Below are 56,486 nucleotides of genomic sequence, written 5' to 3'. Positions count from 1 at the left end.
CGTCATCGTCCGCTATGTCCACGACCAGGGCACGATCAACCCGTCGGCGGATGCGAACTGGACCTTCAAGCCGCTGCCGGGCACGACGGCGACCTTCGAAAGCGGCCCGAAGGCAAAGCAGTTCCTTGGCGAGGTCAAGAGCGTCAAGATCGAGGATGCCGGCGACGGCGCCGACGGCTTCTCGAAGTTCAGGCTCGTTCTTTAAACGGAAACAGCTGAGGCAGGCGCGGCAGCCGCGCCTTCCTCATTCGGCTGCAAGCGGGATTGCGGGTTCGCGCAGTTCGGCGATCCGGGCGTGGAAATCCGCCTGGCTGGGGCAATTGGAAAGCCTCGTGCGGAACGCGTCGATCATCCAGGTGGCGGCCGGCCCCGGCGGGTTGGCGAGGCGGCGCGTCGAATAGATGGCATATTCCCCCTGCTCATAGGCGTCCAGATCGAGATGGACGAGCGCGCCGCTCAGGAGATCGTCATGGATGAGCGACGCCGGAAGGCCGCCCCAGCCAAGACCGGCCTTGATGAGCTGATGTTTGGTGGCAATATCGCTGACGCGCCATGTCTTATAAGACAGAACGTTGAAATCGCGCCCCTTCGTCCGGCCCGAGGCGTCGGTGACGACGAGTTGCACTTCCTCACGCACGTCACCGAGGGTCAGTGGCCGGCCGATCCCGGCAAGCGGGTGATTGCGCGCGGCAACGGGCATCATGAAGGAGTGACCGATCCGCTCGGTGACGACCGAATCGTCCTGCTTCAGCACGGCGCCGCCGATCCCGATCGTCGCCTTGCCGCTGAGGACAAGGTCCATGACCATTCCGAGCTCGCCAACGTTGAGGTTCAACGAAACCGACGGGAACATCTCGCGGAATTCGTGGAGCACGTCGACCACGGCTTTTGACGGCACCATGACACTGATGGCGACGGAGACCTCGGCTTCGAGCCCTTCCTTCAGGCTCTTGACGCGCGCCCGCATGACCTGCAGGTCGCCGAGAATGCGCCGTGCATCCTCCAGCATCGCCTTGCCCGCCTCCGTCAGCTTCGGCTGGCGGGCGCCCGAGCGTTCGAAAAGCGGCATTTCAAGCTGGGCTTCCAGATTGGCGATCGTATAGCTGACCACCGACTGAGCCCGGTTCAGCGCCCGTGAGGCGGCCGAAAAGCTGCCGGTCTCGGCAACGGTCAGAAACACCTGCAATTGATCCAGAGTCGGGTTCGGAAGCATATCCATCCATTCCATCGATAGTTTCGATCGACATTATCACCGTTTTTTCGATAGCAGGCCAGACCTATTTTCCTTTTCGACACCACGGCTCACCTCCCAGCAACGGGCCGTCAAATCCAATTCGAAAGGAAATGCACCATGTCGTCCATCCTTCTCCTGACGTCCAGCCCGCGTGCCGATTCGCTCTCGACGCCGATCGCCGCCGATCTCGCCGAAAAGCTGAAGAACCAGAAGCCGGGCAGCGTCGTCGTCCGCCGCGACCTCGCCGCCAGCCCGCTGCCGCATATCGATGACCTGTTCACCGGCGCGATCCGCAAGCCGGCGGACGACCGCACCGCCGAAGAAATCGCTGCCATCAAAACCTCCGACGAACTCGTCGCCGAACTGTTTGCCGCCGACACGATCGTCATCAGCACCGGTCTCATCAACTTCAACATCTATTCCTCGCTGAAGACCTGGATCGACAACGTCGCCCGCGCCGGCGTGACCTTCAAATACACGGAAACCGGCCCGGTCGGCCTCGTCACCGGCAAGAAGGTCTATGTCGTGCTCACCTCCGGTGGCGTCTACTCGCAGGGTCCCGCAGCGCCGTTGAACCATGCCGTGCCGTACCTGAAGTCGGTTCTCGGCTTCCTCGGCATTACCGATATCGAGACCATCTATGTCGAAGGCCTCGCCTTCGGTCCGGAAGCTGCCGAAAAGGCCATCGACGCCGCCAAGTCGCGCGTCCAGGAAATCGCGCTGGCCGCCTGATCGGCTCTCAACGCTTACTGTCGTACAGCGGCCGGCATTTGCCGGCCGTTATCATTTGTCGATGGCAGCGACAAAATCCCGGACCGTCTCGAGGATTTCGGCCGAAAGTCCGTCATCCGAGGAAACCCTGGCAAGGCCGACACCGCCTGCCATCATCGCGAAGGCCATGATCGCCTTGCGCCGTCTTTCCCCTTCATTCGCTCCCGTCGCCTTGCTAGCCAAGGCGTCGAAATTGCGCTCGAGCCGCTCGGTGGCGATCCCCCGCGCCTTGCCGCCGCTGCGGGAGATATCGGAAGTCAGCGCGGCGAAGGGGCAGCCTTCGCCAGGATTGTCGCGATGATAGGCGCTCAGATAACGGTCGGCGACATCGGCGGCCGTCATCTTCGCCGGGTCTACCCCTTCAGCCTCCAGCTTGCCTCCCCATGAATCGAAGGCCGACTGGATCGCCTCGGCGACGAGATCGTCGCGGGAGGCGAAGTGCTTATAGAAGCCGCCGACGGTCAGTCCGGCCTCCTTCATCAGGTCGGCGACGCCGATACCTTCAAGCCCCTCCTCTCGCAGGCGCTTCGACGCGATCTCGAGGATCTTTTCGTGCGTCTTCTGTTTTTCCAGCTGCGAACGACCCATCGGAAATCCCCCAGAATGCCTCTTGACTCGCGTAGATTACGATCGTAATCTTTATAGATAACGATCATAATCCAGATCGTTGCCAATTCCAAGAGGAGCATGAATTATGCGTCTAAGAAACAAGGTCGCGCTGATCACCGGCGGAAACAGCGGTATCGGTCTTGCGACCGCCAAAGTCTTCATCGATGAGGGTGCAAAGGTCGTGATCACCGGCCGTAACCCGGAAACGCTTGCCGCCGCCGAAAAGGCGCTTGGGGCCGGCGTCGTCGCACTGAAGCTCGATGTCACCGATGCCGCCGCTACCGAGAAGGTCTTTGCCGAAGCCGCCGTAGAGGTGGGCAAGTTCGACATCGTCTTCGCCAATGCCGGCATCGGCGGCGCGACACCGCTCGGGGACACGTCGCCGGAACAGTTCAATCGGATCATCAGCACCAATCTGACGGCAGTATTCTTCACCGTTCAATCGGCCCTGCCGCACCTCAACGACGGCGGTTCGGTGATCCTCAACGGTTCGGTGCATGCCGTGCTCGGAGCTCCCGGCTGGTCGGCCTATGCGGCGACCAAGGCGGCGGTTCGCGCGATGACGCGCAATATGGCCTCCGAACTCGCGCCGCGCGGTATCCGCGTCAATCAGGTGACCCCCGGCGGCACCAAGACGCCGATCTGGTCGCCGATGGCACCAACAGACGACGCGATGTCGGCACTCGAGGCCCGCATGGGTGGCCTCAGCCCGCTCGGCCGCATGAGCGAAGCCGACGAAATCGCCAAGGCCGCGCTCTATCTGGCTTCGGATGATTCCGCCAATGTCACCGGCATCGAGATCACCGTCGACGGCGGCATGACGAGCGCCCCGTCCGGCGCCAAGATCTTCCGCGCCGCCTGAGCAAGCCAGATCCGGGCAAGTGAAACTTGCCCGGGGCCTATCCGTCCCCGACTGCGGTCAATCGCCGAAAGTTTCCTATTTCCCCGCGAAGGACGCTTTGCCGATTGTCGCGCGGTGGGCAATACGAACCAGGACGATTGCTGAATTCAGGGCGGCAAGCACGAGCAAGACATGCAGCATCGCCTGAATGCCGGAGGAGACGATCAGATTGCCAGCGATCAGCGGAAAGCCGAAGACGCCGATGAAATAGGACAGCGAAAACAAGAGCAGCGATTGCGGCATAAGCCCCGTGGGCGCCTCGTTCGCCGCCAGCCCATTGATGACGGAATAGGTCAGCCCGTAACCCAGCCCCAGCATCGCCGCGGCTCCGAAATAGGCCAGCTGACTTGATGTCACCATCAGGAACAGCAGGATGGATGTCAGCGACAGGCTCGTCAGCACCAGAAGCGAATAGAAGGGATCCTTTTTGACCACATATCCCGCCACGAACAGCCGGCTGGCGATGGCGGCGGACATGAAGCCGATGAAGAACAGCGAATAATCGAAGTCGTGCGCCTTGGCGTAGCTTGTCTGAAAGCTGGAGAGCCCGCCGAAAATCGCGCCGCCGATGCCGACCATGACGATGGAATAGATCGCCGGCGAAGCAATCACCTGACGCGCTGCGGCAAAGGAGATCTTGTTGACATGCGGCAAATTCTTGCCGGCATTGCTCAGTCGCAGATGCAGCCAGAAATAAAGTGCACCGCCGGCGAGACTGGAAAACAAGGCAAAGGCGAAGGCCGTCTCGATCGGCATGGACCAGCCGGTGGCGGTGCGGCCAATGATCGGACCGGCGCCGATGCCCGACATCATTGATCCCGACAGCAAGGCGAAGAACCTGATGCGGTGCTCGGGCTCGACGAGTGCGGCGACCAGAATGGGTCCGAGCGTATAGAACGTGCCCCAACCGATGCCGAGGATAAGGCCGACGATTATCAGGCCGAGCCCAGCCGATGGGACCGTGGCAAATCCCAGCCCCGACACCGCCAGAAACAGCCCGGCAACCGCCACCGCCCGCGCCGAGCCGATGGCATCGGCGATGTGGCCGGAGAGGATCACCAGAATGACGGTGCTGACGGTCGCGGCCGAGATGATCAGGCCGGCCAGCGCCTCGTTGCCGCCGCGCTGACCGACCAGCACCGGGATCAGAAAGGTCACGCCATAGGCGATCGAAAGAAGAAATCCGCCGATGCACAAAACGGCGAACTCGCCGCCATCGACCTTCGTTCGCACAGCTGTATCACTCATGTCTCCGCCCCTCGCAGGAAAACTCGTCCCGTCGCGGCAATGGAGATCACGTTTGTGGCGTGCCAACAACCCGTTTTTATTGTTCTATTAACATATTGAAAACGCATAATATCGGCAACAGATGTTTCTGTTTGTGCAACATCACGAACACCGGCAGCCGACGCGCTGCCTTGATCGAGTCAACCGAGGTTCATCACGCCGGAACGGCCGACAACACAGTTGCGGCCGCTCTTCTTTGCCGCGTAGAGCCTGCCGTCGGCGGCCGTCAGCACCGCGGTAAAATCAACGCCGTCCTCGTCGGCGGTCGCCACGCCGATGCTGACCGTGACCGGCCTGTCGTCCGGCGTCTTGACGCTGGTGGCGATCGTCCAACGCAGGCGTTCGGCAAGCAGCAGACCTTCCTCGTGGTCGGTGCCCGGACAGACGGCAACGAATTCCTCGCCGCCGAAGCGGAAGACGCGGTCGCTCGAGCGCAAGGTCGTGCCCACTCGGGCGGCGATTGCCTTTAGCACCTCATCGCCTTGGAGATGGCCGTAGCCATCGTTGACATCCTTGAAGTGATCGGCGTCGAGGATGAGGATGGTGGTGAATAGCCCCTGCCTCTGCGCCTCGCGCAGCATCAGCGGCGCCTCCAACTCCATGCGCGTTCGATCGTAGACGCCGGTCAGCATATCGCGGCCGGTGCGCTCGAGAAGATCGTTGTAGCGCTCGCGGAACGTCAGGTCGCCGAACACGTCGCTGATCGAGCGTGCGGACACGGCCGCCCCGCCCCGGCGAATACGATATTCATAAATTGCAAACATTGCCGCATAGAGGCAGACGGCAAGCATCTTTGCCTTCCAGCCCGCCCAGAATGCGTCGATCGGCACATCCAGGAAATAATTCAGCGCGGAGAAGAAGCCGATCTGGTCGAAGGTCAGCAGCACGAAGCCCGAAATCAGGAAACGCAGGACGACGCGCCGGCGGAAGAAATCGCCGAGCTTTTCGTAAAGCAGAATGATGCCGAGCGAATCGACATAGAGCAGCGCCGTGCCCCAGACCATCAGCCAGCCCATCTCCTTGAGGAAATCGACGTCGGGCGTGTGGTTGGCTGACAGCTGCAGCGGCTGGTGCAGCTGCAACACCCAGGCGATGCCGACGGTGAGCAGGTTGCCGAGGAACAGGCCGTAGATCGGCTGCCGAACCGTCGCGGCATCCTCCTGCAGGTAAAGCATCAGGATCATCATCAGCTTGCCGGAGAAGAAGACCGACGACCCCGGCGACACATCACCGAACGGCAGCGAGACATAGAACACCGCCGCCAGATAGGTTTCCATGAAATGCATGACGCCGAGCGCCGTCAGGAAAACCCCGAGACCGAGCCGATGACGGAAATGCAGAAGCGTCACCATCAGCACGAAATAGGCGACGGCTTCGACGACGAAGAGAGCGAGGTTGAGCGTCTCCATCACCACACCCCGGCTTCAGGCCGGCACCCTCCGCGCATGGGCGCAACGGTCGCGACGGCGGATCCTTTGGTCGATCGTCCGAAAAAGTCAAACACGAGGGCGGCCCTGCAAATGCTGCAGGCGATAGCTTTGACTGCAATCCTTTAAGATTGCGTGAGCGAGATCCCAATGAGCGGCGGCGTAGCCGCGTCACAGGATTGAAAAACAAGAATAATTGCGGCCGGGCATTCCGTATCCATGCGGCGGATCCCGGTCTCAGACCTGACGAAGCTTCTCGCCGTCACCAAAGAGTGACGCACCGTGCTGATCGATGATCTGCTGTGCCTTGCGCACCGTGCATTCGAGCGCGTCGTCGGAAGAGGAAAACAGATCGGCGCGAATGAAATTGCGTACCAGCACCTCGTCGCCGACCTTCTTTTCAATGCGGCCGGCAAGGCGATACTGGCTGCCTTCCCTGCGCGGCTCGGCATAAATGGTGCAATCGCCGTAAAGCTGCGGCTCGCCGGAAGGACCTGCCGCTTCGGAAGCCGGTTTGCCGCCGCCGGAGAACATCGAGAAGAGATTTGAAAGGAACGAAGCCATGATCCGCCTTTAGCACGATGGTGTTGTTATCGCCAAGTCAAATGATCAGATTGGCGAGGATCTCGTTTTCGGTGATATCCTCGTAACCCATGCCGGCGGCTTCGAAATTTCCGATCAGCCGGGCGAAATTCTCCGGCGCCTTGGTTTCGATGCCGATCAGGATCGAGCCGAAATTGCGGGCCGATTTCTTCAGATATTCGAAGCGGGCGATATCGTCATCGGGGCCGAGGAGATTGAGGAAATCCCGGAGTGCGCCGGGACGTTGGGCGAGCCGCAGGATGAAGTATTTCTTCAGCCCTGCGTAACGCATGGCTCTTTCCTTGACGTCAGGCAGGCGCTCGAAATCAAAATTGCCGCCGGAGACGACGGCGACAATGGTCTTGCCGCGGATTGCTTCGGCGTCCATCGCGGCGATCGCCGTCAGCGACAGCGCGCCGGCCGGCTCCAGCACGACACCCTCGACGTTCAGCATCTCCTGGATGGTGACGCAGATGGCGTTCTCCGGCATCAGTTGCACTTGGCTTGCCGGAAAATCGCGAAGGGCGGCGAAATTCAGATCGCCGATGCGGGCGACGGCAGCGCCGTCGACGAAGTTGTCGACCTTGGCAAGCGTTGTCACCCTGCCCGCTTCGATGCTGCGCCTGAGACTCGGCGCCCCGGCGGGTTCGGTAAAGACGAAGGCCGATTTCGGCACGGTGCCGTCGAGATAGCCGGTGATGCCGGCGGCAAGCCCGCCGCCGCCGACCGGCAGGACGACCATGTCGGGCACCGTGCCCTCAGGCAGCTGCTGCATGATCTCGGCGGCGACGGTCGCCTGGCCCTCGATGATATCGGCGTGGTCGAAGGGCGGCACCATGACGCCGCCGATTGCCTCGACATGGTCGCGTGCGGCCTGGTAGCACTGGTCGAAGAAATCGCCGAACAGCCGGATGGTAATGAATTCGGCGCCGAACATGCGGGTCTTGTCGATCTTCTGCTGTGGCGTCGTCACCGGCATGAAGACAACGCCCGGCACGCCGAAATGACGACAGACGAAGGCAAAGCCCTGGGCGTGATTGCCGGCCGAGGCGCAGACGAAGGTCTTGGCCGAAGCCCCCTGGCCGATCGCCTTGCGGAAGAAATTGAAGGCGCCGCGGATCTTGTAGGAGCGCACCGGCGACAGATCCTCGCGCTTCAGCCAGATATCGGCCCCGTAACGCGCCGAGAGATGATCATTGAGCTGCAGCGCTGTTGCCGGAAAAAGGCTGCGCATTGCCTCTTCGGCGCTTTCGACATCAAGTCTCGTCACGGGCGTGATCCATTCTCACAATTGTAGCTGCCGCTATGGCACGGACCGGCCGGCAAAAGAAAGGCCGCTTCGGTCGTTTACGGTTCGGCCCAGGCTCTGTCTGCGAAAGCTTTTCTCAAGCCAACGGCGAAATTGGCGGCACATGAACTGATTTTAACTGTCAAAGAAACGGCGAGCCATTAAATATGAAGCCATGATCATGTTCAAATTCGCAAGACCGCTCGCCTGGCTGCTGCTCGCCATCATCATCTTCGTCACGGTCTCGCCGATCGGGCTGAGGCCGGAAACGGTGACGACGGTCGATACCGACCGCGCTACCGCCTATATTCTTGTCGGCCTCGCCTTTGCGCTCGCTTATCCGAAACAGTGGAAATTGGTGGCCGTGCTGCTGATCGCTGGCTCCGTCGCCATCGAGTATCTGCAGTACCTCTCGCCGACACGCCATCCGCGCCTGCACGATGCCGGCATCAAGGCCATGGGCGCCGCCATCGGACTGCTGGCCGGCTGGGTGATCAACAGATGGCGCGAGACGCTGATGATCTCAGGTTAGAAACCGCGAAACTCCACGGCCCAGAAGAACAGCGGTATTGCAGCCGTCGCGGCTCCAAAAACAAGCGCGACACTGGTCTTGAAGATCCGGATGCGCCGGACCCTGGCCCCAGTCCAATCGTAAACCATCGTCTCTTACTCCCACAAGACAACACTTACTCAACTGCCGCGGCGCAATCCTTGCACCGAAAATGCCTTTGTCAAGCAATAACACGCTTATATCCACAATATATATGCGTATTCCAACGGTATTATGAAGGCATGTGGGCAATCGGCAACATGACGGGGCCGATAGATTATCACTGAGATCCGCTACACTTGATCGGCACCGGAACGACTATGATCCTCTCAGTAGAGCACCGGCATGATGCTCGGCGGCGAGCAGGTCAATGCCCCGCTCGCCGTCTCGCGCGATTCCTGAGATTAGAATCCAGAACGCAAAGGCGCTATGGCGCCAATCATTCACGCCTAGCCGTCGTAATGGCCGGAGAACGCCGCTTCCGCCGACTTGACCGTGACAGCCACGTTCACGCCCTTCGTCACCGTCGCGCCGGTGTCGCGAAGATCGGTTACGACTTTCAGGCCGCCCGCCTTGGGGACCGGGAGCGGCAGTACAGTGCCGGCGTCCAGATCAGCGACCCAGAGCCCGTCTCGACCCTCAATACTAATAACAACAACTGTAGCCATGTTTTGCCCTCTCTAACGATTGATGTTTAAAATCCAGCTTTCTTCAGGCCTTCGCGATAAAGATCCTTATGCCATTGCTCTTTACTTGGAACTGCGGACAACCACTTGTCCACATCGAAGTCCGGATTGCCTTCACGAAACCTTCGTACGAAGATCCGCGCCTTGTCCGGATGGCCCAACATGGCCCAACTTGCGGCGGACAACCTATCCGCTAAATGAGGATCGGCCATCTGCCCGATATAGTCCAGCGAAGCTTCGAATTCGCCGAGGGCATAGTTTGCTCCCGCAGCGGTCCAGAAATAGGTGTCGGGACCGAGCGGGTTCAGCTCGATTGCCCGCTCGATCTTTCGCAATGCCATGGCGGGGAGCGAACAATGAACCAACGTGTCTGCGTAGTCGGCGATGACGTCGGCGTAGTGCGGCGCAAGGCTTTCCGCTACTTCCATTGCTTCGGCGCTTTCATCGAACGCGCCCTGCAACAGTTTGGCGACACCGAGCTCGCGATAGCCATCGGCGAAGTCCGCACGCATACCGGTCGCCTGCTTTGCGAATGTCTCCGCCAATTGCAAAAGATCGATATCACCGCGCGCCGTCAGCAACCATTCCTTGGAGTAGGTCCGCGCCATCGAACTCATCGCCGGTGCGAAATCCGGGCTCACGCTGAGCGCAGCTTTCATTTCCTTGCGGACGCGCCGCAGGTTCGGAAGCGTCAGCCGCGCCAGGTGCCGCCTGCCGACAAGATATCTGTGATAGGCGACCGGGTTCAGGTCTTCGCGCAGCGCCTCATGGCGCTCGATTTCGCTGGATACGGAGAGAGCGATCTGCCGGGCAACAACTCTTCTGTCTCTGGCGAGATCCATACGATCGAGGCTGAACCTTTCCGCCCAAACAATCTGGTTCTGATCGAAAAAGATCAGTTGGGCGAACAGCGTCACTTCGTCATCCGAACTGCTGATCCGGGTGTCGAGGATGTAGTTGACGCGATGCCGCTCGAAGAAGGCCTTCTGCGTCTCCACCTGGTGGCCGATTTGAACCGCCGAATACGGGGCTATGACCTCCAGGCTGTTGAAGACGCAAAATCCGATGGTGATATCCTCTACCAAAGACGCAGCTAAAAAACCGGCTTGCGGCCGAGCGGATTGATTTTTGGGGGGAAGCAGCACCAGGCGGGGAATGGCAATGCGGATATCTTCAGGCTCAAGGGGAAGAGAAGCCTCAGGTTTTGCCTTTGACGGCACCGATGACGGACGCAGGGATTTCGCGTCGCCACCATCGGATCCGGTGCGCGCGGCGATGCCCCCGGACGTCAAACTGCGCCGCTGTTCAAAATAGCTCCGAAGGGATTCGACTTCCTCTTCCGCATTGAAGATCCGTATGAGCAGTTGCAGCGTTTCCGGATCCTTCGGCTCGGTGCGAAACAGGATAACCGCGGCCTTCCTCAGCAGCTCGGCGTCCTTCCGCGACTGGGCCAGTGGGTAGGCAGTTCTCAATGTATTTCCGAGCAGCTCGATATGGTAATTTTCACGTTCGGCGAGCCAACGCTGGAAGTGACGACTATGGCTGTGAACCGGCCCGAGAAAAGGCTGGTTCATCAGCGCCACCAGCTGTCTCAGCCGGGAGAACGGCTCAACCTCCTCCGCCTCGGCCAGCAGAATGTCGGAAGACAGAGATGGGTCGAGTGTGAGCACGTTGCCCTGAGATGATAGGGTATTTACCCCGAGATCGACTTGACGGGCCTTAATTCTCGAAATCACTTTCCGCAAAGTCGAAAGTGCAACGTCCCTGTCGGCTTCGCCCCATAGGAAGCGAGCCAAGGTCGTTCGATCGGCCGAACCTTGATCGGTTGTAAATAGATAGGCGAGAAGCAGCAGGCCTTTCTCGGGAAACGCGACAGCGTTCCCCTCCTCGTCGACGAGCTGCAGCCTCCCGAAGGTCTTCAGAACAAAAGCCATTTTGCCCTATAAGTCACCACATGTTTCGGCGCTCACGCTGAAAAGTGAAGCACACGTATAACAACAGTAAAAATTGCAAACTCTACCCTCGCCAGCACTTTGTCCCAATGTCCGGCGAAATTCAACAAGCTTGTGTCGCAGGGGTTGCATTAGGTTTTCTACGCCGCCTCGCAGCGTCAATTTGAAAACTTGCTGACGCGCAGTTGCTTGCCAAAGCTTTGATCAGCACCTGGGATCGTCGCTTACTCCCGAATTCAGCTGGACACTCGAAGCGACCAGGTGGCGGAGGACTCCAGACTTTGAAACGGAATCGTACATCACCACTGAATATCGGTTGAGAATGCCGCGTCTCTTTGTTAGCAGGGAGAACCACGCGGACGTGGTGGAATCGGTAGACACAAGGGACTTAAAGCAAAATTGAGTGCACTGGCGGAAACGCCTGATGTAGAACTGCTCAAAGTCGGGGAAACCTGTCAGATGGCAATCCCGAGCCAAGCCCTGCAAGGGGAAGGTGTAGAGACTAGACGGGCAGCACCTAAGGCAGGCGCTAAGGTGAAGGTATAGTCCAGACCACAAACGCCGGAAGGCGGCGGCGAAAGCCGTAGCGGTAAGAAAATCCCTCGGCCTAGGCTATGCGGGTTCGACCCCCGCCGTCCGCACCAGCCTTCGCTCTGTGAGCTTCGGCTCGGCGAGCCTAAGACAGCAGCCAAGCGAAGGCTGTCGCGCCGTAGTTCCGTCGGCAACGAAGTCGGGCCGGTACAATGCTCCGGTTAGCTGCACCACTATTGGAATTGCTTAAGATCGCAGCTATCGCATCGGCCTGTTCCAAGAGCACGATGCCATCCGAAAACCGCCTACACTTTTCGGCATCATGCTCGCATGTTTGCAAAGCGGCCGAAGGGCGCTACCTATTCACCAGCCTCACTTTACGGAACATCCCATGAGCCATGCCACCGTCGTCACCGCCGCCATGCTCGCCATTGGCGACGAACTTCTTTCCGGCCGCACCAAGGATAGGAATATCGGCCATCTCGCCGACCTGCTCACTCTTTCCGGCATCGACCTCAAGGAGGTGCGCATCGTCGCCGACGAAGAGGAGGCGATCGTCGAGGCGCTGAATGCGCTTCGCGCTCGATATGATTATGTCTTCACCTCGGGTGGCATCGGGCCGACGCATGACGATATCACCGCCGATGCCATCGCCAAGGCGTTCGGGGTGCCCTGCGAACATGACGAAACGGCGATGACGCTGCTTGCCGATATGTACCGGCGCCGCGAGATGGAATTCACCGAGGCGCGCCAGCGCATGGCCCGCATGCCGCGCGGTGCCACCCATATAGCCAATCCGGTTTCGACGGCGCCGGGCTTCATCATCGGCAACGTCTATGTGATGGCCGGCGTGCCACAGGTTTTCCAGGCGATGGTCGACAATGTGTTGCCGACGCTTCGAACAGGAACGCCGGTGCTCTCGCTCGCCATCGCCTGCCCCTACGGCGAAGGCGAGATCGGCACGCCGCTGACCGCGATCCAGAAAGCCCATCCGGACACCAGCATCGGTTCCTACCCCCGCTATATCGGCCAGAAATTCTCGACCGAGATCGTCGTGCGCGGTCGCTCGCAGGCGGCGATCGATGCGGCCGGCGCCGAGGTGCATGCAATGATCGAGGCCATCCGCCAGAGGAAGGACATCGCCGAAAACCATTCCGCCGAGGCTTGAGGAGAATGCCGGAACCGGGGACCAGGCTTGATCCCCGTCAAGGAACGGAGGAGCGGTCCGGGTGCATTCCTTCCCTCCCGCACGCCATTTCAGCGCAAGGAGAATTGATATGTCTTACAAAACCATTCTCGCCATTCTCGATACAGCAGACAATAGCGCCGCCGTTGCCGATTTCGCCTTTGCCATTGCCGCCGAAAGCGGCGCCCATGTGATCGGCCTGCATGCCGAAACCATCTCCACCGTGCCGCTGGTAGCGCCGATGGAAATTCCCGATCCCGTCGCCGTGCAGGCGCTGCAGGATATGGCGCATAGCGAAACGGTCGCGGTGGAACGGATCTTTCGCGCCAAGGCGCAAGCGTCGGGCGGCTCCTCCGAATGGCGCAGCTTTACCACCTCAACCGGCTATGGCTCTGCACCGCTGATCGAAAGCGCGCGCAGCGCCGATCTGTTGATCGCATCGCAGGCCGACCCGGCCAAACGCTCCGACAGCCATGTCGACGTCGACAACTTCCTTTTCGAAACCGGCCGGCCGGTGATGGTCATCCCGTATACCATCCGCCAGCCTAAGCCGATCAGGCGCGTACTGATTGCCTGGAACGGCTCGAAGGAGGCGGCGCGCGCGACCTTCGACGCGCTGCCGATCCTGAAAGCGGCCGAGGAGGTGGAGATCTTTTCGGTCGATCCGGCCGACACGGCGCTGCAATCGCCGCTGACGGCAGGTGCCGAGATTGCCGCGACGCTCACCCGCCATGGCGTGAAGACGACGCTTGCGACAGCCAGAAGCGTGGATAAAAACACTTCGCATATCATCGAGAACCGGCTTTCCGACGACAGCATCGATCTTCTCGTCATGGGCGCCTATACGCATTCCTGGCTATGGCAGATGATTTTCGGCGGTACGACCAAGACCCTGCTGCAATCGATGACGGCGCTGACGCTGCTGTCGCGCTGACGTTGCCGCGATCATCGGCGCTCTTGCCTTTTGCCGGCAACTTCCGTTAATTGCGGCGACCGATGACAGCTTCGAGCCTCGGCCACAGCTCGCGCAGTTGCAGCTCGCGATCTCGCGCAGTTGCAGCTCGCGCGATTTGCGTTTTGCCAATTGCCACCTCGAGCGCGTCCGGTCGCCGGCAAACGGCGTGTTGTTTTTTCATGCCGCGGAGCAGCCCGATGTCCCTTCCCGATAAAGCCTTTCCCGTTTCCTGGGATCAGTTCCACCGCGATGCGCGCGCCCTTGCCTGGCGGCTTGCCGGCCTGGACCAGACGTTCAAGGCGATCGTCTGCATCACCCGCGGCGGCCTTGTCCCGGCCGCGATTATCTCGCGCGAACTCAACATCCGGCTGATCGAGACCGTCTGCGTCGCCTCCTATCATGACTATGTGAACCAGGGCGACATGACGCTGCTCAAGGGAATAGCGCCCGAGCTTGCCGAAAACGGCGGCGAAGGCGTGCTGGTCGTCGACGATCTGACCGATACCGGCAAGACCGCCGTCCAAGTTCGCACCATGCTGCCGAGGGCGCATTTCGCCTGCGTCTATGCCAAGCCGCAGGGTGTGCCGACGATCGATACCTTCATCACCGAGGTGAGCCAGGATACCTGGATCTACTTCCCGTGGGATATGGGCTTCACCTATCAGGAGCCGATCGCCAAGGGCCCGCGCTGATCGCCGATCCAGCTGCGGTGATCATATTTACCACTTGAAATTGTTCCAAATTTCGTCGGCCGGGGTTCCCGAATCCGCTTTGACGGGTTCGGGATCTGATTTATTTTAGCGCCATGGACCCGGCAGCATGAGAAGCGTGTCAGGTTGCGCCTAAAACGTGCAACGAACGATGCAGTGCAAGGAAGTAAAATGGCGCGGTGGGGGCATATTGCGGTTATGACCACCGGGCTGGCGGCGTGTCTGCTTGCGCTCCACCCCGCCCGCGCCGAGCCTGCTTATATTCCCCTCGTGCGCGATTATGTCGAGCAACGGGTGCGGCCGATGGTGGAGACGCCACTGGTGCTGAAAGCCATTGCCGAGCAGAATGCGGAATTCGGCGATGTCAGCGAGAAGGATATGCGGGTACTCGACAAGACCTACCGGTCGGAGATCGATCACCACCATCTGCACATGGTCAAGCTACTGCTCGACAAATCCGTGTCGCATTATCTGAAAATCAGGCAGGACGCCTCACAGGGTGCGATCGTCGAATTTTTCGTGACCGACATTCACGGGCTCAACGTGGGGCAAAGCGTCATCACTGCCGATTACTGGCAGGGCGACGAGGAGAAATACCTCAGGACATTCGCCAGCGGCTCCCCGGACATCTTCATCGACCGGGCGGAACGCAACGAATCCACCCAGATGCTTGAGACACAGGCGAGCTTCGTCGTCATGGACGACGAGGCCAGGCCGATTGGCGTTGCCACCGTCACCATCGCCATCGATGCTCTCTAAACCGCCCCTGTTTTCTCAGCGAATCGCCATGCGCATTTGCGCCGGAAATGCCATCACAAGATTTGCCGCAGGGCGCTTTTTTGCCGTTCCAGCATTTTCCTTAGCCGGCGACGCCCGCAAGCCATTGTAATTTCAGGGCTCCCCGGCTTTCCCCAATCTTCACAGGCGCATCCACAAGATGTTGTGGTTAGCAATCAATTAAGATCCAGCCCTTGACGGAATCACCTGATTCAAACTTATTGTTACTGATGTTGCGGCGGCGACAGGACCGGAGGTAACGAGCCCGGTTTCCTTTTGAAAAATTGGACGCGGAATCAGGGTGATATGCCGGAAGCGGCATGAGGCCTGACAGGATTTCCGCGCGATTTTCAGCCTCCAAAAAAAGTGACGTCGGGACTGGCGATAATAAGCTGTTAATACTATATTTAGTGTTTGCAGCCACCATCACCACAAGATACAGGAAGAGCATCTCCGGATGACACCCCTGTGACAATACGGAAACGAGACTGGCTGCACGACGACAATGTGCCGCCGGATAGGAATTTTGCGCCCCGGTCGCGGGGACTGGGCGCCAACACGAGGTCAAGACCATGCGCATCGAACGTCGTTTCACGAAGGCCGGCCAAGGCGCCTATGCGGATATCGAATTCCGCAAGGCGACGAGCGAGATCAAGAACCCCGACGGTTCGATCGTCTTCCGCCTCGAGAATATCGACGTTCCCGCGCAGTTCTCCCAGGTCGCGACCGACGTTCTGGCGCAAAAGTATTTCCGCAAGGCCGGCGTCCCCACCCGGCTGAAGAAGGTCGAGGAAAACGACGTTCCTTCCTTCCTGTGGCGCTCCGTTCCCGACGATGCGGCGCTGAAGACCCTGTCCAAGGACGAGCAGACCGGCTCCGAAATTGATGCGCGCCAGGTCTTCGATCGCCTTGCCGGCACCTGGGCCTATTGGGGCTGGAAGGGTGGCTATTTCTCTTCGGAAGAAGATGCCTCGGCCTTCAAGGACGAGCTTGCCTATATGCTCGCCACCCAGCGCGTCGCCCCGAACTCGCCGCAGTGGTTCAACACCGGCCTGCACTGGGCCTACGGCATCGACGGCCCCGGCCAGGGCCATTTCTACGTCGACCCCTTCACCGGCAAGCTGACCAAGTCCAAGTCTGCCTATGAACATCCGCAGCCGCATGCCTGCTTCATCCAGTCGGTCGAGGACGATCTCGTCAACGAAGGCGGCATCATGGATCTTTGGGTGCGTGAAGCGCGCCTGTTCAAATACGGCTCCGGCACCGGCTCCAACTTCTCGATGCTGCGCGGCGAAGGCGAAAAGCTTTCCGGCGGCGGCCGTTCCTCCGGCCTGATGAGCTTCCTGAAGATCGGCGACCGCGCTGCCGGCGCCATCAAATCGGGCGGCACGACGCGCCGCGCCGCCAAGATGGTGGTCGTCGACATCGATCATCCCGATATCGAGGAATACATCAACTGGAAGGTCAAGGAAGAGCAGAAGGTCGCGGCCCTCGTCACCGGCTCGAAGATCGTCGCCCGGCACCTGAAGGCAATCATGAAGGCCTGCTTCAATTGCGAAGGCGGCGACAACGGCGATTGCTACGACCCCACCAAAAACCCTGCCCTGAAGCGCGAAATCCGCGCTGCCAAGAAGGACCAGGTTCCGGAAAACTACGTCCAGCGTGTCATCCAGTTCGCCCGCCAGGGCTACAAGGATCTCGAATTCAAGACCTACGACACGGATTGGGATTCGGAAGCCTACCTCACGGTATCCGGCCAGAACTCCAACAACTCCGTCTCGATCAAGGACGACTTCCTGCGCGCCGTCGAGAATGACGGCGAATGGAACCTGACCGCCCGCAAGGACGGCCGGGTGATGAAGACGCTGAAGGCGCGCGATCTCTGGGAAACGATTTCCTACGCCGCCTGGGCGTCTGCCGATCCGGGCATCCACTTCAACACGACGATGAACGACTGGCACACCTCGCCGGCCGGCGGCCCGATCCGCGGCTCCAACCCGTGCTCGGAATACATGTTCCTCGATGACACGGCCTGCAACCTTGCCTCGCTGAACCTCCTGCAGTTCAAGGACAAGGCCACCAAGCGCATCAACATCGCCGATTACGAACATGCAGTGCGCCTGTGGACCGTCGTGCTCGAAGTCTCGGTGATGATGGCGCAGTTCCCGTCGAAGCGCATTGCCGAACTCTCCTACGAATACCGCACGCTCGGCCTCGGCTACGCCAATATCGGCGGCCTGCTGATGTCGTCGGGCATTCCCTACGACTCCGCTGAGGCCCGCGCCATTGCCGGTTCACTGACCGCGATCATGACCGGCATCTGCTATGCGACCTCGGCCGAAATGGCTGCCGAACTCGGGCCCTTCCCGAACTTTGCGCCGAACCGCGAGAGCATGCTCAAGGTCATCCGCAACCATCGCCGCGCCGCTCACGGAGAAACGTCAGGCTATGAGGCCCTGTCGATCAACCCGGTCGCGCTGATCCATTCGGAAAACCCGGACCAGGATCTCGTCGCCCACGCCAAATCGGCCTGGGACAAGGCGCTCGCGCTTGGCGAACAGCATGGCTACCGCAATGCCCAGGTCTCGGTCATCGCGCCCACCGGCACGATCGGTCTCGTCATGGATTGCGACACCACCGGCATCGAGCCCGACTTCGCCCTCGTCAAGTTCAAGAAGCTCGCCGGCGGCGGCTACTTCAAGATCATCAACCGCGCCGTGCCGGACGCGCTGCGCACGCTCGGCTATTCGGAAAGCCAGATTGCCGAGATCGAGGCCTATGCCGTCGGCCACGGCAACCTGAACCAGGCGCCGGCGATCAACCCGTCGACGCTGAAGGCCAAGGGCCTGACCGATGAGAAGGTGGAAGCCGTCAATGCCGCGCTGAAGAGCGCCTTCGACATCAAATTCGTCTTCAACCAGTGGACGCTCGGCGCCGACTTCCTGAAGGACACGCTGAAGGTTTCCGACGAACAGCTCGCCGACATGAGCTTCAGCCTGCTCGACCATATGGGCTTCTCGAAGAAGGACATCGAAGCGGCCAACATCCATGTCTGCGGTGCGATGACGCTGGAAGGCGCGCCCTTCCTGAAGGCCGAGCATCTGCCGGTCTTCGATTGCGCCAATCCCTGCGGCAAGATCGGCAAGCGCTACCTCTCCGTCGAAAGCCATATCCGCATGATGGCGGCTGCCCAGCCGTTCATCTCCGGCGCAATTTCCAAGACGATCAACATGCCGAACGAGGCGACCGTCGAGGATTGCAAGAACGCCTACCTGCTCTCCTGGAAGCTCGGACTCAAGGCCAACGCGCTCTATCGCGACGGCTCCAAGCTGTCGCAGCCGCTCAACGCCTCGCTGATCGAGGATGAGAACGACGAGGATGCGCTGGAGGAACTGCTGCAGGCGCCGGTCGCCGCCCAGGCCGTCACCATCACCGAGAAGATCATCGAGCGGGTGATCGAACGGGTTTCGCGTGAACGCGAGAAGCTGCCGAACCGCCGCCAGGGCTACACCCAGAAGGCTGCCGTCGGCGGGCACAAGGTCTATCTCAGAACCGGCGAATTCGGCGACGGCCGCCTCGGCGAGATCTTCATCGACATGCACAAGGAAGGTGCTGCCTTCCGTGCGATGATGAACAACTTCGCCATCGCCATCTCGCTCGGCCTGCAATATGGCGTGCCGCTCGAGGAATATGTCGAGGCCTTCACCTTCACCAAGTTCGAGCCGGCCGGCATGGTCATCGGCAATGATGCCATCAAGAATGCCACCTCGATCCTCGACTATGTCTTCCGCGAGCTTGCCGTCTCCTATCTCGGCCGTCACGACCTCGCGCATGTCGATACGTCGGACTTCTCGAACACGGCACTCGGCAAGGGCATCCAGGAAGGCAAGACCAACCTTCTCTCCACCGGCTGGACCCGCGGCTACAAGCCGACGCTGGTTTCCGGCACCGGCGGCGAGCGCCAGGCGGGCGAACCTAAGGGTGCTGCCACCGCAGCCCCTGCCCGTGCCGCTTCCAGCGGCACCGTGACCGCCTTTGCAGGTGCCGCGGCCCGCAAGCTGGAACCGACGGTTGCCATCTCCACCTCCGAAATCGTTGCCTTCAAGCGCGATTACGAAGAGCGCGCCAAGGAATTGGCCGAAGAGATCGCCGAAGAGGTGACCGAGGAAATCACCAGCGACGCCACCGCTCTCTTCTCCGACAAGGCGGCAGCCGACGCGGCAACGGCGAAATCCGAGGCCAAAAAGCGCGAAGCCGAACGCCGCCAGCGCTCGATCATGCAGGGGTACACGGGCAACATGTGCTCGGAGTGCCAGAACTTCACGATGGTGCGGAACGGCACCTGCGAGAAGTGCGACACGTGCGGTGCGACGAGCGGGTGCAGCTGATTATTCTTTCTACTCTTCAGTTCTGATGAGAAAACCAACCTAGTACTGGCCAAGATGCTCTAATCCTGGCCTTTCCGGAAGCCAAAACTGGCCAACCACGTTCGAACGTCACAAGCCAGTGGATAGCCCCAACTGAAACAGCATGAACTCAAGTTGTCATGGACGGTAGATGTGAAACGTAAGAGCTAGCCGCTGGCTGAATAAAATCATGCAAAAGGCTCGGGTGTGTTTCGCCCGAGCTCTTTGATTCAGGGCACGACGAGCGCGTGTATTGCGTAGAAAGGCAAACTGATGGCGATCCTTGGGTTTAATCTCCAGAAGGGAGAGTTGCACTTCTGCCTGATGGACGGCACTAGAGCGGATCCACGGTACCTCATGCATGGTCGTCATCGGTTCGAGGTAGATCAGCCGCGACCGGAGATGGCAAACTTCTTCAAGCAGACGTTCAACGAACTGATCGAAGCGCAACAACCGCAAGGCCTCGCATACCGTTTGTCGATGGACGGCAAAAAGGCCGATCAAATCGCGTATTTGACCTTCCCGTTCGGGATTCTTTCCCTTGTCGCCTACGAGCGAGGGTTGGCAATTGCACAGTCGACCATCCACACCTTCACGAAGAAGGCCCTGGCGCATTCGGGTGACAAGTTCACGGCTTGCGACGAGCGGATCGAGGATTGTCCTGCTGCGTGGCCGAACGCCGCGAAACTCGCAGCGCTTGCCGCTTGGATGAGCCTTTGATGTCCTCCGTCGCTCCCCTCACGTTTCAACCCGGCCAGATCGTGCTGAACAAATACGAGATTATCCGACAGCTTGGTAGCGGCCAGTTCGGGGATGTCTTCCACGTCGTCAATCGGAACCTCGGTCGAGAGTCTGCCCTGAAGCTAGTCCGGGTTGCCAACCCGGTCGAGCACCGCGCCGTCGTCGAAGCGCAGGCGCAGAGCCTCTGCGGCCACGATCATGTCGTGAAAGTGCTCACCGCCGATGTCTTCGACGGCGCAGTCCTCATCGAAATGGAGTATCTGGACGGCGGTTCACTGGCTGATAGGCTCCAGCAGGAATTCGTACCTGTCATCGAAACTATCGGCTACATGAAGCAGATCTTGTTCGCGCTTGAGCATGCCCACAACCGTGGAATCGTCCACAGAGACGTCAAGCCGGGCAACATCATGCTGACAGGCGGCATTGCCAGACTGTCGGACTTCGGTACCGTCATCCACCCAAAGAGCGGGGTGAGCGTCACGGATATGTTCTATAGGCCGCACGCCTCACCGGAGGCCTTCAATAATCGGGAGTTCTCGCCTGCCAGCGACGTGTTCGCAGCAGGTATGACGCTGCTGCGTGCTGTAAACAACATGACCGGCTGGGACGCGGTCTTGGGAAGTGCGGGCTGGCCAGCTCTTGTCAAAGAGGGCAAACTCGCGAACCAGATAGGCTTTGCCGACCATGTCCCTTCGAAGCTAAAGCGTATCATCAGAAAGGCGACCAACCGCATTGTTGGCGAGAGATACCCGACGGCTGCCGCCCTTCGACAAGAACTAGAGCGGCTGCGCCCGGCTCGACGCTGGATCCGCTTGAACGACAACGAGTGGACTTGCATCTTCCAAGGAAGGGAGGAGCGCGCCATCTTCCAACCCGGCATCAAGCCGGCCGTTGAATATACAATCGGGGGACGTCGCCATCGCAAAGATTGCCAGAGCTATAGGACGGAGCGCGAAGCTCGAACGCGTCTGGCGGATCTCGTGGCACGTTCGACGTTGGCTTGACGACAGAGCTAACGATCGCGTCGATAAGCAGCTCGAACAGTAAGACGACGCGTGTACACCGCGTCGCCTGGAGCGAACTAGAGTTCATCCTCGACCGAATGAACGGGAGGCAGTGGGGGGCCGGCCCTTGGGAATAGGAGGCTTATCCAAGATGGAGGACGGCACTACGAATGAGAGGTCGTTGATTCCGATCGTGCTGAGATAGCGGGCTCGTTCCTCGGCCAGACGTTTGAGATCGAAAAATGTTCTGCTGTCGGCACCGACCCCGACGAGCAACGGCGGTACTTCTTGAAAGTAGGTAAGAAGCTGCCGATTGAGAAGCTGTTGCTGCCTTGGAGTGGCGCAAGGAGCCATGACGGCGACGTTGTCAATGCCGAAGGTCTCGGCGGCTCGAACTGCGTTCGCGGCAGCTTCGACGCCGTCGTCGAGATGAAGCTTGAGTACTATGATGTGGACGGGAACAGTGCGCGGCTGTTCGTGATACTGCGAGTCCAGTCTTGCGATCCTCGATTTGTCGAGCGGGTCATTGTTAACGGGACAAAGAGTGTTCCAGAAGCAAGACAACCGCACATCCACATCATCTTCCTGAAGTCGCTCGATGAAGCCAGAAGCCAGCAGGTCGACGTCAATTGGATCCGCAACCAAACGCACGCTCAATCCACGCAGACGATCGGCGAACACCGCAGCCAATACATACCCTAGCGCTCGAAGGTTTCCGTAGGTGGCTTCAGAAGAAACAATCTGGCGGATAGCGTTGCGAACCGCGTGTTCTTCATTAGAAAAATTTGCTTCACGGGCCATATTTGCCTCTCAGAATGGGTTTGAGGGCATCAACCGTCCTCGGTTTAAGTTGTCTGACAGCACTTTCGAACCTCCTGCCAGAGTCCGCCCCTAGGCGAGCAGGCACGCTGCCGGTAATCCGTTCGTAGAGCACATAGTTGAGCTGGCCATTGAAAGTCACAAATTGGAAATTCGGAATCTGATCCAGGATTGAAGCCACTTCGGCGTCAAGATCGTCAGTTTCCCAGCCGAAGAGGCCCAGACATGCCCTATCGATCTCCTTGAAAGCCTCGCGTATTGAATAGGTTGTCGCGGGTCGCATATCAAACACAAACCCTCGAAATTGTCGTAGCGCCGCGTTTGCTTCGGCTTCGCCGTACGAAGCCTCGATTGGGTATAGCTCAAGTCCTTTAAACGTTTCTGCCTTGCGAGCCGGCAGGATCCAGCGGACCCATTCCTGGAAATCAGGGAAAAGTGCTTCGACGTCGCGGGGAATAAGCGCCCACGGAAAATGAATGACCTCTACCTCTTCGAGTCCGTCCGGACAGGAAACAACCAGATTGTCTGCGGCATCGGCATCGGCCACAACGAGGCGATAAAATGCCTTCCGACGCCGCCGGTTATCGATATTGATCATGCTCCTAAAGTTTTCTTCGATACTTCGAGCCGTTTTCGACTGTTTTTTGTCCCACCGAACATCTTTGCCCGCCTTCATTTCGAACCACCAGAACACGCCGCGCTCGATGATCGCGAAATCGTCTACGAAAGACGCTCTTAACTGCGCTGCGATTTTGGTTTTGTCTGGGTCGAGCGAAGCCATCACCATCTGCGCGGCGAGACGCAGCACCTCTATGGAGGCATAAGCAACTTCGTATTGGTGTCCTACTAAATTGGAACGCCCTCCTTCATTTTTGCGGCGAACCTGGTCGAGTTCACCGTCTGCGAGGTAGTCTTTGACGTCCTCAATCTGGTCAAACAAGGATCATTTCCTGAGTTACGGTACGATAGCCTCCCCTGTACGCGCCGTTGGTTGATAAACCGTCCAGGTTGCGAGTCGTACCAATGTCACCTACAGCCATAAATTTGTAAGTGGATCACTCCCTCTTATGATCGTGAGTTGACCGGGAATCCTGGTCGCAACGTGCTGAAACTGCTCAGCATCTCGTTACTCCAAAGGGCCGGAGTGGAGATTCTTCGACGTAGCGGACCACCGCCCTGGAGGATTGAGAAATTTCGACACAACCCGTCGAATCCTTCCGCAGTAAGGATTCGTCGTGGATGAACTCTTCGCACCAATCATCCGCAGATTGCAAAATTTCGTCAGTTCTTCGAGAGTGTCTTCGACTGAACCGAGTCGCGGTCAGACGATAAGAGTTACAAGGAGCGACGATGAGCCTGCGGTCGTATCAGCAGCGCGTTGCCGACTGGGTGTGCGCCTGCTTCCCACCAAGTTCCGTCTCCAATCGCACGGAGCGCTCGCATCGATTCCTTGAGGAATCCCTGGAGCTCGCCCAGGCGAGTGGTTGCAGCGAAGAGGATGCCATCGCGCTCGTCCGTTACGTCTATTCACGACCTGTTGGGGAAATCACTCAAGAGACCGGAGGCGTCATGGTTACGCTTGCGGCTCTTTGCAACGCCCAGGATGTCGACCTCGAAATCTCCGCGGATCGCGAACTATCCCGCAACTGGGATCGTATCGAGATGATCCGCGCAAAACAGGCGGCGAAGCCGTCAGGGTCGGCGCTTCCTTTATGAGGACACATACAGAATTTATGGTCGCGCAAGCTTGGCTGTTGATGATCGACGTCGAAACCTCGTCGAGGTGGCTGGGTTGAAGATATCGTTCGAGAATGACGAGCTTCGCGATTCCTGTTGCCTATACGAGAGAGGCGAGGAAGCTTTCGGGCCGTTCCTCGCGAATATTGTCTTCAACATGCTTGCGGAAGCGGAGGCTGCCGACAATGCTGTGGAGTGGCATGAGATTCTTGTGAATGACTTGCTGTCCTGCGGTGCCGACGCCTTTCAAATCGCAGTCGGACCGGACTACATCGCAAACTTCGTCCCGGTCGGCCGCAAATACGCTGTCGGCGAGGACGGAAAGACGGAGTGGTCGAGCGTGACGCGCCTGAAAGTGACCGCGATATGGAGACGATGATGATGGATGAGGCAAACGCGACAGACTGGTTTTCCAAACCAGGCGATTCGATCCGCGCCGTCATGCAGCGCCGCCTAATGACAGCAGACCAGGTCGCGACCAAGCTCGAAGGGGGTCTACGGACGCTCCGTTCCCTTCTCGACGGCTCGAAGGTGATCGATACCGACGTCGCCCGTTCGCTTGCAGAGGCGCTGGGCGCCTCACCTTCCTTCTGGCTGAAGCGTCAGGAGAATTTCGAGCGGGCGGTCGAACGCGCCGTTGCAGCGATATCCCGTGACGAAATCGATGAATTCATTCAAAATGTGCCTGCACCCGGACTGAAACCTCCTCGTGGAAAAATGACGGACGAGCGCCGTTACGAAGAAGTGGGGAAGAGGCTGGTCTACTTCAGCGTCCCCAACGCGAAGTCTTGGCACCAGCACTATGGCCGTCTGGTCGGGCGTACGGACTTCCGTAGCACGAGCGCGTTCGCAACGAAGGAAGAGGCAGTTCTCCTCTGGCTTCGTCGAGGCGAGCTCGAGGCAGATCTTGTGAAGACACTGGAGTGGAATGCGGGAAACCTGGAGGATCGAGTTGAGACGATCAAGCAACTGTCGCGGCTCAAGCTGCCGGAACAGTTCATACCGAAGCTCCGCACTCTCCTCGCGGAGGCCGGTGTCGCGTTTGCCGTTGTGAAGGCGCCCGCAGGGTGCAGGGCCAGCGGTGCCACCCGGCTTGTTTCGCCGGACAAGGCGATGATCCTAATGAGCTTCCGCCACCGCTCGGACGACCATTTCTGGTTCACACTTCTCCACGAAATCGGCCATCTCGTCCTTCACCATGCGCAGACGTTCGTCGACACCGACGAGGAAGGGCCTTCAGATATGCGCGAGGACGAAGCGAATACTTACGCAACGAAATGCATTATACCTGACGAGCGTCTCGACGAATTCGAGAGCCTGAAGGCAGATCGCGATCAGGTCGTTCGGTTCAGCGTCAAATCGAAGATCGCACCGGGCCTGACTGTAGGCCAGATGCAGAAGCGAGACATGATCGGCAAGGAGAAGCTGAACTTCCTCAAGCGCACATGGACTTGGGAACAGATAGATCCCGTCGAGGTCTGACTTCATCCTGTAAAGTGGATGAACTCTGTCGGGCTCTTCTGCCAGTTGCAGAGGGCGTCTTCCATCACTGCCATGCCCACTCCGATACTGAGATCCAGTTCGTCCAGTAAAGCCTGAAGCTGCTTGGGCGATGCCTGGGCGTCGGGATTAGCGAAGAATAGAAGCTTGGCACCGGACGCTGGCCCGGTCGCGCCGGTTAAGTAGGCCGAGCCGGAAGATATTGGAGCGACGCCGTATCTACCGATCAGCGAGAGATAGTCGAATTTGGCGAGCCTGCCGAAAGAGAACACGGCGCCCATCTTTCTATAGAGGTGGTCGAAGATCACCTGAGGATCGTTGCCGGCTATACGGACGGCGTCTGCGAAGAAAGCACGCTGGCTTGGACCGACCAGATCAATATACGTTTTCAGCACCTTGGAAAGCTCGCGCTTGGTGCCCTTTTCCAGGCTTTCATATTTCCGGTGATTGCCAAACTTTCCACGGATCAGGTTTGCATTCGCGTAGACCCAGTCTGAAAATGCGGCCGGATCTGCAGAAACGATTTCCCACGTCCAAATGCCCTGGCCGCGTTTGCCATATATGTCCTGCAGGCGAAGCCAGCCCGTGTCTGCCGGGCGCGCAAGGTGTGTCATCAAGAATATAAGCCAGGCGGCTTCCTCAATATTGCCGGCCTGTAGGTGGTAGGCGACCGCTCGCTCCGCATCGAAAGCCGGATTGTTTGGATCGGCACGATCTGCAGACACCTTCTTCTGCTGAACTCTGCTATAATAGTCCTCGCGCCTAAGGCTGGCTATGAATTGGGTCGCAAGTGTGTCAAGAGCAACTGGATCCATGATACCTTGCAAAGGACGGACGTTGTTGGAGTGCTGGGACAACGCGGCGACGAGCTGGGCCTTTTTGGCGGAACGTGTAGGCCATCTCATTTGCTGACTTCTCCGACTGTATCCAGGTTGACCCGTCGGCGCAGGTGACGCCTGGATTCGAGGTGGGTTCTGTATATCTGACTATGGAATTCGCTCTTGAGTTGGTCGAGACGCTCCCCGTTGCCGGATGCCCAAAAGACTTGGACAAGGCGAAGAACATCAGCCCAGTAAGGCTCTGCAACAAAATCTTCTGAACGGAAAGTCTCACCGCTCCTAGCTGCTGCTTCCGCCTTTAAGATCGTTCCTACGAGGTCGAAGGGATTCCCCTCTGGCATGGGCGGCATGCTTTCAGTTCGGTGCCATCCCTCTTCGAGGTAATTGTCCAAATCCGGAAGAAAGTCTTCATAGACGTGCATGCTTCCGACGTAGTGGTAATATTCGCCGATGTCGTAGCCTAGGCGTCGAGCGACCATCTCCTGCAACATGGTAAAGCAGAAGACATCGTGAGGCAGACCGTAGTAGGCGTCGTTCGAGCGCATCGTCACGGAGAGGTGAACCCGGCCCTCTCGGACCAGGAACTGAGCAGTCGTTGTGCAGGGTATTTCCTTGAAATTCCCAACGAGATCATTTGCATCGAAGAGCTGAATGACAGCGCGTTTCGACCCTGGCTTCGCCTTCAGGAGGTCGACGACGTTCTCGAGCTGATTTATCTTGTCCCGCATGTTCACGAGCCGTGGCCCGTAGGCACCATGTAGGGTTCCATCGTCTTCCGCATCTTCTTTGTACAAGTCGATGTAGGGAACGATGAACTCGAGCTTGTTTGATCCGGCGAGATACCAAAGCAGCTCGCCGACGGCGCTGAAGGGTTTTCCGCGATCTTCCGAGCGGCTGATCCGTGCACGGGCATTCCGTATGCGAATTGCTACCGACAAGAGCTCGCGCGTACCGCCTCGCGAGCCCTTGTGGTACCTGCCATCCTTGCGAAGTGCCTCGTAGAGAACGTGAAGAACGTCGTCTATTCCTTCCTTTTCGATTTGCATGCGTGCCCCCGGCGAATCGTCTTATTCAGAATGATATCCCGTCCCGGTTGCAGTTGTAACGAGGACTTGCTGCTTGATTGGCTTGCTGGGGCTGAAGGCGATAAATGTGCTAGCGGCCGCTTTTTTTTCGATTTCCAATAGACGTTCCCTGCATGACGTATTGATTGCAGTCAGACCTTAGCGTCCCCTTGCGACGACCTCCCCCAATGTCGGCCCCTTCTCCATCACGACGTCCACCAGATCGTCGAGCGCGATCACGCAGACCAGCCCGCTTTCCGCCTCGATGATCGCCGGCCTACCTTCTGATGCAGACGTTGTCAGAATGAAGAGACGCCGCCGCGCCTGGCGTAGCCGAAGGGGTAGACCTGCCGCTTCAAGGATCGCCTTCTCGACCAGCATTCGCCCTTCTGAAGTTCCGGTCCCCTTCAGGGTACGCACGACCAGCTTCCAGTCGACTTCCGGAGTCGAACTTCCTTTCGTCATCTCGACGTCTCCCGGATGATGCGCCTGACTTCGTCCCCCTCGATGATCGCCTTCTCCGCCAGGATGTCGGCGATCTTTTCAACGGCTGCACGGAACCGCGTAACGATCTCCCGGCTTCGCGCCATTTCCCGACCGAGGAGACGCTCGACCCGTGCTGCGACTACCGTATTGTTCTGTCGGATGCGGTCCCGTTGCTCGACGGATTTCAGATTGAAGTAGGCAAGCCCCTCTCCCATCCCGAGTTGGAGCTCCAACATCGTGGCTAGGTCGCTCGCCTTGTGCAGGTCACAGCCTTCCGCAGCGCCCGCGCCATCGAAGGCGGTGCCGAGGATCATCTCCTCCGCCGCCCTGCCGCCCAGCGTCACGGCGACTTGGTCGAGATACTCCTGTCTATCCCAGAGGGGGTTCTCGTCGAATTGGAAGTGCGCGAAGCCCAGGGGGTGCGAGGCGTGAGCCTCCCATGGAACGGCTACGGTCTTCAGCTCGCCGACCCCAAGGCGAACTCCGACTACGGCGTGCCCGGCCTCGTGAATGGCGACCATTCTACGTTCGCCGCCTGCGATTCTTTTTGGCACGGGAAGGGCGGCCAAAACGTCCTCGATGGAGACCGCCCGCCCTGTCCGTCGGGCGGCTCTCCTGGCTTCACGGCTGGTCTTCTCGAAATGTGCTCCAGCGAATCCGGCGGTCGCCGCGGCAATCGCTTCGACGTCGCTTTCGGACAGTTGGTCGCCGAAATAGGTGCGCGCAAGGTGCTTGCGCTCCTCGTTGTCCGGCAGCGAGATCTTGATGTGGCGGTCGAGACGTCCGGGCCGCAGGAGGGCGGCGTCGATGGCGTCGGGATGATTTGTCGCGCCGATGACGACGACGCCTTCGAGCCTTTCATGGCCATCGATCAACTCGAGCAGGAAGTTGATCACCTGGGTCCAATAAGTCTCATGCTCGGTTCCAACAACCCGTGCTCTATCGCTGATGCCGTCGAACTCGTCGATGAACAAGATGCTGGGCTTATGTGTACTGGCCTCGTCGAAACTCTTGCGCATCGCCTTCAATGTATCGTCGAGACGTCCTGCCGCTTGCCAGCGCGCGACGGACGTCGCAACGAGATGCGCGCCACAGGACCGCGCGAGCGCGCCGGCAAACATGGTCTTTCCAGTTCCAGGCGCTCCGCTCAGTAGCAGCCCCCCATCGACGTCCGTCCAAGCGAGCGCCCCTTCCCTCCAAGCGCCGATGTCCTGAGCGAGCGACAACCCCCAAGTCCGTGCCTCGCCGTACCCCACGAGGTCTCCGAGAGAGGGTCCGTCAACTGGGCGCGGAGCGTTATCTGCCATTTCGGTCAGACGTGCCAGCACGCTGGAAGCTGGTCTACCGGTTCTGAATGCTGCGAAGACCTCTGAAAGAGGATATTCCATCATCTTCCTCGCTTCCGCCAAGTCGATATTCTGACTTGCAAACTGCTTGGCGCCTGCGACGAGATGGAATGGGCGGACCGGTCCGACATCCACGGCGCGATCGGCAGCCAGAGCGATCTCTCGAGGCATGGCGTAGCCAGACGGCCAGACGATTAGCAGCGAAGGCCTTGATTTCAAATCAGAGCTAATCGTCTGGAAATCGATTCCACCTTTGTTGCCGATTCTCGGAGCAGCAACTGCGAAGTTGCGCAACGCCTCGACCTCACGCACCATGACGCTCGCCGCGGCGACGTACTCGTCAAACGCAGATCCAACAGGCAGTCGTAGAACAATTACGATCTGCCGGCCGCTCTCGGTCTTCTTGAAAGCGCCTCCAAGCCTGGCGGCAGTTTTAAGGGCGAAACCGTAGGTGACGCGCTCCAGAGTCACCGTCCGGCGACCATTAGGAAGGTTAGTCATTTTCGCCCTCCCTACTGCTGGACGCGACGGATGACTGTCTCGGGCCCGATCATCGCCTCATCGAGATCGACGATGATCAGCCGATGCAAAATCATCCAGGAAATGCCGGTCATGGGTTGAACCTCGCGGAACACGTTCAGGCATTCCGCGACCGTCAAGGACCCGGCCTCTTCAATTGCGGACAACATCCGAACCCTGTCGTTCAGCGGCGTCCTGCAGTTTGCATATCGAAGAATATCGCGCGCGTTCGCCAGGCGATAGCCGCTGTTGATCTCCGCTCGTGGGACGCCCCGGTAACGAAACCCAGCGAGCGCGGCGCCTTCCTTTAGCTCCGGAAGCTCCCTCTCCTCGGTGACGTCCAGCAGGATCCTGGTGCCGTCCTCGTAATCGACCAAGAAATCGGGGACGTGCGGTCCTACCTCGGTCTCGAACTCGACCGGCAGGCAGAGCCAAGCGACGACGTCCGGGTCGACATCGAGGATGCAGCCCAGATCACGAGCTAAGCGCGATCGGAACATGGCGTCGGCGGAGCAACGGACCGTACCCCTCGGATAAAAAAGCTGGGTGGAAGCTTCTGCATACGCGGCGTATAGGGCCGCAGGCGTTTCGACGCGCGAATGGCTCATCATGAACATCCCAGAATACGGAAAACGATGCGTACGCCGCCACGGGGCGGCCTGCCGTTCAACCTATTCGCGATATTCGACGGAGCTTGATCATGGTGAACAAAATATGAACAAATTTCCCGGAGTCAACAGGCTTTTCCAAATTTTCCGCTTCGACCGCATCTCCCGTTAGCGCAGAGCTTATTGCGTCGAAACCTACGGAAGCATAATCTAAACCTATATTACGCCGGTCCATTTGAGCGCCATCACCGCCCATCCTGCGACGGCGCCGGGAATTACACTGTACGCCACCCCGTGATCAACCCACAGGGCCACCTGCATCCCTTGGCTCAGCGAGCTCGATCCATCGTAGAACAGTCCGAAGATGATCGCGCTGGCGACCCCGACGGCGGTGACGACTGCGAGGCCCCACACCCTAAGGACCGCACATAGTGATACGATCCAGAGGATGAAGAACAGGATCAGCCAGGCTTTGTATTCCTGGATCCATCCTGCGTGGTAGAAGGGGTCCTGAAATCGTGGTGTTCCGAACAGACCGGGTATCACCGTTCCGCCGAACCAGATCGCTGCACCGACCCCATAGTCAAGCGCCTTGTCGGCGATCTTATCTCCCAGCCCAGCCACCTCGAACCCTCACTGGCTGCAGCGATCGAGGTCGAAGTCGACTGCGAATGGAGTGTAGGACTGAAATCGGTAGCAGTACTCGTTGTCGTTCGCTTGCACCTTGATCACGTGCTCGGACAGGAACAGAGCGTCTTGTAGCAAAGACTTCCGGCTCATCGTGGTGGAGAACCGGTGCACCTTAAAATCGCTGGTCAGCTCCCCACCCTGCTTCTCGACGGACCTCAGATACGATTCATAATAATCGGGAGATCCCGCACCTCTGGTGTCCTCGAGAGCCTGAAGGGCGGGCATGCTGAGCTTCGCCTTCCCTGCCCCCTCCCCGTTCAGTGACACGTCCGTCTGGAAGCTCACGCTATCCCCGTCCCGTATAACGCGCGAATACACTTCGAGATTGAAACCCTGACCGCTAACCGTCTCCCGGACCGGATAGATCGGCTTGTCCTGGTCGAGCTTCACGACGAGCAATGGCCTTCTCTGCAGGATAGAGTTCGCCTCGAGGACCAGCCGGACGTCGGCCGGCAGGAATTGGTTCCCATCGACCGGCACGACCTCCGCGAACTGCGTGCCCGCAGCTTGCGCGGTCTGGGTCTCCACCATCCATGCCTTGGACACCGCCTCCTTCTTCGCGAATGCATTGAGCAGCGTCGGAAGTTCCTCGGGATCTTTGGTGCTCAGAAGTTGCGAAGATCGGGACTGCCTATCGGCCGCTCCAGGACGGAAGTCCTTAACGAAGATGCCCGGCAGACCCCAGTACAGGTTCTGGATGTGATCCTGACCTATGTTCTCGATCTCGTAGCGCAGACAGAATTCCGCGGTCTTTCCGGTGGGCGCCTGGTCGGAATACGTCTGGACGGGGAACGCCTTCGAAGATTCATAGAACTCCTTTTTGTACGAAACGATCGTACCTCCGCTCCCTTGCAAGCCACCGTCATCGGTCTTGGTATGGCATGCGGCGGGTTGAGCGATCGCAGGCGCCGCTGCGCAGGCCATTAAGAGAAGAACGGAAATAGGCAGGTATCGCATTCTCATCTGTACAATTCCCCACGAACTTCCAAGGCGAATGCCATGTAAGAATTACAGTTTTCGCGTGCGTCGTAAAGGACGCTCTTCGGATGCCGGATGGCTTGATAGGTGACAACAACTTCATTCGTGCCGTGCTGTCTTACATCGCGCACCTCAGTCCCCCGTTCCCTTATGTGTGGCCCGAAGGTATCTATTGTCGACGAGTGCCGGGCGGTTGGGAGTATGTAATTCGGCAGTGCCGTTCTTGAAGATTTCGACGCCGCTCAACGCGCTGTTCGCTACAATCGGTCTTTGTATTTGCGGATTGAACAAGAAACTCGCAGGGATTCCGGTAGTTACCCGGAAGCGGGAAGCTGCATCGTGGGAAGCGAACTGAGCGATCGCGCTATTTTTTGCTACCGATACCTTTACAACAACCAAAAGCGCAAACATCAAGAGAGACAAATCACTGTCTGAAGAAGATTCCATAAGCCATTGAAAAATGATTCGTTTCGAGTCGGAACGAATCACCTTCGCACGTCTTTGAGTCGCGACTTAGTGATTCGGAGGATGCGTCCATGGCATCGGGACATCGCGCGCAGTGGAAGGGCTTTTTACGGTTTGGCGAGGTAAGCTGCGGCGTGGCGCTCTACACAGCCGCCAGCACATCCGAGCGCATCACATTCAATACGATCAACGCGAAGACAGGCAATCGGGTCAACCGCGTGTTCATCGACAGCGAGACCGAAGAGCGCGTGGAGCGCGAGGCCCAGACAAAGGGCTTCGAGATCGACAACGGGCAGTACATCATTATCGATCCCGAGGAAGTGGCGGCCACCATCCCGGAAAGCAACAAGACGCTCGAAGTGCAGGCGTTCATCTCCAGCAGCGAGATCGACGACATTTTCTTCGACAAGCCGTATTACCTCACACCGGACAAGATGAACGCCGACGCCTTCGTCGCTCTCCGCGAGGCCATGAAGAATTCCGAGGTCGTGGCAATCGCGCGTGCCGTCCTCTTCCGGCGAGTCCGGACGGTGCTCATTCGCCCGCATGGCAAGGGCTTGATCGCCACCACGCTTAACTACGACTACGAAGTTCGCTCCTCGAAAAAGGCTTTCGAAGAGATGCCGAAGCTGAAGATCGAAGGCGAGATGCTCGACCTCGCAAAGCACATTATTTCAACAAAGAGAGGTGAGTTCGATCCGGCAACGTTTGACGACCGGTACGAGGCCGCCCTGGCTGAGCTCGTGAAGGCGAAGTTGGAAGGCAAGGCGCTTCCGAAGCCGAAGAAGGTCGAGATTTCGAAGCCGAACGACCTGCTGGCCGCCCTTCGCGAGAGCGCCGGGCTTCTCAAGGCCGGCACGGTCGCCGACAACAAACCGAAACGCACTGCCGCCAACGCCAACAAAGGCGCCGGTCGGGAGCGCGCCGCGCGCGGAGTGGCTTCGAAAGCCGCCTCTTCCGGGGCTGCTCCGCGGCGCAAGGCCAGCTAGGGAGATCGGCCATGGCTCCGAGTTATTACTGGAAGGGCTATCTTAAGCTGTCACTCGTCACCTGCCCCGTGGCGATGACCCCGGCGACTTCGGAATCCGAGAAGGTTCGCTTCCATACGCTGAATAAGGCGACCGGGAACCGAGTGGTTTCGCAATACGTCGATTCCGTAACCGGGAAGCCCGTCAAGGACGGAAACGAGGCAAAGGGCTACGCGCGCGGCGACAATGACTATGTCATCCTGACGGACGACGATCTCGACCGGGTCGCACTGGACACTGTGAAGACGATCGACATCGAAAAGTTCGTGCCCGCGGACTCGATCGAGTGGACCTATCTCGAGAAGCCTCATTATCTCATGCCTAACGACCCGGTCGGCCATGAGGCGTTCGCCGTCATCCGCGATGCAATGAAGGCGGACAAGGTATTCGGCGTCTCGAAGCTGGTGATGGGTCGCCGCGAACGCGCCGTCATCCTGGAACCGCGTGATGAAGGCATCGTTCTTTGGAGCCTGCGGTTTGGCGACGAGGTGCGGTCAGAGGATTCGTACTTCGAGGATATCAACGAAGAGGCGGATCCCGATCTCGTTCCTCTCGTCCAGAAGCTCATCAAGCAGAAGTCGGGGCACTGGTCGGCGGAGATGGCCAGCGATCCGATACAGGATGCCTTGCTGAAGCTCATCGAGGAGAAGAAGAAGCTTCTCAAGCCGAAGAAGGCGGCCAAGGGAAAGAAGGATCAGGCCGCTCCGGATTCCAACGTGGTCAACATCATGGATGCGCTTCGCAAGAGCCTCGAGGCCGACCTCAAGAATAGGAAGGCTGGTTGACATGCATCTGACGGATATGAGGATCGAGCACGAAGCTGGCGGTTGGAAGATCGACTTCATCGGAGATGACGGCGACGCCGCCTCCGTGAACATCGCCGACGAGCACGCAGGTAGCGCTGATGAAGCCCTCGAAAGAGCGAAGGCCGTGATGGTGCAATTGACCGCATACGGAACGCGCGGTGGAGGCCGTAGCGTTAACTCACACGATGCCGTCAGCAATGGAAACTTTGACGACGAAGAGCCGTTGCTGGATACGCAGCACTGATCCGCCGTGGGGAAACTCCGGCCTTTCAAGCAACAAAAAAGGCCGGGGCGAAACCGCACCGACCTTCCTAATCATCGCCGTGGACCAGCCGGTTCGTAACCGCCTAGTGGAGCGCCGGGCCAACCGGGTACTGCGGATGTCTGAGGTGGAAGGTGGTGATCAGGCCGATAGCCCGGCTTGCCACGTCGTCTGCGAGCATCAGGTCCGAATTCGCCAGATCGCCAGCCACCGAGAGCAACGCCGTACCAACCGATCGCATCACCATTTCCAAGGCGCCGTCGCCCTGTTCTCCAGCCCACGCGGCATTTCGTTCGAGCGTCACGGCGAGCCGCTCGAGGACGGCCTGCCGCTCTGCGGGCGGAAGTTCAAGGAAGGACGGGCCGATCGAAATCATGCTTCGTCAGTGCTTGGCAAGATGGTCGCCGCGGTCGCCTTCACCCCGCTTCGCTTCTGTCTTGGACTTATGCCGCTTGTCTGCTGAAAGAGATCGGCCGACATCCGTCGATTCCTTGAACTGGCCCTGCTTGTCGCGGCGCACGTAGCGCTTGTCGGTTCCCGTGTCGATCAGTTCACGTTTGGTCATGACTTTTCTCCTCTATCGGAGAATTGGAAACGCACAAGATTCCAAAATGTTGCGTCTCTTAGCTCGAGCTGCCGGCACGACAGGACGACCCGTGCGGCATCAGTTCGCGGACGAGTGACGAAAGGAACCCGAGGTCATACGGCTTAGGGAGAAATCGCGCGCCCGCTGGCAGGATGTCTGCGCCGACATGGTATCTGCCCGAGGTGACAAGAATCCCGATCTCCGGATAGACGCCTGCCACGAGCTTCGCCAGGTCCACGCCCGTCAGGCCACCTGGCATGTCCACGTCGGTGAAGAGACGTCGATCTCCCGGCTCGAGAGGATGCCGACCGCTTCGAGGACGGAGCCTGCGTCATAGGCCACGTAGCCGTCGTCTTCGAGAACGTCGACCGCGACGAAGCGAATGAGCGCTTCATCCTCCACTATCAGGACTGCTTTCTGCATGGAGCCGCCTCTCCTACCTCTATAACTGAGATGATTCAGCGACAACGAAAGTCAACGACGGATAGATAAGAAAATGCTAAATTACGCAGTGGATACCCACGAAGTTTTGACGGCACTCTCCGAACGGATCTTCGGACTTCAGTCGGAAGTGACGGGCACGGTCGTTTTCGATAATCTTGCGCTGCCCTAGAAGGAGAGAAATGCCTACGATCCTCATCCTTGAAGATGAACCTTTTATCGCGCTCGATATCGAGACGGTTCTGGAGGAATGTGGCCAGCGCAGCTTCGTAACGCTCTCGACCGGCTCGGACGCCGTTTCGTGGCTGAAGGATAACTCGCCGTCCGCCGTAATCGTCGACCCTCGCCTTTCGGACGGCATCTGCACTGCCGTCGCGCGGCATCTCGTCGATTGCGACATTCCGTTCATTCTCTATTCGGGCGAGACCGAATCCGCTTCCGAGCTGGAACCCGCGTTCGCAGAAGGTCATCTTCTAATGAAGCCGGCCTCGCCTGCGCAGCTTGTGGAAGCCGTCGAGACGGCCTTGTACGGGTCCGACCCTCGGCGTAAGTCCGGGGCATGACGACACGCTATCTCTGGACGCTGGAACGCGACGGCCAGTCGACCCGCAGCGGCCTCGACACGGTCGAGGAAATTATATCGATCATTGTGGCCGAGGACGTTCCCGGTGCCATGCCGGCCGACTGGCTGGTCTCGTTCATGCGGATCGATGCCGACCAGGACGGATCGGCTGCTCACGAATCTCCGCTGGGTTGGACGCTGCGTCTGCAGCAGATGGCTGCCTAGTTCGCTTGCTGTCAGGCATCGATGCGGTAGACAGCGGCGTTGTCCTGCACCTCTCGAAGCCCCTGTAGGAAGCGTGTCTGAGCTTTCCGTCGTCGGCCCACGCCCAGTATTCGAGGAGGGCTACTCCTCGTCTCGCGGCTTCTCTAGGTCGTATCAACTCGTTGACGTGGAAGGATGCCCATCCCATCTACGCGCCATGCCGAAACACGAAAAGAACGACGTAGAACTCATCAGGACATGGACGCTGTCTCCCGCAGCCACCCTGGGATCGGCAGTGCGGGCCAAAGGTATTCTGCAGGAACTGCAGTCGCGAGTCCCTGCCGCCTCGAAGAGGTCGCTCGCTCTCGATGGTAGCGACATCGTCCTGGCCATGCCGGCCAGCGATAAAGCCGTTTTCAACGCGGCGGCCGCCGTCGTGGCAAAGGCCATGGAGGACGTCGAGACGCTGCCGGTCATCCCGCGGGAGATCGAGGACATCCTCACCATAAAGCCAGGCGAACGGCGCAGATGGCTCGCGGACGGCCGGCTGCCGAGCGCAGGAACCCGGACGGTAAGACTGAACGGGCGCGCCCGGAGGATCACCTTCCATGTCTTCGATCCCAAGGTGGTCGAGGACCTGCTGGACCGCGGGGCCGTTGACGAATGGCGGGAGCAAGATGCAGAAGCCAAAGCGGAGAACCGTCGGAAGGCGGCCTACACAGCGAAGCTGACGCGGTCCCTGAAAAAGGGCAAGACGATCAAGGCGGAATCGATCGAGGGATCTGACGAGGGTTCTCGGACGGGACTGGTCGGCTGGGAGGAGTTTGGGCGCGACGGACTGCTGCGTTAAGGGTTTAACTCCTCGCCGTCGTGGCGATCTCCACGGCCGGTCCATATGGCATGGTCTTGAAGCGGACACATTGCTCGACTATCTTCAAGTCATCGGCGTTGCTGGTGAGTGCTCCACGTGAGCGTTCGCAACTGCCGAAGTCGCTTATCTTACTTTTGACCACGGATGTACTGGCACTGGTGTGAATAGCGATGTTTGAAAGGTCGGTGCGATTTCGCCCCGGCCTTTTTTATTGCCCTCATGGCAGTGCGCCAGGCCATGTGTTCGACGGTTCCTCGGCCTCGGCGCCTGGACGATCTTCGGCTGGATTGGGATCGCGCTCGTAGGCGATTCGAAGTTTCGCAATCTCCTCGACGATTGCGTCGTAGACGTCCGACTGCTTCGCGCCTTTCACGACCAACGAATCGACGAAGTCCTCCAGGTGGTCACGAAGACCGTCTTTCCAGTTGCCGTTCATCCTTGGTTCTCTGGCTGAAGCCGGACGCCTTGACAAAGCATTCCCCAGGTCGGGCAATGGGACGATGTCGGGCTAATCGGCGCGGCACCCTCGTCCGGTTCAGGATCTGGATGTGGTTCCTCGCCGGGGATGCGATCGGGATCGGGTGGTGGATTGTCGAGCGGCGGCACGGATGGTGGCGGCACGATCGGTTCAAAGGGAACTGACATTTGGCATTCTCCTCGTCGTTCGAGAACGCGGCTAGTGCCGGCAAGTTCCGGATGGCAGAGGACCTCCTTCGATCAGTGGAAGTTCCGGCTTTTCAACTTCAAGGTATCGATATGGAGATCCGAAATGAATGTCCTTCGGCTTTGCGGTCGCCACCCCGTCCCGCGAATCCGGACTTCCGGGCGAGCCGTGAGCGAACTCGTCTCCCCTGCCTGTCGGCAGTCGTGGTGGTCAACGGTCCAGTCGTCCGCTGGGCGCCTTGCGCCCGGACGTTACTCACCCTCTTCACTTGTCTTCGGAAAGAGATGAGTGACATTGGAACCAGGGGTCTGAACCCTCGCTGCCATCTTCTTAATGCCGGTGCTGCGTTCGCCAGCAGCTTGTACGACCGAGGCAAATCCATCGCGCTGCCTGTAGTAGTCAGGTTTTTCCGGAAGACTGAGATCAAAATCGGCAAGCAGTCGCTCGATGAGGTCCATCGCCTTCGCCGCGACCACCGCATAGCCCTCCTGGCGCCGCTCGAAAAAGCTGTCGAAGCCTGGGCCGGAGAGATCAAGGTTATCCAACGCGTTTCCAAGGTTCGTCACTCGGTTCAATAACCATAAAGCCTCGTGGAAGAGCTCGTCGCCGAGGAGGCTCAAATCTTCAGCCGGCGGAAGGATAAGGACCGGATCCGGTGTGTGGAAGACGAATTCGCCTTCGTTGACTGGGTTGAACTCAGGCGTATCGTGAACGGCAGCGTATGCGGTGCCGACAAAATCGTCCAATGCCAGAGCTGTCAGCATCGCCGCGCTGCGCGCTTTGGCTTTTGGGTTCCGCGCGCGTCCAGCACTCGTCCACCGCAGTGCGCTCGGTATGATCATGCCGGCGGCGAAACAGCCAGCCCCAATCATCGCTCCGACTAGCATGATGCCCTGAGTTGTTTCGAAGAACTGCGTCAACACTTACCTCGTAGAGTTCGAGAAGCGATTTGCATCGGTCGCACGCAGGACGGAATCAGTACCGGCTATTGCAGTGTGCCTCGCTTGAAAGCGATTAGGAATGCTCTCCCGAAGATGAGATCTCGACAGAATAGATTCAAGGTGTAGTCCGTATCCCCTCTGCCCGATGACCCGCCGCCGAGCGACAAGACGAGGTTAAGGCCGATCTGAATCCTGGCCGCACACGTGCCACTGATGTTGGTATCCGGCCTCGCCTTCGCGGCCGTAGCACCAACCGATTTTATCGAGCTTCGCGCCTATAGCTTCCCGTCGCTCACAAGCTTTCCAGGTTTCTGGATCGTCGCCGGAGTTGCCTCGACAGCTTCCGTTTTCCTCTCCCCACTGAGCGATCAGTCGGCTCGGCTCGGTAAGCCCCTTGTCCGCCTTCAAAACCTTGCTGCTCTCTGAAAGGATTTTCTTGGACTGCGGATCCCACACGACTTGGAAGTCAGCGATACCGGAAGACGCCTTACCGCGTTGAACGCTCCGGGAAAACCATTCGACCGTCCCCGTGACGCGGCAGGTCACGATGCAGCTCACGGTCTCGCTGCCATGCCGAACGCTGTATGCTCGATCCGGCCAACGCTCCGCAAAGGTCTCTTTGTCCTTAAGGACGTCAGCCATTGAAGTCTGCTTGCCGTAGAAGTCTACGCTGTCGGCATAAGCTTGGCGCATGAATGCCATCGCCTGGCTGTTCGGAAGCGACCATGCGTCATGGTACCTGGCGACGAATGCCAACGCCGCCTGAGAAGGGTCATCCGACTTCGACGTTGGGTTCGCGTCTTCGGACGGCGATGTAGTCGGAACCTGTGCCGGAGTGGAGGACGGTGTGCTTACGACGTCGGTCCCGCCTACAGCACCCGGCGTCGTGACGCCCCAGTTCGCCATCTCGCTAGAAGTGAGGTAGCGCATGTCCGAGCTCTCGACCGAGAGGCTCAACTGCAGCAACTGTGGGCTGACGCCCATCTCGGTGAGATAACCGATGATTTCCGCGGTCATCGCCTGCACGGCGGTCACCGCAGTCTTGCTATCAAGCGCGGCGTCGTCCGAAAAGGAAGCTTGGTGGACGCCGATGGACCCAGCCTCGGCCGAGCGCCGGACGCCGCCCACGAAGGCGAGAGCACAGGCTGAGGCGCACTCGGCCGACCGGATTTGCAATGTCGAGATGCCTAGCGCACGGATCATTCTTCCGATCTTCATTGCAGAGGTAACGTTTCCGCCGACCGATCGGAAGGTGATGAATGCCGGCTTGAACAGGGCGACTTCTCCGGCGAACGCTACTGGATCGTCCGAGATCTCGAACTCACCGCTCACCACCAGAGCACGCATGTCACCGTGCAGCGTCATGCGCTCATAGGTTATGGCAGCACAGGACGGTCCCGCGAACAGGCTGGCGACAAAGACAAACAAAAGAAGGATCCGCGGCACCAGGACTACCCCATGACGCAGCCAAACATACGCCGCTAGAAAACCCCCGCAACACTTTCACTGACATTTGGTAAATCGCCTTCGCAACCGAGCCGCCGGTGTCCCGCTAAGCGGGGGCCTGTCCGAGATCCGAATGGCTAAAAATGAGCATCTACCGGATGCCGTTACTCAGCGAGTACTCCGCAACGGATCATCTGACATCGGCGATGGGCTTCGGCTAAAACTCCCGGCGAGAGAGCGCCCCGGCTGGATTTTGCGGAATTGGGTAGCAACTGCCACTAGATACGCCAGGACCTCGCCGAGGGCGGCGATCAAAAGGTCAGCCTTGTCGTATTCGTTGGATACTGAACGTAGCGCGAGCCATACCAAGGTGCTCAACGGAGGTCGATCGGGCCCAAAACTTGTTTGGTAGCGAGGGCTCATTCAGATAATTGACGTTTTGTCCCTTTATTTGCACTTATGTCCCGATATATGATCCTCAGTTTCATCTATGCACGGTATTCGCGATGGCGCGCCCAACCCCAGATAGTTCGATCCGATACCCCCTGAACGCAATCTTGGGCGCAGAGTCGAATATACGCCTCCTGAGGGAGCTTTGCCTGCATGGAGGATACCTTTCGGCCACGCATCTGGCCGAGAGAACCGGACTGGTCAGGAACAGCACGTGGAATGCGCTGAACAGCCTACGGCAGTATGGTCTGATAGTAGAGGAAGGCACGAACAGGTCGCGCCTGTTCCGATTCAACTCGGAGCATCCCTTGGCCGATTCGATCGGCCAGCTCTTCGGGGCGGAAAGCGAACGGCTTCGTAATATCTTCGAAGAGATAAAGGCCAGCGGCAAAAAGCTGAGCAGTCGTATCGCCGGAATGTGGCTGTACGGAAGCGTCGCCCGTCGCGAGGACCACGCCGGCAGCGACGTCGACATTGGTTTGATCGCAGGGCCGGACGATCTGGCAGCGATCGTCGAGGCGGTTCGCGAACACCTCCGCGAGGCGGGCGAGCGTCTTTTCTTCCTGCCGAATGTTGTCGGGCTCGATTTCAACGATGTACAGAGAATGGCTCGTGACGACGATCCATGGTGGAAAAGTTGCGTCGCAGATGCGTTTGTTATGCTCGGGAAACATCCGGAAGACGTGGCTCAAGAATTGTTGAGAGGGAACGGGGATGGCCAGAAAAGGCCCGAGTGAAAAACGCGACGAAACCTTATCCGGGGAAGGCTCGTCATCGCCAGAGGTTTCTTGAAGGATGCGAGAAACAGCAACGCCGTGGCGGATCCTGGCGACATAAGCAATCCGTCCGTCAACGATCATCAATTGCGCCATCGCATTCACCGATGTCATCGCCGCCAAGTACATCGGCGAGACCAACAAAGATGATCACTAAGCGGCGGTGAAGCTGCTTCGGGCGGCTTTAGGAAACCGACTACCGGAAGCCCAAGCCAGAAACCTTGCATCGCTTCTCGAACAGAAGGATGAAGTTCAATACGGGTCGCGAGCCAAGACCAGAGGAGATGCTGACAGAGCGTTGGGACGGCTTGAAGAATAAGTGGAATGGACGAATAATCGCCGAGTTAGCCTGAGCAATGGAAGCCAGTGCCTCGCGGAGCACGTGCAGCAAGAAGCCTTGGAGATCGCAGTCCTGTGAAGAATTCCGTACTGGACGGGGCCTGCGGGAATCTGGTGGCAGTTGCTACCTAATTGCGGGATTTTGCGGGTCAGGATGGAAGCTTTTGCGCCTATGCCAACCCTACTGCAACGGCCGTTATGGGGCCGCAAGGGACAGGCAGCTTCAGGCTGGGGTTCCTCAAGAGCGGACATTCAGGTTGCGTGGGCATCGTCTCGACCACGGCCCAAGCCTGCCAAGCGCGAAGTTGCTCCGCGCAATTTCTGTTGACGTGTCTCAGGCCCCCGTCAATGCGCCATGGACGAGTGCGCGCAGCTCCTTGCGCACCGGAATGGCGCTCGAAGGCAGCAGTTGCGTGAAGAGAATGACAACCAGGTCGTCGACCGGACTCACCCAGAAGAAGGTGCCCGCCGCCCCGCCCCAGCCATAGTCGCCCACTTGCGCCGAAATTTGTGCCTTCGCCGGATCGAGGACGACTGAGCCCAACAGACCGAACCCGACGCCATCAAACTGGGTTTCGGCCCAAACTTCGGCTGCCATCGAGGCAAGATCGCCCGGCAGGTGATTGCGCGCCGCCAATCTCAAAGTGCGGGGACTGAGGATGCGTTCGCCGTTGAGTTCACCTCCAGCCCGCAGCATTTCGGCGAACCGCCAATAGTCGTCGATGGTTCCAACGAGCCCGCCTCCGCCGCAGAACGTGTCAACCTTGCCTTGCCGCCACTCCGAAACCTCCGGCGCTTCGTGCAAAGCCATTCCGCCAGCCATGGCCTCATAGAGCGGGGGAAAACGGCTGATCTCAGACCCCGGCACAGAGAAGCCGGTGTCGGTCATGCCGAGGGGCTCGAAGATGAGAGTCGCGAAGTACTTGTCGAGCGTCATTCCGGAAACGACTTCGACGATGCGGCCGATGATATCTAACCCCGTGCTGTATTGCCATTTTGTGCCCGGCTCCCATTCCAATGGCAGCTCGGCGATCCTGCGCACCATTTTGTCGAGCCCACCATAGGCAAGGGCGAGGCCGAGTTTTTCTTTGGCATAAGCTTCGCCGAGTATTCCGGGGTTCGTAAAAAGGCTTAGGCCCGACGTGTGGGTCAGCAGGTGACGGATCGTCATCTTCGTTTTGACCGGCACCGTTTGGTCGAGCGACGTTGCGTCCGGTATCAGAAGTTGCCTATTTTTGAATTCCGGCAGGTAAGCTTCGACCGGATCGTCGAGATGCACGCGCGCCTCCTCGTAAAGCATCATCAGCGCTACCGCGGTGACAGGCTTGGTCATCGAGTAGATGCGGCCGATGAGGTCGCGCTGCCAAGGCCGCTTGGCGTCGACGTCGGCGTGCCCGGCGCAGTCGAAAAAGGCGAGTTCTCCATGGCGCGCGATGAGCACCGCACCACCCGGCCAGCGCCCGGTGTCGGCATATCGCTGCATCCACCGCTTCAGTCGCGCCAGCCGCGCCTTGTCGAAGCCGAGGCGCCCAGGGTCACGAACTGGTTCGCTACCAAGTTGACTCATCGCGCAAATGTCCTGTCGCAGGCGAAGGTCCTTTGGACAATTCTGCGCTTTCCCCGCATTATTGCAATAGTTGGCTGCTTGACCTCCAGTGAAGCTGCAGACGACGTCTGCTCTCAGGAATCCCAAATGCGGTCCCCTTCGGCAGACTTGAGGCGCAAAGTTGCCATTTAAAAGCCGTGCTCGGTGGAGCGGTAGGCCGCAAGTGGTACAATCCTTTAATGGAAGTTCCGGCTCTTCACCTTGAGCTGATCAATATGAAGATCTGGAATGAAGATGTCCCTCGGCTTTCCGGCCGCCACGCTGTCCCGCGAATCCGGCGTTCCCGGCGAGCCGTGGGCAAACTCATCTCCCCTGCCCGTCGGCAGCCGGAACTCGGCGCCGCGGTCGGCCAGCCTGGAGAGATCGCCGGACAGGTCGAAGGCTTGCTGGGCCACGAGATGAACGACATCGCCTTCACGCTGAATCCTTCCATTGATCGCTATCATCGATGCGCCGAGGACGATGCGACGGCGCTGCTCGAAGAGCTTGGGCCAGATGACCACGTTGGCCGGACCGGTCTCGTCCTCGATCGTCATGAAGATGACACCCTTCGCACTGCCGGGCCGCTGCCGGACGAGAACGAGGCCAGCGGTCATCAACCAGCGACCATCCCTCGCGTTCATAGTTTCCGCGCAGGTGACGATCTGGCGCTTTGCCAAGGCTTTTCGAAGGAATGCGACGGGATGTTCGCGTAGCGTCAGCCCGATGTGACTGTAATCTTGGACAACGTTGTGCGCCTCCGTCATCTGACGGAGGGCGACGTCCGGTTCCTGCTGCTCGACGATCGCCCTCGCCTCTCGTTCCGAGGCGGCTGCAAAGAGTGGAAGCGGTTCGTCACGCAGGGCCTTGATCGCCCACAACGCGTCGCGCCGCTGAAGTCCCAGCGCCGGCAAGAAGGCGTCGGCCTCGGCGAGTTCGACCAGAGATGCCGCCGGGATCTCGGACCGCCGCCACATGTCATCAATGCTTTCGAACGGTTGATCCATACGGGCAGCCACGATACGAGCGGCGTCGGCAGCGGCGAGGCCGCGCACCATACGCATCCCGAGGCGGACGGCGTGGTGATCGGTATCGCCGATACGCTCGAGCGTGCAGTCCCACCGGGAATTGTTGACGCAGACGGGTCGAATCTCGACGTCGTGGTTCCTGGCGCAGCCGACGATTTGGGCCGGCGCGTAAAATCCCATCGGCTGCGAGTTCAGCAGTGCCGCGCAGAAGACGTCCGGGTGGTGGCATTTCACATAGTTGGAGGCATAGGCAATCAAGGCGAACGATGCCGCATGGGATTCCGGGAACCCATAGCTGCCGAATCCTTCGAGCTGGCTGAAGGTCTTCTCGGCAAACTCTGCCGCGTAGCCGTTCTTGATCATGCCGGACACGAGCTTGTCCTTGAAGCGCGAGACGCCACCTGTGAACTTGAAGGTCGCCATCGACTTGCGAAGCTGATCGGCCTCGCCACCGGTGAAGCTGGCGCAGACCATTGCGACCTTCATCGCAGACTCCTGGAAGAGCGGAACACCGAGGGTCTTGCCGAGAACGGCCTCCAGTTCCGGCGTCGGATAGACGACCGCCTCCTTGCCCTCCCGGCGGCGGAGATAGGGATGCACCATGTCGCCCTGTATCGGACCGGGCCGGACGATCGCCACCTGGATCACGAGGTCATAGAAGGTCCGCGGCTTCAAGCGCGGCAACATTGCCATCTGCGCCCTCGACTCGATCTGGAAAGTGCCAAGGGTGTCGGCCTTTCGGATCATCGCATATGTCGCCTGGTCCTCCTGAGGGATGGTCGCGAGATCAAGGTGCTCGTCCTTGTGTTCTCGGATGAGAGCGAAGGCCTTCGCCATGCAGGTCAGCATGCCGAGCGCCAGAACGTCGACCTTCATGAATTTGAGCGCCTCGACATCATCCTTGTCCCACTCGATCACCTGCCGGTCGACCATTGCGGCGGGTTCGATCGGGACGAGATCGTCGAGGCGGTCGTGCGTCAGGACGAAGCCGCCTGGGTGCTGTCCCAGATGCCGAGGAGCGCCCATGAGCTGCTGGGCAAGCTTGAGGGTCAACGCCAGACGGCGGTCTTCCGGGTTCAAGCCCTGCTCTCGAAGACTGCGGTCGCTGACCAGCTCTTCCGACCACGCCCACATGCCCGAGGACAAGGCTTTGATGAGGTCCTCGGGCAAGCCGAGCGCCTTGCCGACCTCTCGGATGGCGCCCTTCGCCCTGTAGCGTGTGACTGTGGAGCAGAGTGCGGCCTTGTCCTTCCCGTAGGTCTTGTAGATCCATTGGATGACCTCCTCGCGGCGTTCGTGCTCGAAATCGACGTCGATGTCCGGCGGCTCGTCGCGCTCCTGGGAGACGAAGCGTTCGAAAAGGAGATCGTTGGTCGAAGGGTCGATGCTGGTAATGCCAAGGATATAGCAGACGGCTGAATTGGCCGCCGACCCCCGCCCCTGGCAGAGGATGCCTTGCGACCGGGCAAAGCGGACGATCGAAAAGACGGTCAGGAAGTATGGGGCGTATTTCATCGTCCGGATGAGATCGAGTTCGTGACGGACGATCTTGAGAACCTCCGGCGGTAGGCCCTCCGGATATCGGTTGGGCACGCATTCCCAGACATAGTGCTCGAGGGATTCCTGCGGCGTCTTGTCTGGGAGGATCGCCTCCTCGGGATACTGGTAGGTCAACTCCTCCAGCGAGAACCTGCAGCGGTCGACGATCTCCATCGTCCGCGCCAGCGCCTCGGGGTAGCGTGGAAACAGTCTCTCCATTTCTTCAGGCGGCTTTAGGTAGCGGTCGGCATGCCGCTCGCGCTCGAAGCCGACGTCGTCGATGGTGGTGTTGTTGCGGATGCAGGTGACGACGTCCTGAAGCTGCCGCCGGCCAGGCTCGTGGAACAGAACGTCATTGGTGACTACCGTCTTCACACGGTGCTTTACGGCCATGTTCGACAACGCGTGAAGCCTGAACTGGTCGTTCGGACGACGCCGGAGACAGAGTGAGACGTACGCTCGGTCCCCGAATATCTCAGCCATCTTGCGAAGTTGGACGGCGCAGGCGTCGTTTGGGAGGTCGGGCACGAGGATACCGAGGAGCCCTTCAGAATAGAGGGCGACGTCTTCGAGATTCAGGATACAGTTCGCCTTGCCGCCCCTGCCCTTACCGAATGTCAGCAAGCGGGTCAGGCGCGAATATGCGGCGCGATCCGTGGGATAGACGAGGATCGACATGCCGTCCTGCAGATCGAGCCGGCAACCGACGACGAGGCGGACGCCCGTCGCGCGGGATGCTTCCAGCGCTCGCACGATGCCTGCCAGAGAGTTTCGGTCGACGACGCCGAGAGCTTCGATGCCGAGTTCATTGGCGGTGACAAAGAGTTCGTCGGCCGAAGACGCCCCGCGAAGAAAGCTGAAATGCGTCGTGACCTGCAGCTCGGCGTATCTCATCCGAATATCCCGTGCATGAACCACTTATGGGAGCCCGTTTCGGGATCGATGCCGTCGCCGGAGCGAAAGATCCAGTATCGTTCGCCGATCTCGTTTTCGACGACGAAGTAGTCCCGCACCGCCTCTAGCTCGCTGTCGCGCTTCCACCATTCGCCGAACACACGCTCCGGGCCATCCGCGCGTTTGACGCGATGGCGCTTGCCGCGCCACGTGATGCTGGCGGGCGGATGATCCGGAAGCAGAGCTATCGCCTCGATCGGATCCGGACGCGCAAACAGCCGCACCGGCCGCCGCCACTGGTGGACCCAACCCTCCGTCACCTCGTCGCCGACGGCGGCGATACGCTGGACGCTACGCTCCGGAACGTCGGACGCGACCGGCGCGACCCGGAAGACGCGCTGGCCTCGATTGCCAAAGACGTCGATCAGCGGGGTGATGTCGGCCTCTTCGTCGTCGACGAGCGAGGATGCCTTCTGCTTCTCCTCGAGCGGTTCTGACATCACCGCGACGAGGGTCAGCTTTTCGATCCCGAAGCCCGGCTCGATCTTTTCCGTCCGGTCGCGGAACAGTTTCGTCAGCCAGGCGACGTCTCGCACGGGCTTGGCGGTTCCCGCTCTAATCGCTTGTCTGGCCCCGTCGACCTTCTCGACGATGAGGTCGGTGCGACGGACGCCAAGACCCTTCCGCTGAAGTTCGGCGACGAGTTGAACAACCAGCCGTCCAACATACTTGTTGATCGTCTCCGCCGCGCCGATCGGTTCGGCGAAGGATCGGCTGACCTCGACAAGTTCCGGGCTACGGATGGGATCTATTGGTTCGCAGACGCGACCGAACATCTGGTCGAGACGGCGACCCACTTCCGGTCCGAAGCGAAGCGCCAAGGGAGCACGCGGCGTCGCCAAAAGCTCCCCTATTGTCCGAAAGCCTAGCGTGCGCAGATCACCCACGATTTTCTCCGGCAGCCGCAGCAACGAGATCGGAAGGCGCTCGACGGCCCGGATTGTTTCCCCACTCGGGACGACGACGGTTTCGCGGTTGATGGCACGAGCGCATGCGTGGGCGGCACCCCACGTGTCGGCGATGGCGACCCGTGTCGTCAGGCCCTTGGCGCGGAAGCGGTTGGCGATGCTCGTCAACATCCGTTCCTCGCCGCCCTGCAGATGGTCCGCGCCCTCCGTGTCCATGACGATGCCGTCCGGCGCGTCGACGGCGACGATCGGCGAATACTGGCTGAGCGCCCACATGGTGATGCGATCGAGCGCCGCTGCATCGGCGGCGGCATCGGCGTCGATCATCCGGAGGCCCTGGAGGAGCGCCTGCGCCTTGGCGGCCGGCATGCCCACGTGAACGCCAGCCTTTCTGGCCGCGGGATCGGCAGCCGACACCCAGCGTTTGGAACCGCTCTTCCAAATGACGGCGATCGCCTCCTCAACGGGAATGGCGGGATCGGCCCGCCTGATCCTGTCCGTCGGCAGATCGGGAAAAAATATCGATACGACCCTCGGCATCGCAGGCTCCTACCTCGAACTCGGCGCACTCACCCGCTTTCACCCTCATCAGTTCCAGAAGCCATTTCGCGCGCCCGACGCCCGGAACCGGCAGATCCTCGCTCGGGATTACGCTCACCCTCCAGCGCGTCGTCGACGCCGTCGGCTGGCCAAAGTCGCTGGCCTCGGTCTGCCGTCTCCACCGCCGTACTGCGAGCGCCATCGTGCCGCTCTTCTCGGCTGCGAGTTGCAGCCGCCGGGACGCGGCCATCGGCAGCCGGACGATCTCGCCGATCACCGCCCCGAGGCCGCCGTATGAGAGGCCCTCCTCCATGTTGGCAAGGACGTCCTCCTCCTTGTCGGACTCGACAAAGACGACTCGGTTCGGATGAAGACCCGCCTGCGCCAGGGCCGGGAAGAACAGGTCGGGACGTGTCAGGCACCAGACGACCTTGCCTTTGGTGCGAGCGGCTATCCCGGCCACGAACAGGGCGGCCGCCGCCCCGTCGACGGTGCCGGCCCCGCCGCCGGCGCACTCGTGCAGCGCCCCATAGGCCAATCCGCCGTCCGGAAGCCGCTCGTCGATCTGCGCTACGCCGAAAGGCAAAACCCCTCGGTTGCGCCGACTGGCGCTTTCCAGGTGCGCGATCTGCTCTCGCAGGCCGTCGAGGACGGCGTTTGGGGCGACGGCTGGGTTCATGATCTCCTTCGACGGCAACCCGTTTTCGGCTTGAGTAACAGCAATATGTTCTGTATTTGTTCCGAAGAGATAAATGAGTCAATGCGCATATGACCCGCTGAAGTTGAGCACCGGTACAAAAGATAAAAATCGCCAGCGGATTCAATCGGATGTTGAGACAGGAATATTTTCGGATGCGCCGAACGCGGCTTGTGGACGATACGATCCCGAGACTGCAAGATCACCAGGTCCCGGTGGTCGAACTCATATGCCTCCTCTGCGATCGCCATTGTACACATGAGCGCAAACTGTTGGTCAAAGCGTTTGGCGCAAGCGTCACCTTCGCGGAAATCCGTCGGCGCATGGCCATGGGCTGCGAGCGGATGCAGACGCCGCAAGGTGACAAGTGTGGAGCACACTTCCCATGTTTGAGTGATGGTCTTGCTGATGGAAGCTAGATAATGACAGGCGAAGACAACCGCGAACGGCCGCGCAAGATCGTGCACGTCGACATGGATGCCTTCTACGCATCGGTCGAGCAGCGCGACAATCCGGATCTGCGAGGTGTGCCGGTTGCTGTCGGCAGTCCTGCTGCCCGCGGGGTCGTGGCGGCCGCCAGCTACGAGGCACGCAAATTCGGCGTCCATTCCGCCATGCCTTCGGTGACCGCCCAGCGGAAATGCCCGGACCTTGTCTTCGTCAAGCCGCGCTTTGATGTTTACAAAGCCGTATCGTTGCAGATCCGCTCGATTTTCGCCGAATACACGCCGATGATCGAGCCACTGTCGCTCGACGAGGCCTATCTCGACGTCACCGAAAACCTGAAGGGCATGGAGATTGCGACCGAGATCGCCGAAGAGATCCGAGCGAGGATCAAGGCGGCGACGGGGCTCAACGCGTCGGCGGGAATTTCCTACAACAAGTTTCTGGCCAAGATGGCAAGCGACCTCAACAAGCCGAACGGCCAGGCCGTCATCACCCCCAAGAACGGCCCCGCCTTCGTCGAACAGCTTCCCATCAAGAAATTCCATGGCGTGGGACCGGCAACGGCCGAGAAGATGCATCGGCTCGGGATCGACACGGGAGCGGACCTGAAGGAGAAAACGCTCGACTTCCTCGTCGAACACTTCGGGAAGTCGGGACCGTATTTCTACGGGATCGCCCGCGGCATCGACAATCGCCAGGTCAGACCGGACCGAGTGCGGAAATCCATCGGCGCCGAAGACACGTTCGCTGAGGACATCCATTCCTACGAACCCGCGCGCGAAGGGCTTCAGCCGCTGGTCGAGAAAGTGTGGGGATACTGCGAGGCCAACGAGATCGGCGCCAAGACGGTGACGCTCAAGGTCAAATATGCCGACTTCAGCCAAATCACCCGCAGCAAGACCGCTCCGGGCCCCCTGTCGGCGATCACTGATCTCGAGGAGTTGGTCGACCTGCTTCTCATGCCGCTCTTCCCGCCGCAAAAAGGGGTCCGTCTGCTCGGCGTGTCGCTGTCTTCGTTGGAACGGCGAAGGCTTGAATCGACGCCGCAGTTGCGGCTAGCGCTTTAGTTAGACACCTGCCGAGTTTTTCCTGTCGGTGCCTATCGTAGCATAACTGTCGAAGCGATAGGTCGTTCCAGAACTTGGTCTTGGGGTTCAGGGCGATCCAATGACCGCCCATTCGAACCGTCGCCGGTGACCTATTTGGCCACGTGCCACACTCCTCCCACGCCATCCCCGTTGGCTTCACCGGCTTTCTTATCCTCGACATAAGTGTAAAGCGGCTTGCCCTCATAGGCCCACATCTCTTTGCCATCCGCAGCTTTGACTAGAGACCATTCGCCTTCCGCCTTGGCCTTGGCTCCAGCGTGGAACGCCGGCCACTTCTTCAGGCAATCGGTATCGCAGTTGGATTTGCCTTTTGTATCTTTGTCGAAGGTGTAAAGCACCATGCCTTTTTCAGTGCCCAGGACCTTGCCCATTTTCGTCTCGACCATCTTGGCCGGCTCGGCCGCAAAAGCAGACCCGGTTAAAGCAGTTAACGCACCTATCGCGATCAATATCGTTCTCATGATTTTTCTCCCATTCGGCAGTGCCGGCGGAATGCCAGCGGCACCCGATCTAACTGACAAAAACGCCCAACTCTGAAAGCGGTTCCGCCCATTGGGGACGACACGACATGCCAGGGGTAAATTTTGTTCCCGAAGAATGCGTGAGTGAATGTCCGGCTTGCGCCCACTACCTCAGCCGCAGACGCCTTCCCGCGTAGCGGGTTCGTTCAACGGCCCCAAATTGGCCCCACTCTGCGCGCGGCAGATGTCTCCTACAGACGCGGATTCATCCGCGAATCCCGCACATCAGCAGGCCGACCGCCGCTTTAGTCGGGCTGCTCTGGCCTTGCACGGAACCTCGAAGGTTCCACGCCAGATGCCCAAGTCAGCAGTTTGGGCGGCTACCTGATCGTCCTGAAATGCTCCCTTGGAATATCTAGGCCAGTCTATGGCCCAGCCCTGCCTCACCAGCCAGGAATTCACGCTCTGCCCATCTGCCCTGAAGCAATCGGCAACGACGCGCCGATATCTGTCCTTGCCATGGCCCACGCAGCGGATCGGGCGCGATTTCGAAAGAAACTCGTCGAGTGCGAATGCGGCATCTTTGCCGCAGCGGTATGGCCTCCCTGCCGCGTCTCGACAGGCCTGCCAGCTTTCCGGCGCATCGATCCCATTCAGCCGGATCCGCTGCCCGGCGATCTCAATCGTGTCGCCGTCGATAACTGATGCTCGGCCGATAAACTGATTTGCTCCGGCAGCTACGGATGAGGGAACCAGCGCGGACAGAAGCAGCGGAAACAGCACGATTCGCAGGCGCATCGACTTCATGAATATCCAGACAGAACAGCAGGTTAGCGACAGGGATTCAATCTTTTGTCAAAACTGTTTCATGCATGGATATCAGAACATAATAAGAACCTCCAGGTGACGAGGTCGCCAATCTGAAAAACTGGAAGGTGGGAGAACGACGATGCAGAAGCATTCGAACGGTGGCGGAGCTGTGCTTATTGGTGTGCCCGTGGCTCCAATGACCGAGCTTTACTGGGGGCCGCTCTCCCCGTTTGAGATAGTCGAGGCCCACGACGAGATGGTGAAGGCGATCAAGGGTAGACCCGACATCCAGCTTCTGACGGCAAATGTTCACAACAAGCACTCGGGCGCCCCGTCGGGCAGGTTCGATATCGCCGTCGATGTTCGCTCGGGTGACGGATGCGGACGCTCCCTCATGATGGTGAAATCGACTGGCGCAATGCGTGACCTGGCTACGCCGCCCCTTTGGTACCAGTTTAAAGATCCTCAGGATGTGACGCGAAGGTCTATAAATTCCTCACAGGCATGCAGTTCTTTGAGAACCTCGACGCCTTCGCCGATCACGCGATCAATCTCAATGAGGCAGAGGCAAGCGGACATATCCATTGACTGCCTTCCAGCGGGAACCCGAGCTTCCGGTCAGAGATGCAAGCTGACCTTGGGTTGACAAACGTCACCGACGGCAAGGATTCTGGCGCTCGCAACAACGACGTGCCGGAGGAGGTTCGGGCGAGATGTGCAACTTGTACCGCATGGATGACAAAGACTGGATACGGAAGTGGGCGATCGATGCCGAGAGCATGATCAACTTGATGCCCAGTTATCAACTCAACCCTGACCAGATGGGGCCGATCGTCCGCAACACGGCCGACGGCCACAAGCAGCTCGTCCATGCCCGCTGGGGTCTGCCATCTCCGACGCGCGTTCAGGAGGAAGCTGCCGAAGGCCGTGCCGCGAAACTCGCGGCCAAGGGGAAGTCTTTCGATATGGACGAACTCCTGCGGATGGAGCCTGATCGCGGCGTAACGAATGTCCGGAAACTCAATCTCAAGCATTGGAGGCAATGGTTTGGCGTCGAGCATAGATGCATCGTTCCGGTGACAACTTTCGCTGAACCCGATCCCGACAGTCAGGAGCCGGGAGGGAAAGTCCCGAATGCCTGGTTTGGGCGAAACGAAAGCAAGGAGCTTATGTTCTTCGCCGGGATCCACGTGCCGCAGTGGACAAGCGTACGAAAGGTGAAGGACGGGCTGACGACGGACGATCTATACGGTTTCCTGACGACGAACCCGAACGACATTGTGAAGCCTATTCACTGGAAGGCGATGCCCGTCCTGCTGCTGACGAAGGAGGAGACCGACGTCTGGATGAATGCCCCGTGGGAGGAGGCACAGCATCTCGCACGGCCTGCGCCGAATGGTGCGATCACGATCACGTCGCGAGAGCCTTACGGATCCAGCATCATCTCGAAGGAAGGTGAACCCTTGCAGGCAAGCTTCCTCTAGCCGGCGGTCAGAACCTTGCCCTGTTTCCCCGCTTCCTCGCGAGGTGCGCCTCGAAGCCTGTCAATCCTGGTCTCCGGGTCGGTGCAATGGCCTTCAATCCTCGGATCGGCGTTCCCACACGGTAATGGTCGACCACGCTCTGCCGGAGAACGGGCGTCGCAACAGCGCCCAGCTTTGGGACATATTGCAGCCACCACAGCAAACCTGTCGTTGGCAGCCAGCGTGGCGGAAAGACGGCATCGCCGAAATCCAAAAACACCGGATAACTTCCGCCCGCCCATCGATCGACAATCATCGAAGTTCCAGGGCGAACGAGCCAGGCCCGTAGCTTAGTCCCGGCGCTAGGGGCATCGGTCAAGGCGGCGCAGAAGGACGGTAAATCCCTCTTCAGTCGGACGCCATCCACCACCCACGCCATAGGGTGATAGAAAGCCTCCCGCGACGCTCTTTCTTGTGGAGTGATCGGCGAGTGCTGGAACTCGATCACCGCCCCATTCGCCGTTTTCACATCGGAGATATGGATTTCACCGTTGGATGCGCGATGCCAAACTTCCTGCCACTCGACCGGGAATTCGTTCTTCCAGCCACGATGCCATTCAGTTTCTTGCTCGCGCCATGGATCACATACCATCGTGCTGAGATGTGCCCAATGATGCAGCCGTATCTCACCGCACTTGGCAATCACGGATGATGAGCATCCAGGGCATAACCCGCGGGCACCTGCCGTCGCTTCCTGACGGATTCCTTCTATGAGGCCGAACTTCATATCGATCTCCAAACAACCTTGAGCAGCGCCCACAATGACGCAAGCTCGATTCACCAGGGGAAATGGCGGGCGGCTTGGATACCGCTTGGTGCTTCTTCGGGCAGGTTTGACTGCCTCATGTTCTTAGTCGTCTGGTCCGCCGGACAACTAGCGGAATCATAGAAGGCTCGACGCGGCAAATCAACGGAGCCCACTAGGCCAATGGGCACATCAACGGGGTTGAGCACAACTATATTTCAGCTTGGCTGGAGACACTTTTGGGGGCGTCAACCCGCAACTCCGTCGAATGGCGTCGATCTGCTAATTCACTTCTCACAAAGCTTGGCCAAGTTCTTTTCCAAACTTCGCCGGAGGGCGCTGGAGATTTCAGTCTCCAATCCCTTGACGATATCGCCGAACCGCCCACCGGTCTTCACGATCTCGATGGAGATCTCGCTCGTCTTGCAGGTCGCCAGGTCGACCTTCAGACGAACCTCAGCGATCGCTGAAAACCCACCTTTGACGAGCGCTTCGTCCGAGGTCTTGCAAGCAAGCGTGCCGCGGGCGCTCGCCTCCGCCGCGTCGCCATTCACCGATAGCTTCAGGTTTTCAATCTTCACGGAATCGAGCTTGTCGACACCCACCTCCACGCTGATGCCGAAGCTCGATACCTTGGTCTTCAACGACCTGCACGGCTGCGCATCTCCGATGGCTCTCTCCAGCGCATTCGGTGCCTGTGCGTTGGCGAAGGAGCATGCTTGGAGGAGAAGGACGCCTGCCGTTAGCAGGCCTAAACACTTCCGCATCGCTCTCTCCCATCTGGCTGGGTTTTCACGCAGGTGCCTCTGAACCATGGTTGCCGGATCGATCTGGCGGAAAGGCAAAGACGCGGAATTAGGGAGCAACTGCCACCAGATGCAGTTGCTCACTAATTCCGGACTTCTGCAAGAGCCTCCGAAATCGTTCAGCTTGATCGACCGATGCACGATCATCGTACTTGCCGTTTAGAAGTAAGGTTTCCGCCCGAATCCTATGCGAATGATGGCGTGCGGACCGATCCAAGAAGCTTTCGTTCGGAACGGCATTAGTCGATCAAATCAGTGATCGGCTTATGTGAGCTCAATTCAGTAGCTACCTCCTTCGCAAGCTCGATAAAGACCCGCGCCGCCGCGCTTCTGTATGCATCTTTACGCTGCATCAGAACGGCCGTGCGCTGCAAGCGCACCGGATCGAGTGGAATGGCGACCAGATCCTGACGTGCGAACGCGATCGTTGCAGGCAGGAGTGTCGAGAGCCGCGTCCTGCGGACGATTTCGATCACCGCGCTGATGGAGTTGGCCTCTATCCGTACATGCGGCTGAATGCTGTGCTGACGGCAGAAGCGATCAATCTGCTCGCGCGTGGCAAATTCCGCGCTGAGGAGCACCAATGACTCGGCGCTCAGGGCCTTCAGTCCGATCGACATTTCACCTGCCAGAGGATGCCCGGTTCTGACGACCAGCGCGAGGGTTTCCACCAACAGGGGGTCCAGATCGAGGTCTGGTGTCAGGGTGCCGGAAAAGGCGATCCCGACATCGATCTCATCAGCGAGAAGCAATTCCTCCATATGCTCCTGGGAAATCTCCCGCACGTTGAGGGAGATATTCGGGTAGCGACTGTAGAACGCCTCGACGAGGGGTCCGACCAGATAGGTCGTGAAGGTCGGTGTCACCGCAACGCGCAGGGCACCACGGCTGAGGTCGTTCACATCGTGGATAGCGCGCTTGGCTTCCCGGAACTCCTGCGAAGCGCGGCGCACGTATTGAAGATAGACCTCTCCGGAGTCCGTCAATCGTGTCGTGCGTCCTGAACGGTCGAACAACTGCACGCCGAGGCTTTCCTCCATCAACCTGACTTGCTGGGAAAGCGCCGGCTGGGAGACGTGCAGGGCGTCTGCAGCCCGCGTGAAGCTCTCATGCTCCGCCACTGCGAGAAAATAACGAACTTGTCGGGCGAGCATGGTCGTAACCTATAAGATTATCTAATCGACCTCATAATAAACGAGACTTTTACATTATGCCACGCCTTCCGTAGCCTCCTCCTCAACAAATCGAGAAACGGAGATTGCAGCGATGAAAGACATTATTGACGGCTTTCTGAAGTTCCAGAGGGAGGC

At 59.3% G+C, this 56,486-nt stretch carries 57 protein-coding genes (2 of these 57 only partly in view); 24 read left to right on the top strand and 33 right to left on the bottom strand.

Translation table 11 applies throughout. The annotated features are described in order from the left end of the window. Window positions 1-205, top strand: the 3' end of a protein-coding gene (locus ATY29_RS03145) for a bifunctional 2',3'-cyclic-nucleotide 2'-phosphodiesterase/3'-nucleotidase (RefSeq protein ID WP_025415968.1). The gene continues 1,784 nt to the left of window position 1, outside the view; only the last 205 of its 1,989 coding nucleotides appear in the window; the start codon falls outside the window, past its left edge; the stop codon is at window positions 203-205. Window positions 206-244: 39 nt separating this feature from the next. Here ATY29_RS03145 and ATY29_RS03140 read toward each other — a convergent pair whose 3' ends face one another. Then, window positions 245-1,213 carry a LysR family transcriptional regulator gene (locus ATY29_RS03140; RefSeq protein ID WP_097535227.1) on the bottom strand — a complete coding sequence of 323 codons (969 nt, stop codon included), beginning with the start codon at window positions 1,211-1,213 and terminating at the stop codon, window positions 245-247. Window positions 1,214-1,351: 138 nt separating this feature from the next. Here ATY29_RS03140 and ATY29_RS03135 point away from each other — a divergent pair, with 138 nt between their 5' ends. Continuing rightward, a complete protein-coding gene (locus ATY29_RS03135) occupies window positions 1,352-1,966 on the top strand; it encodes an FMN-dependent NADH-azoreductase (RefSeq protein ID WP_003573668.1) in 615 nt (204 codons plus the stop codon). Window positions 1,967-2,017: 51 nt separating this feature from the next. Here ATY29_RS03135 and ATY29_RS03130 read toward each other — a convergent pair whose 3' ends face one another. Beyond that, window positions 2,018-2,593: a TetR/AcrR family transcriptional regulator gene (locus ATY29_RS03130; protein ID WP_003573669.1), complete on the bottom strand. Its 576-nt coding sequence runs from the start codon at window positions 2,591-2,593 to the stop codon at window positions 2,018-2,020. A gap of 106 nt (window positions 2,594-2,699) precedes the next feature. On the opposite strand from ATY29_RS03130, the gene ATY29_RS03125 reads away from it, so the two are divergent. After that, on the top strand, window positions 2,700-3,476 hold the full coding sequence (locus tag ATY29_RS03125; protein ID WP_025415966.1) for an SDR family NAD(P)-dependent oxidoreductase: 777 nt from the start codon (window positions 2,700-2,702) through the stop codon (window positions 3,474-3,476). Between the two features lie 75 nt (window positions 3,477-3,551). Here the strand turns inward: ATY29_RS03125 and ATY29_RS03120 are convergent, their stop codons facing one another. The 4 genes from ATY29_RS03120 to ilvA form a co-directional block, all read right to left on the bottom strand. Then, the gene (locus ATY29_RS03120) at window positions 3,552-4,763 is read right to left on the bottom strand and encodes an MFS transporter (RefSeq protein WP_097535126.1); all 1,212 of its coding nucleotides are present in this window, start codon (window positions 4,761-4,763) and stop codon (window positions 3,552-3,554) included. A gap of 179 nt (window positions 4,764-4,942) precedes the next feature. Continuing rightward, a complete protein-coding gene (locus ATY29_RS03115) occupies window positions 4,943-6,214 on the bottom strand; it encodes a GGDEF domain-containing protein (protein WP_097535225.1) in 1,272 nt (423 codons plus the stop codon). A gap of 252 nt (window positions 6,215-6,466) precedes the next feature. After that, entirely contained in the window at window positions 6,467-6,793 is a 327-nt protein-coding gene (locus tag ATY29_RS03110; RefSeq protein ID WP_025415963.1) for an HlyU family transcriptional regulator, read from the bottom strand. A 37-nt stretch (window positions 6,794-6,830) separates the two neighbouring features. Beyond that, on the bottom strand, window positions 6,831-8,081 hold the full coding sequence (ilvA, locus tag ATY29_RS03105; protein WP_097535124.1) for a threonine ammonia-lyase: 1,251 nt from the start codon (window positions 8,079-8,081) through the stop codon (window positions 6,831-6,833). A 193-nt stretch (window positions 8,082-8,274) separates the two neighbouring features. Here ilvA and ATY29_RS03100 point away from each other — a divergent pair, with 193 nt between their 5' ends. After that, on the top strand, window positions 8,275-8,631 hold the full coding sequence (locus ATY29_RS03100) for a VanZ family protein (protein WP_003573682.1): 357 nt from the start codon (window positions 8,275-8,277) through the stop codon (window positions 8,629-8,631). A gap of 467 nt (window positions 8,632-9,098) precedes the next feature. Here ATY29_RS03100 and ATY29_RS03095 read toward each other — a convergent pair whose 3' ends face one another. Together ATY29_RS03095 and ATY29_RS03090 are read right to left on the bottom strand one after the other, a co-directional pair. Beyond that, the gene (locus tag ATY29_RS03095) at window positions 9,099-9,317 is read right to left on the bottom strand and encodes a hypothetical protein (protein ID WP_003573687.1); all 219 of its coding nucleotides are present in this window, start codon (window positions 9,315-9,317) and stop codon (window positions 9,099-9,101) included. 26 nt (window positions 9,318-9,343) lie between these two features. Then, a complete protein-coding gene (locus tag ATY29_RS03090; RefSeq protein ID WP_097535121.1) occupies window positions 9,344-11,269 on the bottom strand; it encodes a hypothetical protein in 1,926 nt (641 codons plus the stop codon). A 940-nt stretch (window positions 11,270-12,209) separates the two neighbouring features. On the opposite strand from ATY29_RS03090, the gene ATY29_RS03085 reads away from it, so the two are divergent. The 7 genes from ATY29_RS03085 to ATY29_RS03055 all read left to right on the top strand — a co-directional run bounded on the left by ATY29_RS03085 (window position 12,210) and on the right by ATY29_RS03055 (window position 21,597). Beyond that, complete coding sequence (locus tag ATY29_RS03085) at window positions 12,210-12,986, top strand: competence/damage-inducible protein A (RefSeq protein ID WP_003573693.1); 777 nt, start codon at window positions 12,210-12,212, stop codon at window positions 12,984-12,986. A 109-nt stretch (window positions 12,987-13,095) separates the two neighbouring features. Further along, window positions 13,096-13,938 carry a putative universal stress family protein gene (locus tag ATY29_RS03080; protein WP_097535119.1) on the top strand — a complete coding sequence of 281 codons (843 nt, stop codon included), beginning with the start codon at window positions 13,096-13,098 and terminating at the stop codon, window positions 13,936-13,938. Between the two features lie 218 nt (window positions 13,939-14,156). Beyond that, the gene (gene gpt / locus ATY29_RS03075; RefSeq protein WP_003573696.1) at window positions 14,157-14,651 is read left to right on the top strand and encodes a xanthine phosphoribosyltransferase; all 495 of its coding nucleotides are present in this window, start codon (window positions 14,157-14,159) and stop codon (window positions 14,649-14,651) included. 189 nt (window positions 14,652-14,840) lie between these two features. Beyond that, window positions 14,841-15,428 (top strand): hypothetical protein, encoded by a 588-nt coding sequence (locus ATY29_RS03070; protein WP_025415959.1) that lies wholly within the window; start codon window positions 14,841-14,843, stop codon window positions 15,426-15,428. A 590-nt stretch (window positions 15,429-16,018) separates the two neighbouring features. Next, entirely contained in the window at window positions 16,019-19,834 is a 3,816-nt protein-coding gene (locus ATY29_RS03065) for a vitamin B12-dependent ribonucleotide reductase (RefSeq protein ID WP_097535117.1), read from the top strand. A 291-nt stretch (window positions 19,835-20,125) separates the two neighbouring features. After that, window positions 20,126-20,572 carry a hypothetical protein gene (locus tag ATY29_RS03060; RefSeq protein ID WP_097535115.1) on the top strand — a complete coding sequence of 149 codons (447 nt, stop codon included), beginning with the start codon at window positions 20,126-20,128 and terminating at the stop codon, window positions 20,570-20,572. Next, a complete protein-coding gene (locus ATY29_RS03055; protein WP_097535113.1) occupies window positions 20,572-21,597 on the top strand; it encodes a serine/threonine-protein kinase in 1,026 nt (341 codons plus the stop codon). Before ATY29_RS03060 ends, ATY29_RS03055 begins: the two co-directional genes overlap by 1 nt. An 84-nt stretch (window positions 21,598-21,681) precedes the next feature. Here ATY29_RS03055 and ATY29_RS03050 read toward each other — a convergent pair whose 3' ends face one another. Then, entirely contained in the window at window positions 21,682-22,398 is a 717-nt protein-coding gene (locus ATY29_RS03050; protein WP_097535111.1) for a hypothetical protein, read from the bottom strand. Further along, a complete protein-coding gene (locus ATY29_RS03045; RefSeq protein ID WP_097535109.1) occupies window positions 22,388-23,356 on the bottom strand; it encodes a hypothetical protein in 969 nt (322 codons plus the stop codon). The genes ATY29_RS03050 and ATY29_RS03045 overlap by 11 nt, the downstream gene beginning before the upstream one ends. A gap of 410 nt (window positions 23,357-23,766) precedes the next feature. Between ATY29_RS03045 and ATY29_RS03040 the strand changes: the two genes are divergently transcribed. From ATY29_RS03040 to ATY29_RS03030, 3 genes are read left to right on the top strand one after another with little or no spacing between them, the layout of a single operon-like run. Then, entirely contained in the window at window positions 23,767-24,132 is a 366-nt protein-coding gene (locus ATY29_RS03040) for a hypothetical protein (protein WP_097535107.1), read from the top strand. A 31-nt stretch (window positions 24,133-24,163) separates the two neighbouring features. After that, window positions 24,164-24,532: a hypothetical protein gene (locus ATY29_RS03035; RefSeq protein WP_103671190.1), complete on the top strand. Its 369-nt coding sequence runs from the start codon at window positions 24,164-24,166 to the stop codon at window positions 24,530-24,532. Next, a complete protein-coding gene (locus tag ATY29_RS03030; RefSeq protein ID WP_244597336.1) occupies window positions 24,484-25,635 on the top strand; it encodes an ImmA/IrrE family metallo-endopeptidase in 1,152 nt (383 codons plus the stop codon). The genes ATY29_RS03035 and ATY29_RS03030 overlap by 49 nt, the downstream gene beginning before the upstream one ends. A gap of 2 nt (window positions 25,636-25,637) precedes the next feature. On the opposite strand, the gene ATY29_RS03025 is transcribed toward ATY29_RS03030, so the two are convergent. From ATY29_RS03025 to ATY29_RS02995, 7 genes are all read right to left on the bottom strand, one after another. Continuing rightward, a complete protein-coding gene (locus tag ATY29_RS03025; protein ID WP_244597335.1) occupies window positions 25,638-26,468 on the bottom strand; it encodes an alpha-glutamyl/putrescinyl thymine pyrophosphorylase clade 3 protein in 831 nt (276 codons plus the stop codon). Between the two features lie 86 nt (window positions 26,469-26,554). Next, window positions 26,555-27,538, bottom strand: a complete 984-nt coding sequence (locus tag ATY29_RS03020) for a thymidylate synthase (RefSeq protein ID WP_097535100.1) — start codon at window positions 27,536-27,538, stop codon at window positions 26,555-26,557. A gap of 177 nt (window positions 27,539-27,715) precedes the next feature. Continuing rightward, window positions 27,716-28,021 (bottom strand): hypothetical protein, encoded by a 306-nt coding sequence (locus ATY29_RS03015; RefSeq protein WP_097535098.1) that lies wholly within the window; start codon window positions 28,019-28,021, stop codon window positions 27,716-27,718. Beyond that, window positions 28,018-29,889, bottom strand: a complete 1,872-nt coding sequence (locus tag ATY29_RS03010) for an AAA family ATPase (protein ID WP_097535096.1) — start codon at window positions 29,887-29,889, stop codon at window positions 28,018-28,020. The genes ATY29_RS03015 and ATY29_RS03010 overlap by 4 nt, the downstream gene beginning before the upstream one ends. A gap of 11 nt (window positions 29,890-29,900) precedes the next feature. Continuing rightward, window positions 29,901-30,515 carry a hypothetical protein gene (locus ATY29_RS03005; RefSeq protein ID WP_097535220.1) on the bottom strand — a complete coding sequence of 205 codons (615 nt, stop codon included), beginning with the start codon at window positions 30,513-30,515 and terminating at the stop codon, window positions 29,901-29,903. A 216-nt stretch (window positions 30,516-30,731) separates the two neighbouring features. After that, window positions 30,732-31,139: a hypothetical protein gene (locus ATY29_RS03000; RefSeq protein WP_097535094.1), complete on the bottom strand. Its 408-nt coding sequence runs from the start codon at window positions 31,137-31,139 to the stop codon at window positions 30,732-30,734. A 9-nt stretch (window positions 31,140-31,148) separates the two neighbouring features. Next, entirely contained in the window at window positions 31,149-32,168 is a 1,020-nt protein-coding gene (locus ATY29_RS02995) for a hypothetical protein (RefSeq protein ID WP_097535092.1), read from the bottom strand. Window positions 32,169-32,719: 551 nt separating this feature from the next. Between ATY29_RS02995 and ku (ATY29_RS02985) the strand changes: the two genes are divergently transcribed. Genes ku (ATY29_RS02985) through ATY29_RS02975 form a run of 3 tightly spaced genes read left to right on the top strand, consistent with a single transcriptional unit; the run spans window position 32,720 to window position 34,726 of the window. Continuing rightward, window positions 32,720-33,637 (top strand): non-homologous end joining protein Ku, encoded by a 918-nt coding sequence (gene ku / locus ATY29_RS02985; protein ID WP_097535090.1) that lies wholly within the window; start codon window positions 32,720-32,722, stop codon window positions 33,635-33,637. A gap of 11 nt (window positions 33,638-33,648) precedes the next feature. Next, a complete protein-coding gene (gene ku / locus ATY29_RS02980; RefSeq protein ID WP_097535088.1) occupies window positions 33,649-34,461 on the top strand; it encodes a non-homologous end joining protein Ku in 813 nt (270 codons plus the stop codon). A 1-nt stretch (window position 34,462) separates the two neighbouring features. Continuing rightward, window positions 34,463-34,726, top strand: a complete 264-nt coding sequence (locus tag ATY29_RS02975) for a hypothetical protein (RefSeq protein WP_097535086.1) — start codon at window positions 34,463-34,465, stop codon at window positions 34,724-34,726. A gap of 103 nt (window positions 34,727-34,829) precedes the next feature. On the opposite strand, the gene ATY29_RS02970 is transcribed toward ATY29_RS02975, so the two are convergent. The 3 genes from ATY29_RS02970 to ATY29_RS37415 form a co-directional block, all read right to left on the bottom strand. Further along, window positions 34,830-35,120, bottom strand: a complete 291-nt coding sequence (locus tag ATY29_RS02970; protein ID WP_097535084.1) for a hypothetical protein — start codon at window positions 35,118-35,120, stop codon at window positions 34,830-34,832. Between the two features lie 6 nt (window positions 35,121-35,126). Beyond that, complete coding sequence (locus ATY29_RS02965; protein ID WP_097535082.1) at window positions 35,127-35,309, bottom strand: hypothetical protein; 183 nt, start codon at window positions 35,307-35,309, stop codon at window positions 35,127-35,129. A gap of 264 nt (window positions 35,310-35,573) precedes the next feature. After that, window positions 35,574-35,753, bottom strand: a complete 180-nt coding sequence (locus ATY29_RS37415; protein WP_244597334.1) for a hypothetical protein — start codon at window positions 35,751-35,753, stop codon at window positions 35,574-35,576. A gap of 200 nt (window positions 35,754-35,953) precedes the next feature. Between ATY29_RS37415 and ATY29_RS02955 the strand changes: the two genes are divergently transcribed. The 3 genes from ATY29_RS02955 (at window position 35,954) to ATY29_RS02945 (ending at window position 37,387) form a co-directional block, all read left to right on the top strand. Next, window positions 35,954-36,334 carry a response regulator gene (locus ATY29_RS02955; RefSeq protein WP_097535080.1) on the top strand — a complete coding sequence of 127 codons (381 nt, stop codon included), beginning with the start codon at window positions 35,954-35,956 and terminating at the stop codon, window positions 36,332-36,334. Continuing rightward, on the top strand, window positions 36,331-36,558 hold the full coding sequence (locus ATY29_RS02950; protein ID WP_097535078.1) for a hypothetical protein: 228 nt from the start codon (window positions 36,331-36,333) through the stop codon (window positions 36,556-36,558). The genes ATY29_RS02955 and ATY29_RS02950 overlap by 4 nt, the downstream gene beginning before the upstream one ends. Before the next feature lie 196 nt (window positions 36,559-36,754). Beyond that, window positions 36,755-37,387 carry a hypothetical protein gene (locus ATY29_RS02945; RefSeq protein ID WP_097535076.1) on the top strand — a complete coding sequence of 211 codons (633 nt, stop codon included), beginning with the start codon at window positions 36,755-36,757 and terminating at the stop codon, window positions 37,385-37,387. Between the two features lie 238 nt (window positions 37,388-37,625). On the opposite strand, the gene ATY29_RS02940 is transcribed toward ATY29_RS02945, so the two are convergent. The 8 genes from ATY29_RS02940 to ATY29_RS02895 form a co-directional block, all read right to left on the bottom strand. After that, complete coding sequence (locus tag ATY29_RS02940) at window positions 37,626-37,844, bottom strand: hypothetical protein (RefSeq protein WP_097535074.1); 219 nt, start codon at window positions 37,842-37,844, stop codon at window positions 37,626-37,628. A gap of 479 nt (window positions 37,845-38,323) precedes the next feature. After that, window positions 38,324-38,992, bottom strand: coding sequence for a hypothetical protein (locus ATY29_RS02930; RefSeq protein WP_097535070.1), 669 nt, complete (start codon window positions 38,990-38,992; stop codon window positions 38,324-38,326). A 195-nt stretch (window positions 38,993-39,187) separates the two neighbouring features. After that, window positions 39,188-40,441: a COG3904 family protein gene (locus ATY29_RS02925; protein ID WP_097535068.1), complete on the bottom strand. Its 1,254-nt coding sequence runs from the start codon at window positions 40,439-40,441 to the stop codon at window positions 39,188-39,190. A 701-nt stretch (window positions 40,442-41,142) separates the two neighbouring features. Beyond that, entirely contained in the window at window positions 41,143-41,781 is a 639-nt protein-coding gene (locus ATY29_RS36695; RefSeq protein WP_165779388.1) for a hypothetical protein, read from the bottom strand. 577 nt (window positions 41,782-42,358) lie between these two features. Next, entirely contained in the window at window positions 42,359-43,591 is a 1,233-nt protein-coding gene (locus ATY29_RS02910; RefSeq protein WP_097535066.1) for a serine hydrolase domain-containing protein, read from the bottom strand. A 215-nt stretch (window positions 43,592-43,806) separates the two neighbouring features. Then, the gene (locus tag ATY29_RS02905) at window positions 43,807-47,070 is read right to left on the bottom strand and encodes an error-prone DNA polymerase (RefSeq protein ID WP_097535064.1); all 3,264 of its coding nucleotides are present in this window, start codon (window positions 47,068-47,070) and stop codon (window positions 43,807-43,809) included. Beyond that, complete coding sequence (locus ATY29_RS02900) at window positions 47,067-48,578, bottom strand: Y-family DNA polymerase (RefSeq protein ID WP_097535062.1); 1,512 nt, start codon at window positions 48,576-48,578, stop codon at window positions 47,067-47,069. The genes ATY29_RS02905 and ATY29_RS02900 overlap by 4 nt, the downstream gene beginning before the upstream one ends. Then, window positions 48,499-49,257 carry an ImuA family protein gene (locus ATY29_RS02895; RefSeq protein WP_097535218.1) on the bottom strand — a complete coding sequence of 253 codons (759 nt, stop codon included), beginning with the start codon at window positions 49,255-49,257 and terminating at the stop codon, window positions 48,499-48,501. The genes ATY29_RS02900 and ATY29_RS02895 overlap by 80 nt, the downstream gene beginning before the upstream one ends. Before the next feature lie 173 nt (window positions 49,258-49,430). Between ATY29_RS02895 and ATY29_RS37405 the strand changes: the two genes are divergently transcribed. Further along, a complete protein-coding gene (locus ATY29_RS37405; RefSeq protein ID WP_097535060.1) occupies window positions 49,431-49,694 on the top strand; it encodes a hypothetical protein in 264 nt (87 codons plus the stop codon). A gap of 3 nt (window positions 49,695-49,697) precedes the next feature. Next, the gene (dinB, locus tag ATY29_RS02885; RefSeq protein ID WP_097535058.1) at window positions 49,698-50,789 is read left to right on the top strand and encodes a DNA polymerase IV; all 1,092 of its coding nucleotides are present in this window, start codon (window positions 49,698-49,700) and stop codon (window positions 50,787-50,789) included. 131 nt (window positions 50,790-50,920) lie between these two features. Here the strand turns inward: dinB and ATY29_RS02880 are convergent, their stop codons facing one another. Both ATY29_RS02880 and ATY29_RS02875 read right to left on the bottom strand, forming a co-directional pair. Beyond that, window positions 50,921-51,292, bottom strand: a complete 372-nt coding sequence (locus ATY29_RS02880) for a COG4315 family predicted lipoprotein (RefSeq protein ID WP_097535055.1) — start codon at window positions 51,290-51,292, stop codon at window positions 50,921-50,923. 285 nt (window positions 51,293-51,577) lie between these two features. Further along, window positions 51,578-52,090 carry a thermonuclease family protein gene (locus ATY29_RS02875; RefSeq protein ID WP_244597343.1) on the bottom strand — a complete coding sequence of 171 codons (513 nt, stop codon included), beginning with the start codon at window positions 52,088-52,090 and terminating at the stop codon, window positions 51,578-51,580. Window positions 52,091-52,815: 725 nt separating this feature from the next. Here ATY29_RS02875 and ATY29_RS02865 point away from each other — a divergent pair. Then, entirely contained in the window at window positions 52,816-53,586 is a 771-nt protein-coding gene (locus ATY29_RS02865; protein ID WP_097535051.1) for an SOS response-associated peptidase family protein, read from the top strand. Between the two features lie 7 nt (window positions 53,587-53,593). Here the strand turns inward: ATY29_RS02865 and ATY29_RS02860 are convergent, their stop codons facing one another. The 3 genes from ATY29_RS02860 to cynR form a co-directional block, all read right to left on the bottom strand. Further along, the gene (locus tag ATY29_RS02860; protein ID WP_097535049.1) at window positions 53,594-54,352 is read right to left on the bottom strand and encodes a competence protein CoiA; all 759 of its coding nucleotides are present in this window, start codon (window positions 54,350-54,352) and stop codon (window positions 53,594-53,596) included. 305 nt (window positions 54,353-54,657) lie between these two features. Beyond that, complete coding sequence (locus tag ATY29_RS02855; RefSeq protein ID WP_097535047.1) at window positions 54,658-55,137, bottom strand: hypothetical protein; 480 nt, start codon at window positions 55,135-55,137, stop codon at window positions 54,658-54,660. Window positions 55,138-55,415: 278 nt separating this feature from the next. Next, a complete protein-coding gene (gene cynR, locus ATY29_RS02845; protein WP_097535045.1) occupies window positions 55,416-56,330 on the bottom strand; it encodes a transcriptional regulator CynR in 915 nt (304 codons plus the stop codon). Window positions 56,331-56,442: 112 nt separating this feature from the next. Between cynR and ATY29_RS02840 the strand changes: the two genes are divergently transcribed. Next, window positions 56,443-56,486 carry the 5' end (the start) of a carbonic anhydrase gene (locus ATY29_RS02840; RefSeq protein ID WP_097535042.1) on the top strand. Its footprint extends 616 nt past the window's final position, so 44 of the gene's 660 nt are visible here — the first part of the coding sequence; it begins with the start codon at window positions 56,443-56,445; the stop codon falls past the right edge of the window.

Origin of the sequence: Rhizobium hidalgonense, assembly GCF_002914525.1 — a bacterium.
GTDB classification, from domain to species: Bacteria; Pseudomonadota; Alphaproteobacteria; order Rhizobiales; family Rhizobiaceae; genus Rhizobium; species Rhizobium hidalgonense.
This window is presented reverse-complemented; position numbering and strand designations above follow the sequence as displayed.

Bases quoted from the DNA above. Each gene is read 5' to 3' on its own strand.
- ATY29_RS03125 (WP_025415966.1), top strand. From the start codon at position 2,700: ATGCGTCTAAGAAACAAGGTCGCGCTGATCACCGGCGGAAACAGCGGT.
- ATY29_RS02910 (WP_097535066.1), bottom strand. From the start codon at position 43,591: ATGAGTCAACTTGGTAGCGAACCAGTTCGTGACCCTGGGCGCCTCGGC.
- ATY29_RS03050 (WP_097535111.1), bottom strand. From the start codon at position 22,398: ATGGCCCGTGAAGCAAATTTTTCTAATGAAGAACACGCGGTTCGCAAC.
- ATY29_RS02880 (WP_097535055.1), bottom strand. From the start codon at position 51,292: ATGAGAACGATATTGATCGCGATAGGTGCGTTAACTGCTTTAACCGGG.
- ATY29_RS02955 (WP_097535080.1), top strand. From the start codon at position 35,954: ATGCCTACGATCCTCATCCTTGAAGATGAACCTTTTATCGCGCTCGAT.
- ATY29_RS02950 (WP_097535078.1), top strand. From the start codon at position 36,331: ATGACGACACGCTATCTCTGGACGCTGGAACGCGACGGCCAGTCGACC.
- ATY29_RS02975 (WP_097535086.1), top strand. From the start codon at position 34,463: ATGCATCTGACGGATATGAGGATCGAGCACGAAGCTGGCGGTTGGAAG.
- ATY29_RS02860 (WP_097535049.1), bottom strand. From the start codon at position 54,352: ATGAAGTTCGGCCTCATAGAAGGAATCCGTCAGGAAGCGACGGCAGGT.
- ATY29_RS03020 (WP_097535100.1), bottom strand. From the start codon at position 27,538: ATGCAAATCGAAAAGGAAGGAATAGACGACGTTCTTCACGTTCTCTAC.
- ATY29_RS03015 (WP_097535098.1), bottom strand. From the start codon at position 28,021: ATGACGAAAGGAAGTTCGACTCCGGAAGTCGACTGGAAGCTGGTCGTG.
- ATY29_RS03130 (WP_003573669.1), bottom strand. From the start codon at position 2,593: ATGGGTCGTTCGCAGCTGGAAAAACAGAAGACGCACGAAAAGATCCTC.
- ku (WP_097535090.1), top strand. From the start codon at position 32,720: ATGGCATCGGGACATCGCGCGCAGTGGAAGGGCTTTTTACGGTTTGGC.
- cynR (WP_097535045.1), bottom strand. From the start codon at position 56,330: ATGCTCGCCCGACAAGTTCGTTATTTTCTCGCAGTGGCGGAGCATGAG.
- ATY29_RS03025 (WP_244597335.1), bottom strand. From the start codon at position 26,468: ATGGATCCAGTTGCTCTTGACACACTTGCGACCCAATTCATAGCCAGC.
- ATY29_RS03110 (WP_025415963.1), bottom strand. From the start codon at position 6,793: ATGGCTTCGTTCCTTTCAAATCTCTTCTCGATGTTCTCCGGCGGCGGC.
- ATY29_RS03135 (WP_003573668.1), top strand. From the start codon at position 1,352: ATGTCGTCCATCCTTCTCCTGACGTCCAGCCCGCGTGCCGATTCGCTC.
- ku (WP_097535088.1), top strand. From the start codon at position 33,649: ATGGCTCCGAGTTATTACTGGAAGGGCTATCTTAAGCTGTCACTCGTC.
- ATY29_RS02945 (WP_097535076.1), top strand. From the start codon at position 36,755: ATGCCGAAACACGAAAAGAACGACGTAGAACTCATCAGGACATGGACG.
- ATY29_RS03120 (WP_097535126.1), bottom strand. From the start codon at position 4,763: ATGAGTGATACAGCTGTGCGAACGAAGGTCGATGGCGGCGAGTTCGCC.
- ATY29_RS03010 (WP_097535096.1), bottom strand. From the start codon at position 29,889: ATGACTAACCTTCCTAATGGTCGCCGGACGGTGACTCTGGAGCGCGTC.
- ATY29_RS02965 (WP_097535082.1), bottom strand. From the start codon at position 35,309: ATGACCAAACGTGAACTGATCGACACGGGAACCGACAAGCGCTACGTG.
- ATY29_RS02875 (WP_244597343.1), bottom strand. From the start codon at position 52,090: ATGCGCCTGCGAATCGTGCTGTTTCCGCTGCTTCTGTCCGCGCTGGTT.
- ATY29_RS03040 (WP_097535107.1), top strand. From the start codon at position 23,767: ATGAGCCTGCGGTCGTATCAGCAGCGCGTTGCCGACTGGGTGTGCGCC.
- ATY29_RS03060 (WP_097535115.1), top strand. From the start codon at position 20,126: ATGGCGATCCTTGGGTTTAATCTCCAGAAGGGAGAGTTGCACTTCTGC.
- ATY29_RS02865 (WP_097535051.1), top strand. From the start codon at position 52,816: ATGTGCAACTTGTACCGCATGGATGACAAAGACTGGATACGGAAGTGG.
- ATY29_RS02895 (WP_097535218.1), bottom strand. From the start codon at position 49,257: ATGAACCCAGCCGTCGCCCCAAACGCCGTCCTCGACGGCCTGCGAGAG.
- ATY29_RS03070 (WP_025415959.1), top strand. From the start codon at position 14,841: ATGGCGCGGTGGGGGCATATTGCGGTTATGACCACCGGGCTGGCGGCG.
- ATY29_RS03005 (WP_097535220.1), bottom strand. From the start codon at position 30,515: ATGAGCCATTCGCGCGTCGAAACGCCTGCGGCCCTATACGCCGCGTAT.
- ATY29_RS03085 (WP_003573693.1), top strand. From the start codon at position 12,210: ATGAGCCATGCCACCGTCGTCACCGCCGCCATGCTCGCCATTGGCGAC.
- ATY29_RS37405 (WP_097535060.1), top strand. From the start codon at position 49,431: ATGCGCCGAACGCGGCTTGTGGACGATACGATCCCGAGACTGCAAGAT.
- ATY29_RS03080 (WP_097535119.1), top strand. From the start codon at position 13,096: ATGTCTTACAAAACCATTCTCGCCATTCTCGATACAGCAGACAATAGC.
- ATY29_RS02900 (WP_097535062.1), bottom strand. From the start codon at position 48,578: ATGCCGAGGGTCGTATCGATATTTTTTCCCGATCTGCCGACGGACAGG.
- gpt (WP_003573696.1), top strand. From the start codon at position 14,157: ATGTCCCTTCCCGATAAAGCCTTTCCCGTTTCCTGGGATCAGTTCCAC.
- ATY29_RS03090 (WP_097535121.1), bottom strand. From the start codon at position 11,269: ATGGCTTTTGTTCTGAAGACCTTCGGGAGGCTGCAGCTCGTCGACGAG.
- dinB (WP_097535058.1), top strand. From the start codon at position 49,698: ATGACAGGCGAAGACAACCGCGAACGGCCGCGCAAGATCGTGCACGTC.
- ATY29_RS02855 (WP_097535047.1), bottom strand. From the start codon at position 55,137: ATGCGGAAGTGTTTAGGCCTGCTAACGGCAGGCGTCCTTCTCCTCCAA.
- ATY29_RS02905 (WP_097535064.1), bottom strand. From the start codon at position 47,070: ATGAGATACGCCGAGCTGCAGGTCACGACGCATTTCAGCTTTCTTCGC.
- ATY29_RS02940 (WP_097535074.1), bottom strand. From the start codon at position 37,844: ATGAACGGCAACTGGAAAGACGGTCTTCGTGACCACCTGGAGGACTTC.
- ATY29_RS02970 (WP_097535084.1), bottom strand. From the start codon at position 35,120: ATGATTTCGATCGGCCCGTCCTTCCTTGAACTTCCGCCCGCAGAGCGG.
- ATY29_RS03140 (WP_097535227.1), bottom strand. From the start codon at position 1,213: ATGCTTCCGAACCCGACTCTGGATCAATTGCAGGTGTTTCTGACCGTT.
- ATY29_RS36695 (WP_165779388.1), bottom strand. From the start codon at position 41,781: ATGGCGCAATTGATGATCGTTGACGGACGGATTGCTTATGTCGCCAGG.
- ATY29_RS37415 (WP_244597334.1), bottom strand. From the start codon at position 35,753: ATGCAGAAAGCAGTCCTGATAGTGGAGGATGAAGCGCTCATTCGCTTC.
- ATY29_RS02995 (WP_097535092.1), bottom strand. From the start codon at position 32,168: ATGAGAATGCGATACCTGCCTATTTCCGTTCTTCTCTTAATGGCCTGC.
- ATY29_RS03055 (WP_097535113.1), top strand. From the start codon at position 20,572: ATGTCCTCCGTCGCTCCCCTCACGTTTCAACCCGGCCAGATCGTGCTG.
- ATY29_RS03095 (WP_003573687.1), bottom strand. From the start codon at position 9,317: ATGGCTACAGTTGTTGTTATTAGTATTGAGGGTCGAGACGGGCTCTGG.
- ATY29_RS03065 (WP_097535117.1), top strand. From the start codon at position 16,019: ATGCGCATCGAACGTCGTTTCACGAAGGCCGGCCAAGGCGCCTATGCG.
- ATY29_RS03100 (WP_003573682.1), top strand. From the start codon at position 8,275: ATGATCATGTTCAAATTCGCAAGACCGCTCGCCTGGCTGCTGCTCGCC.